The 55,639-nt window shown below is 67.1% G+C and carries 55 protein-coding genes and 1 riboswitch (2 of these 56 only partly in view); of the genes, 32 read left to right on the top strand and 23 right to left on the bottom strand.

All coding sequences use genetic code 11. The features are described from left to right. A protein-coding gene (locus AB4Y72_RS12115; RefSeq protein ID WP_441426398.1) for an ABC transporter permease crosses the window boundary here: on the top strand, positions 1 to 620 show its 3' portion. It extends 526 nt beyond the left edge of the window; the window shows 620 of its 1,146 coding nt (coding positions 527-1,146); the start codon falls outside the window, past its left edge; its stop codon occupies positions 618 to 620. A 24-nt stretch (positions 621 to 644) separates the two neighbouring features. Here AB4Y72_RS12115 and AB4Y72_RS12110 read toward each other — a convergent pair whose 3' ends face one another. After that, positions 645 to 1,271, bottom strand: a complete 627-nt coding sequence (locus AB4Y72_RS12110; RefSeq protein ID WP_441426397.1) for a PH domain-containing protein — start codon at positions 1,269 to 1,271, stop codon at positions 645 to 647. Positions 1,272 to 1,350: 79 nt separating this feature from the next. Here AB4Y72_RS12110 and AB4Y72_RS12105 point away from each other — a divergent pair, with 79 nt between their 5' ends. The 5 genes from AB4Y72_RS12105 to AB4Y72_RS12085 all read left to right on the top strand — a co-directional run bounded on the left by AB4Y72_RS12105 (position 1,351) and on the right by AB4Y72_RS12085 (position 8,978). Continuing rightward, entirely contained in the window at positions 1,351 to 3,177 is a 1,827-nt protein-coding gene (locus AB4Y72_RS12105; protein WP_441426396.1) for an ABC transporter ATP-binding protein, read from the top strand. A gap of 289 nt (positions 3,178 to 3,466) precedes the next feature. Beyond that, a complete protein-coding gene (locus tag AB4Y72_RS12100) occupies positions 3,467 to 5,107 on the top strand; it encodes a peptide ABC transporter substrate-binding protein (RefSeq protein WP_441426395.1) in 1,641 nt (546 codons plus the stop codon). 223 nt (positions 5,108 to 5,330) lie between these two features. Continuing rightward, positions 5,331 to 6,260: an ABC transporter permease gene (locus tag AB4Y72_RS12095; RefSeq protein ID WP_441426394.1), complete on the top strand. Its 930-nt coding sequence runs from the start codon at positions 5,331 to 5,333 to the stop codon at positions 6,258 to 6,260. Continuing rightward, positions 6,250 to 7,245: an ABC transporter permease gene (locus tag AB4Y72_RS12090; RefSeq protein ID WP_441426393.1), complete on the top strand. Its 996-nt coding sequence runs from the start codon at positions 6,250 to 6,252 to the stop codon at positions 7,243 to 7,245. Before AB4Y72_RS12095 ends, AB4Y72_RS12090 begins: the two co-directional genes overlap by 11 nt. A gap of 11 nt (positions 7,246 to 7,256) precedes the next feature. Further along, entirely contained in the window at positions 7,257 to 8,978 is a 1,722-nt protein-coding gene (locus AB4Y72_RS12085) for an ABC transporter ATP-binding protein (RefSeq protein ID WP_441426392.1), read from the top strand. 160 nt (positions 8,979 to 9,138) lie between these two features. Here AB4Y72_RS12085 and AB4Y72_RS12080 read toward each other — a convergent pair whose 3' ends face one another. Continuing rightward, positions 9,139 to 9,894: an SGNH/GDSL hydrolase family protein gene (locus tag AB4Y72_RS12080; protein ID WP_441426391.1), complete on the bottom strand. Its 756-nt coding sequence runs from the start codon at positions 9,892 to 9,894 to the stop codon at positions 9,139 to 9,141. A 437-nt stretch (positions 9,895 to 10,331) separates the two neighbouring features. Between AB4Y72_RS12080 and typA the strand changes: the two genes are divergently transcribed. The 3 genes from typA (at position 10,332) to AB4Y72_RS12065 (ending at position 13,937) form a co-directional block, all read left to right on the top strand. Continuing rightward, positions 10,332 to 12,260, top strand: coding sequence for a translational GTPase TypA (typA, locus tag AB4Y72_RS12075; RefSeq protein ID WP_441426390.1), 1,929 nt, complete (start codon positions 10,332 to 10,334; stop codon positions 12,258 to 12,260). 141 nt (positions 12,261 to 12,401) lie between these two features. Further along, positions 12,402 to 12,665 carry a hypothetical protein gene (locus tag AB4Y72_RS12070; protein WP_441426389.1) on the top strand — a complete coding sequence of 88 codons (264 nt, stop codon included), beginning with the start codon at positions 12,402 to 12,404 and terminating at the stop codon, positions 12,663 to 12,665. Between the two features lie 462 nt (positions 12,666 to 13,127). Beyond that, entirely contained in the window at positions 13,128 to 13,937 is an 810-nt protein-coding gene (locus AB4Y72_RS12065; protein ID WP_441426388.1) for a type IV toxin-antitoxin system AbiEi family antitoxin domain-containing protein, read from the top strand. 323 nt (positions 13,938 to 14,260) lie between these two features. Here the strand turns inward: AB4Y72_RS12065 and AB4Y72_RS12060 are convergent, their stop codons facing one another. Continuing rightward, complete coding sequence (locus AB4Y72_RS12060) at positions 14,261 to 14,512, bottom strand: putative acetyltransferase (RefSeq protein WP_441426387.1); 252 nt, start codon at positions 14,510 to 14,512, stop codon at positions 14,261 to 14,263. 150 nt (positions 14,513 to 14,662) lie between these two features. On the opposite strand from AB4Y72_RS12060, the gene fdxA reads away from it, so the two are divergent. From fdxA to AB4Y72_RS12035, 5 genes are all read left to right on the top strand, one after another. Beyond that, complete coding sequence (gene fdxA / locus AB4Y72_RS12055; RefSeq protein WP_441426386.1) at positions 14,663 to 14,989, top strand: ferredoxin; 327 nt, start codon at positions 14,663 to 14,665, stop codon at positions 14,987 to 14,989. Between the two features lie 12 nt (positions 14,990 to 15,001). After that, positions 15,002 to 16,150, top strand: a complete 1,149-nt coding sequence (gene dapC / locus AB4Y72_RS12050; protein ID WP_441426385.1) for a succinyldiaminopimelate transaminase — start codon at positions 15,002 to 15,004, stop codon at positions 16,148 to 16,150. A gap of 228 nt (positions 16,151 to 16,378) precedes the next feature. After that, on the top strand, positions 16,379 to 17,662 hold the full coding sequence (locus AB4Y72_RS12045) for a citrate synthase (RefSeq protein WP_120950926.1): 1,284 nt from the start codon (positions 16,379 to 16,381) through the stop codon (positions 17,660 to 17,662). Positions 17,663 to 17,856: 194 nt separating this feature from the next. Further along, positions 17,857 to 18,531: a TetR/AcrR family transcriptional regulator gene (locus AB4Y72_RS12040; RefSeq protein ID WP_441426384.1), complete on the top strand. Its 675-nt coding sequence runs from the start codon at positions 17,857 to 17,859 to the stop codon at positions 18,529 to 18,531. 58 nt (positions 18,532 to 18,589) lie between these two features. After that, entirely contained in the window at positions 18,590 to 19,201 is a 612-nt protein-coding gene (locus AB4Y72_RS12035) for a hypothetical protein (RefSeq protein ID WP_441426383.1), read from the top strand. 103 nt (positions 19,202 to 19,304) lie between these two features. On the opposite strand, the gene AB4Y72_RS12030 is transcribed toward AB4Y72_RS12035, so the two are convergent. Both AB4Y72_RS12030 and dapD read right to left on the bottom strand, forming a co-directional pair. Then, positions 19,305 to 20,156, bottom strand: a complete 852-nt coding sequence (locus AB4Y72_RS12030) for a hypothetical protein (protein WP_441426382.1) — start codon at positions 20,154 to 20,156, stop codon at positions 19,305 to 19,307. Between the two features lie 124 nt (positions 20,157 to 20,280). After that, positions 20,281 to 21,291 (bottom strand): 2,3,4,5-tetrahydropyridine-2,6-dicarboxylate N-succinyltransferase, encoded by a 1,011-nt coding sequence (gene dapD, locus AB4Y72_RS12025; RefSeq protein ID WP_441426381.1) that lies wholly within the window; start codon positions 21,289 to 21,291, stop codon positions 20,281 to 20,283. A 79-nt stretch (positions 21,292 to 21,370) separates the two neighbouring features. Between dapD and dapE the strand changes: the two genes are divergently transcribed. After that, a complete protein-coding gene (dapE, locus tag AB4Y72_RS12020) occupies positions 21,371 to 22,525 on the top strand; it encodes a succinyl-diaminopimelate desuccinylase (protein ID WP_441426380.1) in 1,155 nt (384 codons plus the stop codon). Positions 22,526 to 22,649: 124 nt separating this feature from the next. Here dapE and AB4Y72_RS12015 read toward each other — a convergent pair whose 3' ends face one another. The 4 genes from AB4Y72_RS12015 to AB4Y72_RS12000 all read right to left on the bottom strand — a co-directional run bounded on the left by AB4Y72_RS12015 (position 22,650) and on the right by AB4Y72_RS12000 (position 25,931). Next, positions 22,650 to 23,486 carry an amino acid ABC transporter permease gene (locus AB4Y72_RS12015; RefSeq protein ID WP_441426379.1) on the bottom strand — a complete coding sequence of 279 codons (837 nt, stop codon included), beginning with the start codon at positions 23,484 to 23,486 and terminating at the stop codon, positions 22,650 to 22,652. Further along, complete coding sequence (locus tag AB4Y72_RS12010; RefSeq protein WP_441426378.1) at positions 23,483 to 24,133, bottom strand: amino acid ABC transporter permease; 651 nt, start codon at positions 24,131 to 24,133, stop codon at positions 23,483 to 23,485. The genes AB4Y72_RS12015 and AB4Y72_RS12010 overlap by 4 nt, the downstream gene beginning before the upstream one ends. 99 nt (positions 24,134 to 24,232) lie before the next feature. Then, positions 24,233 to 25,117, bottom strand: coding sequence for a glutamate ABC transporter substrate-binding protein (locus AB4Y72_RS12005; protein ID WP_441426377.1), 885 nt, complete (start codon positions 25,115 to 25,117; stop codon positions 24,233 to 24,235). A gap of 58 nt (positions 25,118 to 25,175) precedes the next feature. After that, positions 25,176 to 25,931 carry an amino acid ABC transporter ATP-binding protein gene (locus AB4Y72_RS12000; RefSeq protein ID WP_223980038.1) on the bottom strand — a complete coding sequence of 252 codons (756 nt, stop codon included), beginning with the start codon at positions 25,929 to 25,931 and terminating at the stop codon, positions 25,176 to 25,178. Positions 25,932 to 26,316: 385 nt separating this feature from the next. Between AB4Y72_RS12000 and AB4Y72_RS11995 the strand changes: the two genes are divergently transcribed. The 4 genes from AB4Y72_RS11995 (at position 26,317) to AB4Y72_RS11980 (ending at position 29,251) form a co-directional block, all read left to right on the top strand. Beyond that, complete coding sequence (locus AB4Y72_RS11995) at positions 26,317 to 27,060, top strand: TIGR00730 family Rossman fold protein (RefSeq protein WP_441426417.1); 744 nt, start codon at positions 26,317 to 26,319, stop codon at positions 27,058 to 27,060. Positions 27,061 to 27,095: 35 nt separating this feature from the next. Then, positions 27,096 to 27,452 (top strand): DivIVA domain-containing protein, encoded by a 357-nt coding sequence (locus AB4Y72_RS11990; protein ID WP_441426376.1) that lies wholly within the window; start codon positions 27,096 to 27,098, stop codon positions 27,450 to 27,452. Further along, complete coding sequence (locus tag AB4Y72_RS11985; RefSeq protein WP_441426375.1) at positions 27,449 to 28,795, top strand: hypothetical protein; 1,347 nt, start codon at positions 27,449 to 27,451, stop codon at positions 28,793 to 28,795. Before AB4Y72_RS11990 ends, AB4Y72_RS11985 begins: the two co-directional genes overlap by 4 nt. A 288-nt stretch (positions 28,796 to 29,083) precedes the next feature. Continuing rightward, positions 29,084 to 29,251 carry a DUF3117 domain-containing protein gene (locus tag AB4Y72_RS11980; RefSeq protein WP_079550332.1) on the top strand — a complete coding sequence of 56 codons (168 nt, stop codon included), beginning with the start codon at positions 29,084 to 29,086 and terminating at the stop codon, positions 29,249 to 29,251. A gap of 78 nt (positions 29,252 to 29,329) precedes the next feature. Here the strand turns inward: AB4Y72_RS11980 and AB4Y72_RS11975 are convergent, their stop codons facing one another. Next, positions 29,330 to 29,962: an O-methyltransferase gene (locus AB4Y72_RS11975; protein WP_223980034.1), complete on the bottom strand. Its 633-nt coding sequence runs from the start codon at positions 29,960 to 29,962 to the stop codon at positions 29,330 to 29,332. Between the two features lie 120 nt (positions 29,963 to 30,082). Next, positions 30,083 to 31,156 (bottom strand): DNA polymerase IV, encoded by a 1,074-nt coding sequence (locus AB4Y72_RS11970; protein ID WP_441426374.1) that lies wholly within the window; start codon positions 31,154 to 31,156, stop codon positions 30,083 to 30,085. 301 nt (positions 31,157 to 31,457) lie between these two features. Here AB4Y72_RS11970 and sigE point away from each other — a divergent pair, with 301 nt between their 5' ends. The 3 genes from sigE (at position 31,458) to AB4Y72_RS11955 (ending at position 33,703) form a co-directional block, all read left to right on the top strand. Continuing rightward, positions 31,458 to 32,111 carry an RNA polymerase sigma factor SigE gene (gene sigE / locus AB4Y72_RS11965; protein ID WP_441426373.1) on the top strand — a complete coding sequence of 218 codons (654 nt, stop codon included), beginning with the start codon at positions 31,458 to 31,460 and terminating at the stop codon, positions 32,109 to 32,111. Positions 32,112 to 32,119: 8 nt separating this feature from the next. After that, the gene (locus AB4Y72_RS11960) at positions 32,120 to 33,229 is read left to right on the top strand and encodes a hypothetical protein (protein WP_441426372.1); all 1,110 of its coding nucleotides are present in this window, start codon (positions 32,120 to 32,122) and stop codon (positions 33,227 to 33,229) included. Positions 33,230 to 33,310: 81 nt separating this feature from the next. Beyond that, positions 33,311 to 33,703, top strand: a complete 393-nt coding sequence (locus AB4Y72_RS11955) for a twin-arginine translocase TatA/TatE family subunit (RefSeq protein ID WP_441426371.1) — start codon at positions 33,311 to 33,313, stop codon at positions 33,701 to 33,703. 61 nt (positions 33,704 to 33,764) lie between these two features. Here AB4Y72_RS11955 and AB4Y72_RS11950 read toward each other — a convergent pair whose 3' ends face one another. From AB4Y72_RS11950 to AB4Y72_RS11940, 3 genes are read right to left on the bottom strand one after another with little or no spacing between them, the layout of a single operon-like run. Further along, positions 33,765 to 34,937, bottom strand: coding sequence for an Mrp/NBP35 family ATP-binding protein (locus AB4Y72_RS11950; RefSeq protein WP_441426370.1), 1,173 nt, complete (start codon positions 34,935 to 34,937; stop codon positions 33,765 to 33,767). 11 nt (positions 34,938 to 34,948) lie between these two features. After that, positions 34,949 to 35,722, bottom strand: a complete 774-nt coding sequence (locus tag AB4Y72_RS11945) for a DUF1003 domain-containing protein (protein ID WP_441426369.1) — start codon at positions 35,720 to 35,722, stop codon at positions 34,949 to 34,951. Continuing rightward, positions 35,715 to 36,998, bottom strand: a complete 1,284-nt coding sequence (locus AB4Y72_RS11940) for a magnesium transporter MgtE N-terminal domain-containing protein (RefSeq protein ID WP_441426368.1) — start codon at positions 36,996 to 36,998, stop codon at positions 35,715 to 35,717. The genes AB4Y72_RS11945 and AB4Y72_RS11940 overlap by 8 nt, the downstream gene beginning before the upstream one ends. 76 nt (positions 36,999 to 37,074) lie before the next feature. On the opposite strand from AB4Y72_RS11940, the gene AB4Y72_RS11935 reads away from it, so the two are divergent. Continuing rightward, the gene (locus AB4Y72_RS11935; RefSeq protein WP_441426367.1) at positions 37,075 to 37,938 is read left to right on the top strand and encodes a general stress protein; all 864 of its coding nucleotides are present in this window, start codon (positions 37,075 to 37,077) and stop codon (positions 37,936 to 37,938) included. 207 nt (positions 37,939 to 38,145) lie between these two features. Here the strand turns inward: AB4Y72_RS11935 and AB4Y72_RS11930 are convergent, their stop codons facing one another. Continuing rightward, positions 38,146 to 39,729: an aminopeptidase P family protein gene (locus AB4Y72_RS11930; protein ID WP_441426366.1), complete on the bottom strand. Its 1,584-nt coding sequence runs from the start codon at positions 39,727 to 39,729 to the stop codon at positions 38,146 to 38,148. 112 nt (positions 39,730 to 39,841) lie between these two features. Here AB4Y72_RS11930 and AB4Y72_RS11925 point away from each other — a divergent pair, with 112 nt between their 5' ends. After that, the gene (locus AB4Y72_RS11925; RefSeq protein ID WP_441426365.1) at positions 39,842 to 40,687 is read left to right on the top strand and encodes a PHP domain-containing protein; all 846 of its coding nucleotides are present in this window, start codon (positions 39,842 to 39,844) and stop codon (positions 40,685 to 40,687) included. A gap of 28 nt (positions 40,688 to 40,715) precedes the next feature. On the opposite strand, the gene AB4Y72_RS11920 is transcribed toward AB4Y72_RS11925, so the two are convergent. From AB4Y72_RS11920 to AB4Y72_RS11910, 3 genes are all read right to left on the bottom strand, one after another. Next, entirely contained in the window at positions 40,716 to 41,588 is an 873-nt protein-coding gene (locus AB4Y72_RS11920) for a DNA-methyltransferase (RefSeq protein WP_441426364.1), read from the bottom strand. Between the two features lie 8 nt (positions 41,589 to 41,596). Next, on the bottom strand, positions 41,597 to 43,357 hold the full coding sequence (locus tag AB4Y72_RS11915; protein WP_441426363.1) for a DEAD/DEAH box helicase: 1,761 nt from the start codon (positions 43,355 to 43,357) through the stop codon (positions 41,597 to 41,599). A 305-nt stretch (positions 43,358 to 43,662) separates the two neighbouring features. Beyond that, complete coding sequence (locus AB4Y72_RS11910; RefSeq protein ID WP_441426362.1) at positions 43,663 to 45,174, bottom strand: RNB domain-containing ribonuclease; 1,512 nt, start codon at positions 45,172 to 45,174, stop codon at positions 43,663 to 43,665. Between the two features lie 41 nt (positions 45,175 to 45,215). On the opposite strand from AB4Y72_RS11910, the gene AB4Y72_RS11905 reads away from it, so the two are divergent. Then, on the top strand, positions 45,216 to 45,887 hold the full coding sequence (locus AB4Y72_RS11905; protein WP_441426361.1) for a ferritin-like fold-containing protein: 672 nt from the start codon (positions 45,216 to 45,218) through the stop codon (positions 45,885 to 45,887). An 18-nt stretch (positions 45,888 to 45,905) separates the two neighbouring features. Here AB4Y72_RS11905 and thiE read toward each other — a convergent pair whose 3' ends face one another. After that, a complete protein-coding gene (gene thiE, locus AB4Y72_RS11900) occupies positions 45,906 to 46,577 on the bottom strand; it encodes a thiamine phosphate synthase (RefSeq protein WP_441426360.1) in 672 nt (223 codons plus the stop codon). Positions 46,578 to 46,603: 26 nt separating this feature from the next. Beyond that, positions 46,604 to 46,724: riboswitch (TPP riboswitch) on the top strand. Here thiE and thiO point away from each other — a divergent pair. From thiO to AB4Y72_RS11880, 4 genes are all read left to right on the top strand, one after another. Next, on the top strand, positions 46,718 to 48,094 hold the full coding sequence (gene thiO, locus AB4Y72_RS11895) for a glycine oxidase ThiO (protein WP_441426359.1): 1,377 nt from the start codon (positions 46,718 to 46,720) through the stop codon (positions 48,092 to 48,094). It overlaps the preceding riboswitch by 7 nt. Beyond that, positions 48,091 to 48,327: a sulfur carrier protein ThiS gene (gene thiS, locus AB4Y72_RS11890; RefSeq protein ID WP_441426358.1), complete on the top strand. Its 237-nt coding sequence runs from the start codon at positions 48,091 to 48,093 to the stop codon at positions 48,325 to 48,327. Before thiO ends, thiS begins: the two co-directional genes overlap by 4 nt. Before the next feature lie 14 nt (positions 48,328 to 48,341). After that, positions 48,342 to 49,166, top strand: coding sequence for a thiazole synthase (locus AB4Y72_RS11885; protein ID WP_441426416.1), 825 nt, complete (start codon positions 48,342 to 48,344; stop codon positions 49,164 to 49,166). A gap of 98 nt (positions 49,167 to 49,264) precedes the next feature. Next, on the top strand, positions 49,265 to 49,975 hold the full coding sequence (locus AB4Y72_RS11880) for an alpha/beta fold hydrolase (RefSeq protein ID WP_441426357.1): 711 nt from the start codon (positions 49,265 to 49,267) through the stop codon (positions 49,973 to 49,975). A gap of 189 nt (positions 49,976 to 50,164) precedes the next feature. Here the strand turns inward: AB4Y72_RS11880 and AB4Y72_RS11875 are convergent, their stop codons facing one another. The 3 genes from AB4Y72_RS11875 to AB4Y72_RS11865 all read right to left on the bottom strand — a co-directional run bounded on the left by AB4Y72_RS11875 (position 50,165) and on the right by AB4Y72_RS11865 (position 51,444). After that, positions 50,165 to 50,467, bottom strand: coding sequence for a hypothetical protein (locus tag AB4Y72_RS11875; RefSeq protein WP_441426356.1), 303 nt, complete (start codon positions 50,465 to 50,467; stop codon positions 50,165 to 50,167). Positions 50,468 to 50,510: 43 nt separating this feature from the next. After that, the gene (locus AB4Y72_RS11870; protein WP_441426355.1) at positions 50,511 to 50,735 is read right to left on the bottom strand and encodes a DUF3107 domain-containing protein; all 225 of its coding nucleotides are present in this window, start codon (positions 50,733 to 50,735) and stop codon (positions 50,511 to 50,513) included. A gap of 61 nt (positions 50,736 to 50,796) precedes the next feature. Continuing rightward, entirely contained in the window at positions 50,797 to 51,444 is a 648-nt protein-coding gene (locus AB4Y72_RS11865) for a TetR/AcrR family transcriptional regulator (RefSeq protein ID WP_441426415.1), read from the bottom strand. A gap of 168 nt (positions 51,445 to 51,612) precedes the next feature. On the opposite strand from AB4Y72_RS11865, the gene moeB reads away from it, so the two are divergent. After that, a complete protein-coding gene (gene moeB, locus AB4Y72_RS11860) occupies positions 51,613 to 52,836 on the top strand; it encodes a molybdopterin-synthase adenylyltransferase MoeB (RefSeq protein WP_441426354.1) in 1,224 nt (407 codons plus the stop codon). 87 nt (positions 52,837 to 52,923) lie between these two features. After that, positions 52,924 to 53,946: an SDR family NAD(P)-dependent oxidoreductase gene (locus AB4Y72_RS11855; RefSeq protein ID WP_441426353.1), complete on the top strand. Its 1,023-nt coding sequence runs from the start codon at positions 52,924 to 52,926 to the stop codon at positions 53,944 to 53,946. A 79-nt stretch (positions 53,947 to 54,025) separates the two neighbouring features. Here AB4Y72_RS11855 and AB4Y72_RS11850 read toward each other — a convergent pair whose 3' ends face one another. After that, positions 54,026 to 55,408 (bottom strand): glutamyl-tRNA reductase, encoded by a 1,383-nt coding sequence (locus AB4Y72_RS11850; RefSeq protein ID WP_441426352.1) that lies wholly within the window; start codon positions 55,406 to 55,408, stop codon positions 54,026 to 54,028. 159 nt (positions 55,409 to 55,567) lie between these two features. Here AB4Y72_RS11850 and hemE point away from each other — a divergent pair, with 159 nt between their 5' ends. Then, positions 55,568 to 55,639 carry the 5' portion of a uroporphyrinogen decarboxylase gene (hemE, locus tag AB4Y72_RS11845; RefSeq protein WP_441426351.1) on the top strand. Its footprint extends 1,083 nt past the window's final position, so the window shows 72 of its 1,155 coding nt (coding positions 1-72); the start codon lies at positions 55,568 to 55,570; its stop codon lies beyond the right edge, outside the window.

Raw genomic sequence — 55,639 nt, 5'->3', positions numbered from 1 at the left:
CCGTCATGGCCCAGCTCGCCGGCCGCCGGGACCAGGGAAGCTGGTTCGCCTCGTTCACCAGCACCAACGGCGTCCTCGCCCTCGGAATCTTCCTGGGCCTGATCAGCTGGGTCGCACTGGCCCGCCTGATGCGCGGCGAATTCCTGTCGCTGCGCGAACGCGAGTTCGTCGATGCGGCCCGGATTTCGGGTGCAAGCAACGCGCGGATCATCTTCAAGCACATCCTGCCCAACGCCGTCGGCGTGCTGATCGTGAACGTGACCCTGACAATGTCTGCGGCAATCCTCACCGAAACGGCACTGAGCTACCTCGGCGTCGGCGTCAAGGCCCCGGACACGTCCCTCGGCCTGCTCATCTCACAGAACCAGCAGGCCTTCGCCACCCGGCCCTGGCTCTTCTGGTTCCCGGGCATGTTCATCGTGCTCATCTGCCTCAGCATCAACTTCATCGGCGACGGCCTGCGGGACGCCTTTGATCCGCGGCAGAAGAAGTTCAACGCCAAGAAGGCAGTCGATCACGGCGCACCGGCGGTGCAGGCAAGCGCCGTCACCGCCCTCGACGGACCCGAGCCTGAAGGGCCCCGGCATGACGGACCGGCAGACGGAACACGGGACCAGTAAATGCCAGCCCCGCGCACGGCGGTTCTAGCGGGCGGTAATCGCCAGGTAGCTCGCCGCCAAGAGCAGTACGACGGCGCCAAGCGCCACCCAGCGGACGGTGACGGTCGCGGTGCTGGCGGCGTCGTCGGCGCCGAGTTGCCCGTCTTCCACCAGGTCGTGCCACCGTGCCCGCACCAGCATGGCGGCCTGGCCGGAGTCCGTGGTCTTCAGGTCGCCCGGACGGACCGACTTGCCGGGACCATACGTGGTTGCCGGCAGGCCGTGGAGGTCCTCGGGGCGGGCGTGGCGCCCGCCCCAGATGCCCGGGGCGGGCGCGGCCCACGACGTGTAGCTCTTCTCGGCGGTGACCAGGGTGAGCGCGAAGCGCGTATCGACGTGCACCAGCGCGGCCCATGGGACCTCGATCGAGCGGAACGGATTTTCCAGGGTGACGCCGGCGTCGTGGACCACCACGGACGGCATCCAGAACAGTTGCCAGCCCATGAAGGCAATGAATGCCAGCGGGGCGACGCCCGCCAGCGCCCCTGGACCTGCCGAGACCGCCGTGACCACAACACCGAACCCGGCCACGGCCCAGGACAGCCACGCGAACCATTTGTTCGTTCGTGCCTTGAAGACTTCAACATTTCCGGCATGCGGCGCAGGTCTCATGCCCCTAATAATTCAGTATTCCGAGCCGCAGCACTAATCCCCGGTGCGTCGGCGGCTCGGGCGGAAGGATGGACCCATCATGACTGACTTCATCACCCTCGATCCGCCAAAGGACGCTGCCCCCAGCCGGGGCGAAACCGTCCTGGAAGTCCGCGACCTCAGCGTGGACTTCGGCGTGGACAAGAAATGGGTCCCGGCCGCTATCGGACTGAACTACGAGGTGCGGGCCGGTGAAGTGCTCGCCATCGTGGGGGAGTCCGGATCCGGAAAAAGTGCCAGTTCGATGGCGCTTCTGGGCCTGCTGCCCACAAATAGCCGTGTGACTGGAAGTGTCAAGCTCGCCGGCCGTGAACTGCTGGGAGCCAATGAGACCAATATCCGTGCCGTCCGCGGCAAGGATGTCGCGGTGATCTTCCAGGAGCCCATGACGGCCTTGAACCCGGTCTACACCGTGGGGTCGCAGATTGTCGAAACTGTGCGCCTGCACAATGAGGTCTCGCCGGAAGAGGCGCGGATCCGGGCCCTGCACATGCTCGAGCTTGTGGAATTGCCCGATCCGGAAAAAGCCTTCCGATCTTACCCACACCAGCTTTCCGGAGGCCAGCGCCAGCGCGCCATGATCGCGCAGTCGCTCTCCTGCGACCCGAAGCTGCTGATCGCCGACGAGCCCACCACGGCCCTCGATGTGACGGTTCAGGCCGAAATCCTTGACCTCATGCGCAACTTGAGGAACAAACTTGACAGCGCCATCGTGCTGATCACCCACGACATGGGCGTGGTGGCCGACCTCGCCGACCGGATCGCCGTCATGCGCAAGGGCCTGATTGTGGAGACCGGGACGGCCGCGCAGATCTTCCACAACCCGCAGCACGAATACACCCAGGCGCTGCTGGCCGCCGTACCGCACCTGGGCCAGGGCGGCGTCGATTCCGTGGCGGAAGTGGACGTCACTGCCGCTCTGGCCGCCGCCACCCACGCGGAGATCCTCTCCATCCCGGAAGAAGAGCTGATCCGGCGGGAGCGGGAGAACGCCGCCGCCCTGGCAGTGGCCGAGGCAGCCAAGCCGAAGGGCGATCCCGTCCTGGAGCTCAAGGACGTGGCTATCGAATACCCGAAGCAAGGCCGCGTGCCGGCTTTCCGGGCCGTGGAAGGGGCCAACCTGGTCATCTATCCCGGCCAGGTGGTGGGCCTCGTGGGCGAGTCCGGCTCGGGCAAGACCACGATCGGCCGTGCCGCCGTCGGACTCCTGCCGGTAGCGGCGGGAACCATGCGGGTGGTTGGGCAGGACATTTCCGCGGCCAAGAGGAACGGCCGTCAGCTGCACGAGATGCGACGGCATGTTGGCATGGTGTTCCAGGATCCGTCCTCCTCCCTGAACCCCCGGCTGCCGATCGGCGAGAGCATTGGCGAGCCGATGTTCCTGGCCAAGGTCGCGAAGGGGGCCGAGCTGCAACATCGGATCGAGGCCCTCCTGGACCAGGTGGAGCTCCCGCGCGACTACCGCAACCGCTACCCGCACGAACTCTCCGGGGGCCAGAAGCAGCGCGTGGGAATCGCGCGCGCCCTCTCACTTAAGCCGAAACTGATGGTCGCCGACGAGCCAACGTCCGCCCTCGATGTCTCGGTTCAGGCCAGGGTGTTGGATCTGTTCCAGAACTTGCAGAAGGAACTGGGATTCGCATGTCTCTTCGTCACCCATGACCTGGCCGTGGTGGACGTGCTCGCGGACCGGATCTGCGTTATGCAGCGCGGCAGGATCGTGGAGCAGGGGACCAGGGACCAGATCCTCCGCAACCCCCAGGAGCCCTACACCCAGCGGCTCCTGGCAGCTGTACCGCTGCCGGATCCGGACAAGCAGCGTGAGCGTCGCGAACTGCGCGCGCAACTGCTTTCCGGGGCCAGCTGAGGGGCGCAGCGGAGCTTAAAACCGATCACATTCAGTTAATCCAAGGTAACCCGGATCACAGGAGGGGCGTATCGTACCAGCCAGTAGCGTGTGACTTGAAATACTTTGCGCTTGACGCTAGCCGTCATGGGTCTGTCGAATCACGGTTTGGCAACGGAGTTCCAACATTCGGACAATTTAGGGCTAGGCTACTTCCATATGAAGCACGTCACAGGGGATACCCCTGTGCCTGCTTGCGGGGAAGCATAAGTTTTTCCCTCACGAACTCCCACAACTCATAGGAGGCGGAATGCGTTTTTCGCGCACTTCCAAAGCACTGGGCATGGTGGCCATCGCCGCCCTGGCCCTGACCGGATGCGGTGCCAGCGGCTCCGCGACCGGTAGCGGCAGCACCGGTGGCGACACCAGCAAAGTTATCCTCGCCGACGGCTCCGAGCCCCAGCGTCCCCTGATGCCGGCCGACACCAACGAAGTTGGCGGCGGCAAGGTCATCGACATGATCTTCGCTGGACTGGTCAGCTACGACGCCAGCGGCAAAGCGGTTAACGAACTCGCCCAGTCCATCGAGGGCAAAGACGGCCAGCACTTCACCATCAAGGTGAAGAAGGGCGAGAAGTTTACGAACGGCGAGGCCATCACGGCCAAGACCTTCGTTGATTCCTGGAACTTCGGTGCAGCAGCCAAGAACGCCCAGCTCAGCGGCAGTTTCTTCGAAAGCATCAAGGGCTACGATGAGGCCAGCGCAGAAGGCTCCAAAGTGGAGACCATGTCCGGCCTGAAGGTCGTTGACGACCAGACGTTCACCGTCGAACTGAAGAAGCCGGAATCCGACTGGCCGCTTCGCTTGGGCTACACCGCATTTGTTCCGGTTCCCTCCGGCGCCCTGAAGGACCCGAAGGCGTTCGGCGAGAAGCCGGTCGGCAACGGCCCGTACAAGCTTGCGGATGGCGGCTGGCAGCACAACGTGCAGATCCAGCTCGTTCCGAACCCGGACTACAACGGCCCGCGCAAGGCCAAGAACGCCGGCGTGACCTTCAAGATCTACCAGAACGACGACGCGGCCTACCAGGACCTGCTGTCCAACAACCTGGACATCCTGCAGACCATCCCGACCAGCGCGCTGAAGAACTACAAGTCTGACCTCGGCGACCGCACCATCAACAAGCCGTACGCCGGCAACCAGACCATCGCCATCCCGGAATACCTGCCGGAATGGAGTGGCGAGGCCGGAAAGCTCCGCCGCCAGGCGATCTCCATGGCCATCAACCGCGACGAGATCACGAAGGTGATCTTCAACGGTGCACGCCAGCCTGCCAAGGACTTCACGGCTCCCGTGCTTGACGGCTACAGCGACTCGATCCCCGGTGCGGAGAACCTCACGTTCAACGCCGACAAGGCGAAGGCTGCTTGGGCCAAGGCCGACGCGATCAAGAAGTGGGACCCCAACGAGACCTTCACGATCGCCTACAACGCCGACAAGGGCGGACACAAGGCCTGGGTTGAAGCAGTGGTCAACCAGCTCAAGAACACCCTCGGCATCAAGGTTGAAGGCAAGCCGTACGCCACGTTCAAGGAAGCCCGCAACGACGCCACCGCCAAGACCCTCACTGGCGCCATCCGCGCCGGCTGGCAGGCAGACTACCCGTCGCTGTACAACTTCCTCGGCCCGATCTACAAGACCGGTGCCGGCTCCAACGACGCTAACTACGCGAACCCGGCGTTCGACAAGGCCGTTACCGACGGCCTGAACGCCCCGTCCGTCAGCGACGGCAACAAGGCCATGAACAAGGCCCAGGAGATCCTCCTCCAGGACCTGCCGGCCATCCCCCTGTGGTACCAGGTTGCCCAGGGCGGCTGGAGCGACAAGGTCAGCAACGTTGACTACGGCTGGGACGGCGTCCCGCTGTACTACAACGTCACCGGCAAGTAACACCTAAGCGACGGCGGGGGCCGCCCTTTCTGGGGCCTCCGCCGTCGTCGTGCTTCCCCTCCCTTTTATTTTCTTGGTGCCCGGCTGTTCGGGCCCACTTTTCGCAGCCCTGCCGCCGCGAGTGTACCGGCGCCGGCCTGCATCCATAGTGAAAAGGTTCTTTGATGAACAACTCCGCCGCATCCCTGGACAGGATGCCTGCCAACGAGGGTGTGACTCGCTGATGTCGACCTACATCCTCAAGCGTTTCCTGCAATTGATTCCCGTTTTCCTGGGCGCAACACTGCTGGTCTACTTCCTGGTCTTCAGCCTGCCCGGCGACCCCATCGTGGCCCTGTTCGGCGACAAGCCGGTCAACGTGGCCGTGGCCGCCAAGCTGCGGGAGCAGTACCACCTGGACCAGCCGTTCTGGATGCAATACCTGCTCTACCTCAAGAGCATCTTCACGTTCGACCTCGGCCAGGACTTCTCCGGGCGCCCCATCGCCACCGTGCTTGGCGAGGTATTCCCCGTCACGGCACGGCTGGCCATTATGGCGCTGATCTTCGAAGCATTTTTCGGCATCGTCTTCGGCCTCATCGCGGGCCTGCGCAAAGGCAAGTTCTTCGACGCCACGGTCCTGATCGCCTCCCTGGTCGTGATCGCTATTCCGATCTTCGTCCTGGGCTTCCTGCTGCAGTTCACCATCGGCGTCCAGCTGGGCTGGGCCAAACCGACCGTTAGCTCCGCGGCAACCATCCCGGACCTCATCCTGCCGGCGATCGTGCTGGGATTGGGATCCTTCGCCTATGTCCTGCGCCTGACCCGCACGTCCGTCATCGAAAACATGAACGCCGACTACGTGCGCACCGCCACCGCCAAGGGCCTCTCCCGGTTCCAGGTGGTCCGCGTCCACATCCTGCGCAACTCCCTGATTCCCGTCATTACGTTCCTGGGCGCCGACCTCGGTGCCTTGATGGGCGGGGCAATTGTCACGGAAGGAATCTTCAACGTCCCGGGCGTAGGCAACCGGCTCTACCGGGCCGTCCTGTCGGGCGAAGGCCCCACCGTCGTCTCGATCGTCACCGTCCTGGTGCTGATCTACTGCCTGTCCAACCTGCTCGTTGACCTGCTTTACGGCTGGCTTGACCCGAGGATCCGTTATGACTCCTGATAACACCACCACCGCACGGCACGCCGTCGCCACCCGTCCGGCCCGCCGAACCGAGCACTTCGTGGCCGATGTCTCCGAGACCCCGCTCCAGGTGACGGATCGGGTCAAGGACGAAGCCGCACCGCTGAGCCTGTGGGGCGAGGCCTGGAAGAACCTGCGCAAGCAGCCGCTCTTCCTCGTCTCCGCATTCCTGATCCTCGTGGTCGTGGCGGTCTCCCTCTTCCCGGGATTGTTCTCTCCGATCGACCCGACGTCGGAAGCGTGCCAGCTGGCCAACTCCGACGGTGGCCCGGTCACCGGCCACCCGCTGGGCTTCACCCAGCAGGGCTGCGACGTCTACGCCCGCGTCATCTTCGGCACACGCTCCTCGGTCACAGTGGGCCTTTTGACCACCATCGGGGTCCTCCTGATCGGCGGCATCTTGGGTGCCGTAGCCGGCTACTACGGCGGCTGGATCGACTCCGTCCTGGCCCGCATCAATGACATCTTCTTCGCCCTTCCCCTGATCCTGGGCGCGATCGTGCTCATGCAGCTGCCGATGTTCCGAACGAACAAGACCGTGTGGACCCTGGTGCTCATCCTGATCGTCTTCGGCTGGCCGCAGATCGCCCGCATCACCCGCGGCGCCGTCATCGAGGTCCGCAACGCGGACTTCGTCACGGCCGCCCGCTCGCTGGGCGTCTCGAAATTCGGTGCCCTCATGCGCCACGTCCTGCCGAACTCGCTGGCTCCGATCATCGTCGTGGCCACCATCTCGCTGGGCACGTTCATCGTGGCCGAGTCAACGCTGTCCTTCCTGGGCATCGGGCTGCCCCCCAGCGTCATGTCCTGGGGCAACGACATCCAGGCGGCACAATCCTCGCTCCGGTCCAACCCGATGCCGCTGCTGTACCCGGCCATCGCGCTGTCCATCACCGTCCTGAGCTTCATCATGCTGGGCGACGCCCTGCGTGATGCCCTCGATCCCAAAGCCCGCAAGCGATGAAAGGGGACACCATGAGCGCCTCTGTTGACTTCCAGGAAGCTGCAGACGCCACCGAGCGCCCGCTGCTCGAAATCAAGGACCTGGCCATCGGGTTCACCACCAGCAACGGCGAGGTCAACGCCGTCCGCAACGCCCGCCTCACCATCATGCCGGGTGAAACCGTCGCGATCGTGGGCGAGTCCGGCTCCGGGAAGTCCACCACCGCGCTGGCCGCTATCGGCCTGCTCCCGGGCAACGGGCGCGTCGCGGCAGGCCAGATCCTGTTCGACGGCGAGGACATCTCCAACGCCAGCGAAAAGCGGATGATTGAACTCCGCGGCAACAGCATCGGCATGGTCCCGCAGGACCCGATGTCCAACCTCAACCCGGTGTGGAAGATCGGCGACCAGGTCCGCGAGACGCTGAAGGCCAACGGCCTGCCCAGCGGCCCCGAGGACGTCGCCAAGGTCCTGTCCCAGGCCGGGCTGCCCGACGCCGGCAGCCGCGCCAAGCAGTACCCGCACGAGTTCTCCGGCGGCATGCGCCAGCGCGCGCTGATCGCGATCGGGCTCGCCTGCCAGCCGCGCCTGCTCATCGCCGACGAGCCCACCTCGGCGCTCGACGTCACCGTGCAGCGCCAGATCCTCGATCACCTGGACAAGATGACCACGGAGCTCGGCACCGCGGTGCTGCTGATCACGCACGACCTCGGCCTCGCCGCCGAGCGCGCCGACCAGGTAGTGGTCATGTACCGCGGCCAGGTCGTCGAATCCGGGCCGTCGCTGGAGCTGCTGCAGAACCCGCAGCACCCGTACACCCAGCGGCTGGTTGCCTCGGCGCCGTCGCTGGCGTCCCGGCGCATCCAGGCCGCCAAGGATCTCGGCGTGGAAACCGACGACATGCTCGCCCCGAGCGAGACCGGTGCGGTTGAACCGGCCACGTCCGACGACGTCCTGCAGATCCAGAACCTCAAAAAGGTGTTCAAGCTGCGTTCGGGACTGGGGAAGTCCACGGACTTTACCGCCGTCGACGGCGTCTCCTTCAACGTCAAGCGGGGAACCACGACGGCGATCGTGGGGGAGTCGGGATCCGGCAAGTCCACGGTGGCGCAGATGGTGCTGAACCTCCTGTCGCCGACCTCCGGCAAGATCATCTTCGACGGCGTGGACACCTCCACGCTGAACAGCAAGGAACTCTTCGCCTTCCGGCGCCGGGTGCAGCCGATCTTCCAGGACCCCTACGGTTCGCTGGACCCGATGTACAACATCTTCAGGACCATCGAGGAGCCGCTGCGGACCCACAGGATCGGGGACAAGGCGAGCCGCGAGAAGAAGGTCCGGGAACTGCTGGACCAGGTGGCGCTGCCGCAGTCCACCATGCAGCGGTACCCGAATGAGCTCTCCGGCGGCCAGCGCCAGCGCGTCGCGATCGCCCGCGCCCTGGCCCTGGACCCCGAAGTGATCATCTGCGACGAGGCCGTCTCGGCACTGGATGTGCTGGTGCAGGCCCAGGTGCTGAACCTGCTCGCCGACCTGCAGTCCCGGCTCGGCCTCACCTACTTGTTCATCACCCACGACCTCGCGGTGGTCCGGCAAATCGCCGACCACGTGTGCGTCATGGAGAAGGGCAAGCTGGTGGAGACCGGTTCCACGGATGAGGTCTTCGATGCGCCGCAGCAGGAATACACCATGGCCCTGCTCAACGCCATCCCCGGTGCCGGCCTCATGCTGCCGCCGGAAATGGACGTGGCCTGAGCAGCCGCTTTCCATCGGGACTGAAGAAGTCCACCGCTAGCAGAAGCTGGTAGTAAAGGAGCCGGTGTCCGCCCAATGGGGCGGGCACCGGCTCCTTTATTGTTGTGCTGTTTCTTTTGCTCGTCCTGTTTTTTACTTGTGCTGTGGGGGACGCCCGACGCTAGCGGGACAAGCCGGAGAGCAGGCCGGGCTCCGCATAGTCAAAGCCCATCGACTCCAGCCGCTGGCCGAAGACGGCGCCCAGGGCCGCATGGCCCTGCCGGTTCAGGTGGACCCCGTCCGCCATCGAGCCCGTGAGGTTGTAGCGGGTGAGCCAGTCGCCCGCGCTGACGAACGGCAGGCGGTGCCGGTTCGCCACTGTCCCCAGCAGGGCGTCCACCTCGCTCCGGCGTCCACCGCCGTAGTGCGCGCCCCGCGCGAGGGTGCCGACCATGAGCAACCGGGCCGCGGGGTAACGCTGCTCGATGCTGGTGATCAGCCGATCGGCGTTGTCGACGATCTGCGCGTCCGAGGCGCCGCGTGCGGCGTCGTTCCCGCCACCTTCGATCACCACGAGGGGAGGAATGCCATAGGGGAGCTTCCAGTCGCCGCGCTGGAGCGCGTCAATGTAGTTGCCGGTGGTGCCGTTGGCTGCCACGTAGCCGGTGCCGCCCCGGCCGCAGAAGAAGACTTTGTACCCAGCCGCAGCCAGTCCCTGCCTGGTCCACCCATAGGCCGGTTCCGACTGCGAGTCGCCGATCAGCACCGCCATGTTGCTGGTGTCCTTAACGATCACCTCGCTGCGGCCGTTCGCGGGATTGCGGTAGACCGCGCCGCCCGGCAGGCTGGCGGGGTTTACGTCCGAACCGATCCGCGTCCTGGCGGGGGAGCCCGCGGCGACCGGGCCGTCGGCGCCGCCGGCCGCTCCATTTCCCATGCCCGCCGCGCCGGCATGGGGAAGCGCGACGGAAGCGCCGGCGTCAGACGCAGGTGAAGTAGGTGCTTGTCCGCAGCCGCCAAGAACTACGCCTGCGGCGATCATCGTTGCGACAAAGCGGCACAATGCCGTGGCGTTTCGCATGAATATCTCCGGGCTTGCCTGCTGCTATCAGGGCAATCATGGTGCATGGGCGCTGGAAAATCCAGTGACTTTACTCACAAGTAATAATCCGCTTTCGTGTATCCTTCCGGCGCCTGCGGCGGCCGGAGGGCCGCCGCCCAGTCCATCAGGGTTCGGCATTTTAGGCCAATAAATGACCTAGCGCTTAGAATGGATGAAGGTGCCCTGTGCCAAAGGGGCGTATCCGTCGTGCGTTCCGGTTGGAAATGTCGCGATACCACAGCTGACTTCACCACTGAATCGAGCAATAACGCATGTCTGAAACCACCACCAACACCGCGGTAGCCACTGCATCGCGCAGTGACCTGCGCAACGTCGCGATCGTGGCCCACGTTGACCACGGCAAGACCACTCTGGTCGACGCCATGCTCAAGCAGACCAACTCCTTTGCCGAGCACAATCACCTCGAAGACCGTGTCATGGACTCCGGTGACCTGGAGCGCGAAAAGGGCATCACCATCCTGGCCAAGAACACCACGGTGGCCTACAACGGTCCGTCCTCCAAGGGCGAGACCATCACCATCAACGTGATCGACACCCCCGGCCACGCCGACTTCGGTGGCGAGGTGGAGCGCGGCCTGTCCATGGTCGACGGCGTCGTCCTCCTCGTCGATGCATCTGAGGGCCCGCTGCCCCAGACCCGTTTCGTGCTGCGCAAGGCCCTCGCCGCCCACCTGCCGGTGATCCTCCTGGTCAACAAGACCGACCGCCCCGACGCGCGGATCGAAGAAGTTGTCCACGAGTCCATGGACCTGCTCCTGGGCCTGGCCTCCGACCTCGCTGACGAAGTTCCGGACCTGGACCTGGACAAGATCCTCAACGTCCCGGTCGTTTACGCGGCCGCCAAGGTCGGCCGCGCTTCCCTCGAGCAGCCCGCCGACGGCACCGCCCCGGAGAACGAGGACCTCGAGCCGCTCTTCAACGCGATCATCGAGCACATCCCGGCTCCGACCTACAACCCGGAGGGTGTCCTGCAGGCGCACGTCACCAACCTGGACGCCTCCCCGTTCCTCGGCCGCCTCGCGCTGCTGCGCATCTACAACGGCACCCTGCGCAAGGGCCAGACCGTGGCCTGGGCCCGTGCCAACGGTGAGCTGAAGAGCGTCAAGATCACCGAACTGCTGGCCACCAAGGCACTGGACCGCGTTCCGGCCGAATCCGCCGGCCCGGGCGAGATCGTCGCCGTCGCCGGTATCGAGGAAATCACCATCGGTGAGACCCTGACCGACGTCGACAACCCGCAGCCGCTGCCGCTGATCACCGTTGACGACCCGGCCATCTCGATGACCATCGGTATCAACACCTCGCCGCTGGCCGGCAAGGTCAAGGGCGCCAAGGTCACGGCCCGCCAGGTGAAGGACCGCCTGGACAAGGAACTGATCGGTAACGTCTCCATCAAGGTGCTCCCCACCGAGCGTCCTGACGCCTGGGAAGTCCAGGGCCGTGGCGAGCTCGCGCTGGCCATCCTGGTCGAACAGATGCGCCGCGAAGGCTTCGAGCTGACCGTGGGCAAGCCGCAGGTTGTCACCAAGACGGTCGACGGCAAGATCCACGAGCCGATGGAGCACATGACCATCGACGTGCCGGAAGAATATCTCGGCGCTGTCACCCAGCTCATGGCAGCCCGCAAGGGCCGCATGACCAACATGGCCAACCACGGCACCGGCTGGTGCCGCATGGAGTTCATCGTTCCGGCCCGTGGCCTGATCGGGTTCCGCACCAAGTTCCTCACGGACACCCGTGGCGCCGGCATCGCCGCCTCGATCTCCGAGGGCTACGAGCCGTGGGCCGGCCCCATCGAATACCGCACCAACGGTTCGATGATCGCCGACCGCGCCGGCGTGGTGACCCCGTTCGCCATGATCAACCTGCAGGAGCGCGGCTCGTTCTTCGTCAAGCCCACCTCCGAGGTTTACGAAGGCATGATCGTGGGCGAGAACTCCCGCGCCGACGACATGGACGTCAACATCACCAAGGAAAAGAAGCTCACCAACATGCGTGCAGCTTCCTCGGACACCTTCGAGAACCTGACGCCGCCGCGCGACCTGACCCTCGAAGAGTCCCTCGAATTCGCCCGTGAGGACGAATGCGTTGAGGTTACCCCGGAGTCCATCCGCATCCGCAAGGTGATCCTGGACACCAACGAGCGTGCCAAGGCCAACCGCGCCCGCGCCAAGGTCTGATCCCGGTCCCCGGGCTTCGGCTGACACGTGAATAGGAGAGCTGCCGGTACGGCAGGCGGCATTGCCGCCGCCGTGCCGGTAGCTCTTTTTGTTGCCCTGGCCGGCACTGCCCTGCACCGGCAAGGCCTGATTATGGGCGGTGTGCAGATTCCATGGGGGGCGGCCGCGGCCCTGCTCCTGCTGGGCTCCGCCGAAGTGTGGCTCGGGGCGGCGTTCCGGTCCGTTATTCCGACGGCGGTCTGCGGGGTCCTTTGCTACGCGCTGACCGGCTGGTGGTCCACGCTCGAAACGGGCAAGCGCCTGGTCATCGGCGACGCCGCGGGCAATATCTGGGTCTTCGGCATAGGCGGCATGACCCTGGCCATGCTCGTCTGGTGCCGACGGTACCGACTGCCGGCCGCATAGACCCGCGCTGCCCTGCACAGCGGGGGCTGGGCAGCCCGTGTACCCTGCGGGTCGGGCGATCCGGGGGACATGCTCATTCTTTGGCCCCGCGAGTGGGCACAATGGCATTATGTCCGGCTCGCGGCGGCAGCCAGGGACATGTCCCGTGGTCACCCGTGGACATGTCCAGCCTTCACCGTGGGCATGGCCGGCTGCTTCTGGGGCTCCGGGGGGACATGCTCATTCTTTGACCCCTGGAGTGGGCACAATGGCATTATGTCCGGCCCGCGGCGGCAGCAAGGGACATGTCCCGTGGTCACCCGTGGACATGTCCAGCCTTCACCGTGGAAATGGCCGGCTGCTCCGGGGGACATGCTCATTTACCGGGGCCCGGTTTGGCAGTCCTGGCCGGCGGTCCTCGAGTTCTCCACATAGCGCGGGACCTGACTACCCGGACGCCGCGGAGGACTCCACCATAGGTGAATGGCCAACATCATCGAGGTGCTCTCCAAGCACGACGGCGTCGCGCGCGCCAAACACATCGCGGCGGCGGGGGTCTCGGATTTCCAGCTCAAGTCAGCGATGTCTGCGGGCGCCGTGTCCCGCGTGGCCCGCGGGGTCTATGCCTTGCCCGGTGCCGACGCGCAGCTGATCTCCATACGCTCGCTTCCGGCAGAGCCGGCTTGCGTTACCGCTGCCCATTTCGGCGGGTTGTGGGTTCTCGAAGCACCGGCCCAGCCGCACGTGGCCCTCACTCACAGCCGCAGCTATCAGGGCTTCGTCTGTCACAGGTCCTCCACGCCGCCGACGCTCCTGGACAGCGTCGTTCAATGCCTGCGCTGCCTGCCGGAACCGGAAGGACTCATCATCGCCGAGTCCGCCGTCGTGCTTAAGGGACTCGACATGGCTTCCTTGCGCCGGCGGTTCGACGGGAGGAACGACGCTCGGGAACGCCGGATCGTGTCGGCGATTGTCCCGCAGTCGCAGTCGGTGATCGAGTGCCTGGCACGTTTTCTCCTGCGGCGTGCCGGCTTCCATGTCGAATCACAGGTCAACGTTCCGGGCATGGGTCATCTGGATCTGATGGTCGATGGCCGTCTCGGCATAGAGACGGACGGCGCCGGGTTCCACATGGACAAGGCGAGCTTCGAGGAAGACCGGAGGCGCTGGAACGTCACAACGCGTAGGGGAATCCCGACACTGATTGTGAGCTACCAGCTCCTCAGGGACCACCCCGAGGAATTCATCACCCTGGTCCGGGAAACTCTGAGCAGGCTGTCTTCTGCCGCTTAGATGCACTGCGCCGGGACGTGGTTTCTCCCGTTCGCGCTCTTGCAACGCGCGCCTTCGAATGACCTTGCCGTAACTGGCCCCGAGCCTTGCCGCGCCCATTCACCGTTGGACATGTTCCTTGCGGCGTCGATCTACGAGTGGACATGTCCCGCGCTGGCCGTCGCTGATGGACATGCTGCTGAAATGTCCGTCGCGGGCGACCAAGGGAGGACATGTCCATCGGTTGCGGGCGATCCGGGAGGACATGTCCATTGCTCGGGCCGCGGGGAGGACATGTCCCTTCGGGGAGGGTGGCCAGCCCCTCCGGGCACCCACGTCATCGGTTACGGGCGATCCGGCACCCGCGGGGCGTGGCGGGGCGGGGGCGGGGGGACTTCCTTGGCCGCCACGACGAGGGGCAGCGCAATGACGACGTCGGAGCGGCGGGTGCGGACGGTGCACGTGCCGTCGGTGCGCTGCACGAGCTCGCCGAGCGCATCCGTGAGGCCGCCGTCGATCCGGTACCGGACCACAACCCGTGTGCCGAGCGGGGCGCCGGAGAGGAACTGCTGGGGCAAGGGCAATGGCGAGCTCATCAGATCATCGTAAGACGCGGGCCGTATGACGTCCCGCTAGGTTCGCGGGAACAGGCTGGGAGATAATAGGCTCGGAAGTCAGCAGCCCGGCGCTCAGGTCGGGAGATCATCCGGTCGGAACGCCGGAAACAACGTGGAGAGGCCAGGGACGTGACGTACGTAATCGCGCAGCCGTGTGTAGATGTCAAAGATAAGGCATGTATTGAAGAGTGCCCCGTCGACTGCATTTACGAGGGTGAACGCTCCCTGTACATCCACCCGGACGAGTGCGTGGACTGCGGTGCCTGCGAGCCGGTCTGCCCCGTGGAGGCGATCTACTACGAGGACGACACCCCCGAGGAATGGGCCGACTACTACAAGGCCAACGTCGAGTTCTTCGACGAACTCGGCTCCCCGGGCGGCGCCGCGAAGATCGGCAACACCCACACCGATCACCCGATGATCTCTGCCCTGCCGCCGCAGAACCAAGACAACTAGGACGGCGCTACGGTGACATCCGCGGTGCGCACTTTCGGCCTGAGCCTGCCCGACTACCCGTGGGAGGCCATGGCGCCGTATCTCGCCACGGCAGCTCGGCACGAGGCGGGAACCGTCAACCTTTCCATCGGAACCCCGGTGGACCCGACACCGGCCCTCATCCAGGACGCGCTGCGCGCCGCCGCTGACGCCCCCGGCTATCCCACGGTCCACGGGACACCGGCGCTGCGGGAAGCCATCGCCGGCTGGTTTGCGCGCCGGCGCGGCGTGCCCGGGCTGGATCCGCAGAATGTGATGCCCACGGTGGGGTCCAAGGAACTCGTCGCGTGGCTGCCGTTCCTGCTCGGCCTGAAGGCGGGCGACGTCGTTGTCCGCCCCACGGTCGCGTACCCCACCTACGACATCGGCGCGACTTTCGCCGGTGCGGAGCAGGTCGCGGCCGACGACCTTGACGAGCTCGACGCCGGGACCCGGTCCCGCGTGCGCCTCATCTGGGTGAATTCACCGGCCAACCCCACCGGCAGCGTGCGGGACATCGCCTCGCTGCGGCGGATCGTCCGGCAGGCGCGCGAGATTGGCGCCGTCGTCGCGTCCGACGAGTGCTACGCCGAACTCGGCTGGGGGGAGTGGGACGTCCAGCGCGGCGGCGCCCCGGTCCCCAGCATCCTGGACCCCCGGGTCGCGGAAGGCTCCCACGAGGGGCTGCTTGCCGTCTACTCGCTCAGCAAACAGTCCAACGTGGCCGGCTACCGGGCGGCGTTCATCGCCGGCGATCCGGCGATCATGGCGAATCTGATCAACAGCCGCAAGCACGCCGGCATGATCGTGCCCTATCCGGTCCAGGAGGCCATGCGCGTCGGGCTCGGCGACGACGCCCACGTCCTGGCGCAGAAAGACCTCTACCGGGGCCGGCGGGAACGGATCGTGCCCGCGCTGGAGGGCTTTGGCCTGACGATCCACGAGTCCCGGGCGGGTCTTTATCTGTGGGCCACCGCCGGCGAGGCCACGTGGGACACCGTTGGCCGGCTCGCGGACCGCGGAATCGTCGTCGGCCCAGGGGTGTTCTACGGCGACGCCGGCAACGGGTTCGTCCGCGTGGCGCTGACAGCAACTGACGAGCGGATCGACGCCGCCGTGGCGCGGCTGGCCACGGGAGCGTAACAATGCTGTGACCCGTGCCACATGTGGCGCGTTTTCGGCGTTCTGAGCGACTCCCGGATTAGTGCCACCCGCGAAGTGAAGGTACTTTTTAACTGACGATCAATGGTGGCTTTCCACAAGAAGGCAGCGCAGCCTTTGGAAATCCTGTCCGCACAGGATCCGCGGGCAGCTTCACCAGATGTTGGACCAGCTTTCGACAGAGGCCCCGATGCCTCATGAGGAGACTCCATGACTGAAACCACCAGCGCAACCCTGCGCCATGCCGGCGGCGAGCTCGAACTCCCGCGCATCAAGGTTGTAGAAGGAAACGAAGGCTACGACGTTTCCAAGCTGCTGAAGCAGACCGGCGCCGTCGCCTTCGACCCCGGTTTCATGAACACCGCGGCCACCACCTCGGCCATCACCTACATCGACGGTGACGCCGGCATCCTGCGCTACCGCGGCTACCCGATCGAGCAGCTGGCCCAGCACTCGAGCTTCCTGGAAGTCTCCTACCTGCTTATCTACGGCAACCTGCCGACCCCCACGGAGCTGGAGTCCTTCGACCAGCGGATCCGCCACCACACCCTCCTGCACGAGGAGCTCAAGGGCTTCTTCAGCGGCTTCCCCCGTGATGCGCACCCGATGCCGGTGCTGTCCTCGGCCGTGTCCGCGCTCTCGACGTTCTACCAGGACTCGCTGGATCCGTTCAACGCCGAGCAGGTTGAGGTGTCCACCATCCGCCTGATGGCCAAGATGCCGGTCATCGCCGCCTACGCCCACAAGAAGTCGATCGGCCAGCCCATGCTGTACCCGGACAACTCGATGAACCTGGTGGAGAACTTCCTGCGCCTCAGCTTCGGCCTGCCGGCCGAGCAGTACGAGGTGGACCCGGTGGTCGCCAAGGCCCTGGACCTGCTGCTGATCCTGCACGCGGACCACGAGCAGAACTGTTCCACGTCCACGGTCCGGCTGGTCGGCTCGTCCAACGCCAACCTGTTCGCGTCCGTCTCCGCCGGCATCAACGCCCTCTTCGGGCCCGCCCACGGCGGCGCCAACGAGGCTGTCCTGAAGATGCTGCGCCAGATCCAGGCCGACGGCATCAAGCCGGAGGACTACATGGAGAAGGTCAAGAACAAGGAAGACGGCGTCCGGCTCATGGGCTTCGGGCACCGGGTCTACAAGAACTACGACCCCCGCGCCAAGATCATCAAGGCCACGGCCCACGAGGTGCTCAGCAAGCTCGGCGGCAACGACGAGCTCCTGGACATTGCCATGCGCCTTGAAGAGAAGGCCCTGGGCGACGACTACTTCATCCAGCGCAAGCTCTACCCCAACGTGGACTTCTACACCGGCCTGATCTACAAGGCCATGGGCTTCCCCGAAAAGATGTTCACCGTGCTGTTCGCCATCGGACGCCTGCCGGGCTGGATCGCCCAGTGGCGCGAGATGATCAGCGACCCCAACACCAAGATCGGCCGGCCGCGCCAGCTGTACGTAGGCGAACCGGAGCGCAACTACCCGGCCCTGTAGAGCGGCAGGCGCCTCGCCACCTGCCGTCTGCGGCACCAACGACGCATGGCACGTCCGACGCCGGCCGCGCACCTTTGAGGTGCGCGGCCAGCGCCATGCCCGGGCGGCGCCGCAGTGCTGTGACCCGCGGCACCCGCCCGCGGGCGCCGGTGCGCCCCCGGGCGGGAGCGACACGGACGTGCTAAAAAAGACCAGTGCCTAAATTTGTCGACGCCGTAATCCGGCGCCAGGAAATAGTTGACGCGGTGTTCAGAATCATCGCCACGGATGGTCTTGAGCGGGCTTCCCTGCGGGAAGTCGCCGATGAAGCGCAGCTGGCCGTCGGTTCGGTGCGGCACTATTTTGCCAGCAGCGACGAGCTGTTGTCCCACGCTTTCGCCGTCGCCGTGGACCGGATCAGCGGCCGTCTGACGGCGGCGGAGTCCCGGCTGGCGGACCTGCCGCCGGGAGCGGCGGAGCACCACAGCGCCGTCGTGGCCCTGCTGGGGGAATTTCTTCCGCTGGACGAGGACCGGGCGGTGGACGCCTGTGTCTGGATGGCCTTCAAGAATGCCGCCCGGACAAAGCCGTTCCTGACCGCGGAAGCCGACCGCAGCCACCGCGCCGTGGCTGCAGTCGTCGGAGGACTCATTTTGGGCCTCGCCGGCACCGCGTCCGGGCTCGCTGCTGGTGCCGGCGCTGCTGGTGCCGGCGTCGACCAGCAGGTGCTGGTCACGGAAGCTGAGCTGCTGCTGGCAGTCTTGGACGGGCTGACGATGCACGCCCTTCTTCAGCCGGAATGGATGACAGCCCAGATGTGCAACGATGTGCTGGAAGCCCATCTTGAAGGCTTGAATCGCCGGATGTTGAGCACCGCCGCCAGCCGTTAACGTGCGATAACAACAGGAATAGACTGAGATAGTACGTCTTGCCAAGGGAGGCAATTGGATGCACCACACCGGCGGACCTGGCTGGCGGATCACCATGGATACCTCTGGTCCCATGCTCATTGCCCTTTATGTTCGTGACGCCGTCGGTCTGGACTCCGCGGGCCATCCGGCGCTGTGTCACGCGGCGCCGAAGATCCGCGCGGCGGACCATGCGCACCTGATCGCCGAGGCCGGCGGACCCGCCGCACTCAAGACCGAGTGGGAGGCATGGTGGGAGCAGCTGCTGAAGGCGTACCCGGAAATGTCGCCCGAGCTTTCTCCTCCGGGCTTCGGCACCTTCAGCAACTCACCGGCGCTCAGGCGCGTCCTGCAAGCGCACTTCGGCGCCGCGCTGACGTGGGCCCGGGAACGTCGCGCGGAATACGTGGCCCTGGAAGCGGAGCGTGAGGCCAACGGCAACAACGAACTCCTAGCCGACATGGTGGAGGACCGGCTGCTTGAAGTGGGCCGTGCGGCCAGGGATTTCAGCCTGACGATCATCGAACTGCCGCTGGCGGAGCCGCGGGCGTGGTACCTCGAACCCGACAAGATCATCATGAGCCACGAGCTGTTGTCCCAGCCCGAACTTTTCCGCAGCTACGTCCAGCCCGTGGTCGACCTTCTCGTCTGAGCCCTCACGGCGCCCGGGCGGCAAGCAGTGCAACGCGGGGCCACCTACGGCCAATGTTGCCGCCTGGGATGGGCTGTAGATGACCACGCGGCGCTGTCTGCCGCTACGTCCCGGGCGCGCCGGCGACAGTGACCTTGACCTGCCCGGCGGGGACCTGGGCCGGCTGCCAGCCGTCGCGGGACTGCCGGTTCCAGGCCTGGCCGTCGACCTCGACGCTGGTGATGGAGAGCGCCTTGGCATTTGCCACGGCCCACTGCCCCACAGCCCAGGCCTCGGTGCCTTCGGCGTCCACGATCAGTGTCCTGCCCGCGGCCGACGTTCCGACATGGCCGAGCGCCGCGGTGAGCTGTTTCGCGACAACGGCCGGGTTCCCGGCGGTATCGGGGGACCGCAATGAGCAATCGAGGCCGGCGGCCGTCTGCCCGCTCAGGGCGGAGGCAAACGCGCGGGCCATCCCCTCATGCTGGGCATAGGCGCCCGGGTACGCCGAGTGCTGGACCCGCTGTGCGGCGTCGGTGATGTCCAATGACTGGTAGCCCGCGATCCCAACGAGCGCATCGTAGAACGCATTGCTGGCGTGGTACGGGTCCATCACCTCTGCCATCGTGCCCCAGCCCTGGGAGGGCCGCTGCTGGAACAGCCCGCGCGAGTCTGGACCCGCCTGGTCCCCGTGGCCGATGTTGCGCAGCTTGGATTCCTGCATGGAGGTGGCCAGCGCGATGCTGGCGGCCCGGGCAGGAAGCCCGCGGCGAACAGCCACTGCCGTGATGAGGGAGGCATTGGCGGCCTGGTCGGTGGCGAGATCGTCCCCGCCGCTGCCGGCGGCCGTGCAGCGCTCGGTGACCAGCGTTTCCGAGCGCTGCAGGAACGCCACGGCGGTGTAGATCCCACCCGCCACCAGCGCAAGGGTCAGCAGAAGGACGATCCGGCGCCGCCAGCTCCCTCGTCGTGCCACGAAAATTACTCCCTCAGGCCCCAGCGGGCTGCGTCATTGACTGCGTCTTCGGCTGCTTCATCAACAGGGCAGGCCAGACGGAACGGCCTGCGCCGCCCGCCATACCGTACCAGCCGGGGTGCGATCAGTTGGCGTGCAGGTCCGCGTTGAGCTCAACGGTCTGGCCCTTGCGGGGGAGCGCTTCGACGGTGCCGGTGGAGGAGTTGCGGCGGAAGAGCAGATTCGGGACGCCTGAAAGCTCAACGGCCTTGACCACCCGGCTGGTGTCTTCGCCTTCGGCATCCCGCGGGCTGATGACCCGGACGCGCGTGCCGGCGGTGACGTAGAGGCCGGCCTCCACGACGGAGTCATCGCCCAGGCTGATGCCCACGCCGGAGTTGGCGCCGAGGAGGACCCGCTCGCCGATGGCGATCTTCTCCTTGCCGCCGCCGGAGAGGGTGCCCATGATCGAGGCCCCGCCGCCGACGTCGGAGCCGTCACCGGCGACGACGCCGGCCGAGATCCGGCCTTCGACCATCGAGGTGCCAAGCGTTCCGGCATTGAAGTTCACGAAGCCCTCGTGCATGACCGTGGTGCCCTCGGCCAGGTGGGCGCCAAGCCGTACCCGGTCGGCGTCGGCGATCCGGACCCCGGAGGGCACCACGTAGTCCACCATGCGGGGGAACTTGTCCACGCCGAGGACGGTGACCGCGCCGCGCTTGCGCAGGCGTGCCCGGGTGAGTTCGAAGTCCTCCACCGCCGCCGGGCCGAAGTTCGTCCAGACCACGTTGGGGAGCTTGCCGAAGATCCCGTCCAGGTTGATGGTGTTGGGCTGGACGAGCCGGTGGGAGAGCAGGTGCAGGCGAAGGTAGGCGTCCGCCGTGTCCGCGGGTGCTTCGTCCAGGTGGATCTGGGCGAAGACCACCTTCTGCTCGGTGCCCCGGTCCGGGTCCGCGCCGGTGGCGGCGATGTCGATCAGCGACTGGTCAGCGTTCTCCACGTCACGCAGGTTCTGCGCCGCTACGCCGAGCGCCGGAGCCGGAAACCATACGTCCAGCACGGTGGCTTCACCGTTGCGGGTGGATACGGTGGCCACTCCAAAGCCGTAGGCAGAACGGGCGTCAGTGGGCACGGCGGAAGCAGCAGTCTCAGTCATGCGCCCAGTCTAACGAGAGGGCCCATGCGCGTTGAAACTCATGACGGCGCACGGGAGGGGGAACGGATATGGTGGGACGGTGACCGCCTCGAACCCCCACACCCCCGCCAGCCTCCCGGTACGGACTGCCGTCCACCTGGACCTCCGCCAGGACGTCGCCCTGCTGACCGCCGCCCTGATCGACATCAACAGCGTCTCCGGTAATGAAAAGATGCTGGCCGACGCCGTGGAGCAGGCCCTCCGTCTGCTCCCGCAGCTGGAGCTGGTCCGCGACGGCGATTCGATCATCGCCCGCACCAACCTCGGCCGCGCCGAGCGTGTCATCCTGGCCGGCCACCTGGACACGGTGCCGCTGCCCATGACCGAGGGCTCGCTCGGGACCGTCCCCGCCTACTGGCCCTCCGGCGCGCCGGGGCAGGGCATCCTTTACGGCCGCGGCGCCACCGACATGAAGGGCGGCGTCGCCGTGCAGCTGGCGCTGGCGGCCACCATGTTCGACGGCGGGGCGGAGCCGGACAAGGACGTCACGTTCGTCTTCTATGACCACGAGGAAGTCGAGGCCGTGAAGAGCGGCCTGGGCAGGCTGGTGCGCAACCACGGGGCGCTCCTCGGCGGGGACTTCGCGATCCTGCTCGAACCGACCGACGGGACGGTGGAAGGCGGCTGCAACGGCACCAGCCGGTTCGAGGTGACCACGAACGGGGAGGCCGCCCACTCGGCCCGGGCCTGGATGGGCAGCAACGCCATCCACGCTGCGGCCCCGATCCTGGCCCGGCTGGCGGCGTATGAAGCGCAGACCGTGACGGTGGACGGCCTGGACTACCGCGAAAGTCTCAACGCCGTGAAGATTCACGGCGGCACGGCCGGGAATGTCATTCCGGACAAGTGCGTCGTGGAAATCAACTACCGCTTCGCGCCGGATAAGACCCCGGACGGGGCCGAGGCGGTCGTGCGCGAACTGCTGCACGGGTTCGACGTCGTGCGCACAGACAGCGCGGCCGGAGCGCGGCCGGGACTCAACCACCCCGCCGCCGCGTCATTCGTGGCCGCCGTGGGCGCGGAACCGAAGCCCAAGTACGGCTGGACCGACGTCGCGCGGTTCAGCGAACTGGGCATCCCCGCGGTGAACTTCGGGCCCGGCGATGCGCTGCTGGCGCACAAGGACAACGAACACGTCGAGGCGGACGCGATCCGGGAATGCCTGCGGGCGCTGCGGACCTGGCTCGGCGGCTAACCGCGCACAGCAAACAGCACGCGACACTCAACGCAAGACACGCCGCGCAACGCATGGCCAGCAACGCACAAAGGGTCCGGAACCTCTGAGAGGTTCCGGACCCTTTTGCGGGTGGAGCGGCGTGTTACTTGGCCGCCGGGATTCCGGCGACGGGCACGTGCGCCACGCCGCCGGCGGCCCGCTTGGAGCCGCGCCGCTCAAGCCAGATGGCCAGGCGGGAGACAGCCAGGTCGATCGCGATGTAGATGGCCGCAGCCACGAAGAACACCGGGAACAGGTACTGCGGGCCGAGGAAGTCGGCCATGACCTGCACGGCCCGGAGCAGCTCGCCGTAGGCCACGATGTAGCCGAGCGAGGTGTCCTTCAGCAGTACCACGAGCTGCGCGACGAGGGAGGGCAACATGCGCCGGATCGCCTGCGGCAGCTCGATGGTCAGCCGCGACTGGGAACTGGTGAGGCCGATCGCCAGGCCCGCCTCACGCTGGCCTTTGGGCAGGGACTGGAGGCCGGCGCGGATGATCTCCGCAAAAATTGCCGAGTTGTACAGGACCAGGCCGGCGACCACGGCGATGAACGAGCTGGTGGCGAAGACAAGCAGCACGAACAGCATCATGAGCACCACCGGCATGCCGCGCAGGAATTCCAGCACAATCCTGGTGGGCACCCGGATCCAGGTGTTGTCCGAGATGCGCATCAGGCACAGGAGCAGGCCCAGCGGGAAGGCGATCACGGCCGCCACGGCCGCGGCGGCGAGCGTGGCGCCGATGCCGTTGCCGATCAGCACCCAGACATCGGGAATCTGGAAGACGGCCCAGCGGGTGGCGTCGAAGATCCCTTGCTGGGCGAGGGTCATGACCGCGAGGACGAGAAGTCCGCCGATCACGATGACGCCGATGATGGAGCCGATCAGTGAAACCCGGCGGGCTTTGGGGCCGGGGACGTCGTAGAGAACAGAGCTCATCGCGCGATTGCCACCTTTCGTTCAACGACGTTGGCGAGGTAGCCAAGCGGGATGGTTATCAGCAGGTAGAAGAATGCGACGCCGACCAGGACCCACACGACGGCGTCGCCGTTGGCGTTGGCCAGCTGCTTGCCGTAGCCGAACAGTTCCAGCACGTAAAACGCGCCGGCCACCGAGGAGTTCTTGACCAGGGCGATCAGAATGTTGATCAGCGGCGGGATCACGGTGCGCAGGGCCTGCGGCAGGATGATGAGGGAGAGCACCTGGCTGAACTTCATGCCGATGCTGCGGGCGGCCTCCGCCTGGCCCACGGGGACACTGTTGACGCCGGAGCGCACGGCCTCGGCGATGAAGGCCGAGGTGTAGGCGCTCAGGGCAATGATGGCGGCGACCTCGAACTGCTGGAACGTGATGCCGAGGCGGGGCAACACCACGGCAGCGAAGAAGAAGGCGATGGTCAGCGGGGTGTTCCGGACGATCTCGACGTACACCATGCTGAAGCCGCGCAGCGCGGCGATAGGTGAGACGCGGGCCGCCGCGAGCACCGTGCCGAAGATCAAGGCGATAATCCCCGAGACCAGGGAGAGGAAGAGGGTTCGGAGAAAACCGTCCCAATACTGGGGGAGGTTTTCAATGATGACGTCCATAAGTTCCTTCAGCTGCGTTGAGGGGATTTCAGGCGGAAGACGGGTGTGGCGGCCGCCGGGCTGCGGAAGATCCGCAGGCCCGGCAGCCGCCACAGCCGGCTAGTAGCGGTCGATCGTGGGAAGTGCGGGCGCGGTCTTGATGACGGTGCCTGCGGTGGCATCCCAGGCCTTCTTGTAGGACCCGTCCTTGGCGAAGGCCTCCAGCTGGTCATTGATCCACATGCGGAAGGTCTTGTCGTCCTTCTTCAGGCCGATGCCGTAGGGCTCTTTGGTGAAGGTCTGGTCCGAGGCGAGCTTGAACGCATCCGGCTCCTTGGACACAAAACCGGCCAGGATGACGTTGTCAGTGGTGACCGCTTCAACCTGATGGTTCCGCAGCGGCTCAAGGCAGGCGGAGTAGGTCGCGGCCGGAACCAGGACTGCTCCGTACTTTTCGACGATCGTCTGGGCCGGCGTGGACCCGGTCACGGAGCAGACGTTCTTGCCCTTAAGGTCCTCGGGCTTGGTGATGGAGTTGTTGTCCTTGTTCACCATGAGGGCCTGTCCAGCCTCGTAGTACGGGCCGGCGAAGTCAACCTGGGTCTTGCGCTTGTCGTTGATCGTGTAGGTGGCGACGATCATGTCCACCTTGCCCTGCTTGAGGAATTCCTCGCGGTTGGCGGAGACCGTTTCAACCCAGTCGATCTTGTCGGCGGGGATGCCCAGCTTGGCGGCAATCAGCTTGCCGATTTCGACGTCGAAGCCGACCGGCTTGCCGTCGAGGCCTTTCTGGCCGAAGAGCGGCTGGTCGAACTTGGTGCCGATGGTGATCTTTCCCGCCGAGGAAAGCTTGGCCATGGTGGAATCGGCGGCAAAGCTCGGCTTCTCGGCTACCGGCGGGTTGGTGGTCGTGGAGGAGCTACCGCCACAGGCGCTCAGGCTGAGCGCCAGTGCTGCGGATGCGGCAACCAGAAGGGATTTCCTTCGGGTCAAAAATGCCTTCATGACATTCCTTTCATTGGACGGCCGCCAACCGGCGGCCAGAGTGCGAACTCGTCAGGACTTAGTGCGTGAGCAGCTTGGACAGGAAATCCTTGGCCCGGCTGCTCTTGGGGTTGGTGAAGAATTCCTCGGGGGTTGCGTCCTCGACGATCTGGCCATCGGCCATGAACACGACGCGATCGGCGGCCTTGCGGGCGAAGCCCATCTCGTGGGTGACCACAATCATGGTCATGCCCTCCTTGGCGAGCTGGACCATGACGTCCAGGACCTCGTTGATCATTTCCGGGTCCAGGGCAGACGTGGGCTCATCGAAGAGCATCACCTTGGGCTTCATGGCCAGGGCGCGGGCAATGGCAACGCGCTGCTGCTGGCCGCCGGAGAGCTGGGCCGGAAGTTTGGGGGCCTGATGCCCGACGCCGACGCGTTCCAGCAGCGCCATGGCCTCTTTGTCGGCCTCGGCCTTGGAAACGCCCTTGACCTTGATCGGGCCGAGCGTGACGTTTTCCAGGATGGTCTTGTGGGCGAAAAGGTTGAAGGACTGGAAGACCATGCCGACGTCGGCGCGCAGCTTCGCCAGTTCCTTGCCCTCCGCGGGCAGTTCCTTGCCGTCGATCCTGATGTCGCCGTCGTCGATCGTTTCCAGGCGGTTGATGGCGCGGCACAGAGTTGACTTGCCGGATCCGGAGGGTCCGATGACAACAACGACCTCACCCTTGCGGACATTCAGATTGATGTCCTTCAGGACGTGCAGCTGGCCGTAATGCTTGTTCACGGCCTTCAGGGAGACGAGCGCATCGCCGGGCACTTGAGTAGTCATAGTACGAATCTAGCGAAGATTGACGCCGTATGACCGCAATCACCTTCTTTGGCGCAGATCGTGATTCAAGAGATACCTGCACGTCAGGTGCGCCCGCGGGCGTTGCCGGGCTCTCGGCCGCCTCTCGCTGGCCCCCGTTTCGGGGGCCCCGGCGGCGCCCGTCGGCGCGTCGGCACCGTCGCGCCGACGCGGCCACGGCGGAGTTCCGCGCTAGCCTATGGGCATGAGTACCGATCCACAGCACGGCCCCGAGCAAAACCCCGAACAGAACCCGGAACAGAACCCCGCCGGGAAGCCGGCCCGGGAGTCCCGCCCCACCCCGGGCCCCAACGGGATCCGCCACAAGGGCCCGCTCGAGCTGCGCCGCAAGGCTGCCAGGGTCACCATGTCGGACCAGACATTGCTGGACACCAAGGGGCCCGGCCAGTTTGTCCACACCGATCCCTGGCGGGTCCTGCGGATCCAGAGCGAGTTCGTGGAAGGCTTCGGCGCCCTCGCCGATCTCGGTCCGGCGGTCAGCGTCTTCGGCTCTGCCCGCACGGTGCCCGGAAGCGTGAACTACGAGCTCGGCGTCGAGGTCGGGCGCAAACTGGCCGAGGCCGGGCTGGCAGTGATCACGGGCGGCGGTCCCGGTTCCATGGAGGCCGCGAACAAAGGCGCAGTGCAGGGCAATGGCCTCTCGGTGGGGCTCGGGATCGAATTGCCCTTTGAACAGGGCATGAACCAGTGGGTGGATCTGGGAATCAACTTCCGGTACTTCTTCGCCCGCAAGACCATGTTCGTCAAGTACGCCCAGGGCTTCATTGTGCTCCCCGGCGGCCTCGGCACCCTGGACGAGCTCTTCGAAGCCATGGTCCTGGTCCAGACCCGCAAGGTCACGTCCTTCCCGATCGTGCTGGTGGGAACCGCATTCTGGACCCCGATGCTCGAATGGGTCCGGGACACGCTCGTCGCCGAGGGGATGGTCTCCGAAGTCGACCTCGACCTCGTGCAGGTGGTGGACGACGCCGGCCTGGCCGTCGAGCTCATCGTTGAAGGGGCCGCCCGCCACCGGAACCCGAACGGCGGCACCACGAACGGGAACACGAACGGGAACACCAACGGGGACGGCAACCGAACGCGCGGCTGAAGCATCCGGCCGCCGGCGTCTGGCACGATGGTCTAGTGAGTCTCTTCCTGGTTTTCCTGGCGATTGTGCTGATCGGCGTCGCCGTCCTCCTGGGTACCGGCCTGGTGCCGAAAATTTTCCGCCGGGGCCGGAACGGCGGTGCCGGCGTCCCCCTTGCGGACGGCTTCGGCGAGCCGGTCGCCTCCCTGCCGCCGGTCCTGCTGCCCGAGCGCGCGGCCGCGGCGGACATCGACCGTCTCCGCTTCGCCGTCGGGCTCCGCGGCTACCGCATGGACCAGGTGGACCAGGTCCTCGATGACCTGCGGGACCAGATCGTCGCGAAGGATCAAAAAATCGAGGCACTCGGGGAGGAACTGGAACGCCTTCGTCCGCCGACGGAACAGCGTCCGTGAGCCACGTGGACGACCCGGAGACCGACGCGGGGCTTGAGGCCCGGGCACCGCTGGGGCTGAACGCGGCGGTGTGGAGCCGCATCGCTGCCGCGGGCGCCCGGATGTCGCGGTGGCCGTGGTGGGCCCAGGTGGCGGGTCTGTACACGGTGGCCCGGTTGGTCAGTGCCTGCATCTTCATGGCGGCCGCCCTGCACCAGGGCGTGAATCCGTGGTTTCCCGCCCAACCGGATTACTGGAACTTCATCAATATCTGGGACGCCCGATGGTACGCCGACGCGCTCCAGACGGGGTATCCGGCGCTCCTGCCGACCGACCCTGCGGGAACCGTGCGGGAGAACACGTGGGCCTTTTACCCGCTGTTTCCCGTCCTGGGCCGGGTGGTTTCCGGCGTCACAGGCACCGGTCCGGCGTGGTCGCTGACGGCGATCGCGCTGATCTCGGGGCTCGCCGCGGTCCTCGTGGCCTACAAGATTTTCCGCCACCGGGCCACCCACCGAACGGCGCTCTGGGGGACCGTGTTCGTGGCGGCCTTTCCTGTGGCACCCGTGCTCCAGGTGCCTTACGCCGAATCCCTGAACCTGCTGCTGATCGGCGCCGCGCTTCTCCTCGTCATGGAGCGCCGGTACCTGTGGGCCATGCCCGTGGTGGTCCTGATGTGCCTTTCCAGGCCCACCGGCGTTCCGTTCGCCGTGATGACGGGGCTGCTGTTCCTCTACCGGGCCTGGCAGCGGGTCACCTCCAAGCGGCACGCGGCGCAGGGCAGCTCAACTGAGGGCATCGCAACGGGGAGCCCCACCATGGAGGACCCCGGCGCCGGTCCGGTCCACAGCAACCCCCAGCTCTGGTCCCTGGCCGGGCTCACCGCCGTCAGCGGGATCGGCGCGCTGCTGTGGCCGGCCATCGCCTGGGCCGCGACGGGCGATCCCGGCGCCTACACCAAGACCGAAACCGCGTGGCGCGGCGGTGACCTGGTGCCCTTCAAGCCGTGGTTCGACACCGGCATCATGCTGTTCGGGCCGACGCTCGGGGTGCTGGCGCCGTTTGTGTTCTTTGCCGCGTTCACCCTGCTGATGATGTCCCGGCCCGTGGTCGCACTGGGCACCGAGCTGCGTCTCTGGTGCTGCTGCTACATGGGGTACCTGCTGGTCTTCCTTCAGCCCCAGACAAGCACGTTCAGGATGCTGTTGCCGTTGTTCCCGCTCGCCCTGAGCGCTGCACTCATCTCGCGCTCCCGGGCTTACCGCGGGGCCGTGGTGGTCATGTTTGTGCTGCTGCAGATCGTCTGGATTGTGTGGCTGTGGGCGTGGGCGCCGCTGCCTGGCGGAGGGGACTATCCGCCGTGACGCGCAACACCATTTTGCGGCGCTGCCCCGGCTTTGCGGGGCGCGCGGGAAAGTCCAACGATTAGCTCCGGGCGCATTGTTACGCGATAATAGAGGATAAGCAAGGACAAGAAGCACACTGACTATGGGCACGCTGACTATACGCAGACTGCCTATATGCACATTGAGCATATGTGTGAGCGGTCTGTCATGGCGGGCTCCTGGAGCACCGCCGGACGGCCTGATTGACCAAGCGGACGCAGCCCGGCCGGGCTGGTATGTCAGGGACTAATGGAGGGGATATTCCTTATGGCGGCAATGAAACCACGCACCGGCGACGGCCCTATGGAAGTGACGAAAGAGGGACGAAGCTTGATCATGCGTGTTCCGCTCGAAGGCGGGGGTCGACTCGTAGTCGAGCTCAACGCCGCTGAGGCGACAAACCTCAAGGAATGCCTCGTCGGCGTCACCGAATAGCTTCACGCCAAGAGCTTCGCAAAAGGGCGGGGTCCCAGCCACCAGGCTGCGGACCCCGTCCTTTTCTGTCGGCACTGCCTACTTTTTTACGGCGATCAGCAGGCCGTCGCCGGTGGGCAGCATGGCGGAGGCGAGGCGGTCGTCGTCGCGGATGGACTTGCCGATCTGGCGGAGCACCACCGTAGTGGCGTCCCTGGCTGCCGGGTTCGCCACCCGGTCCTTGTCGAGGGCGTCATTGACAATCAGCAGGCCGCCGGACTTCAGGAGCCGGACGGCCTGTTCCACGTAGCTGGGGTAGTTCGGTTTGTCGGCATCAATAAACACCAGGTCGTACGCCCCGTCCGTCAGGCGGGGCAGGACATCGCCGGCCCGGCCCGAAATGGTGCGGGTGCGGTTGGCGGGGCTGCCCGCTTCATGGAACGCTTCGCGGGCCGCCTTGAGGTGTTCGACGTCGACGTCGATGGTGGTCAGGACGGCCTGCGGACCCAGCCCGCGCAGGATGCACACGCCGGACACGCCGGCCCCGGTGCCGATCTCCACCGCGGTCTGCGCCTTGGATGCTGCCGCCAACACCGTCAGCACGGCACCCACCCCGGGGCCGATCGGCGTCACGCCAAGCTCGAAAGACCGTTCGCGCGCGTGCAACAGGACCTCATCCTCGGCAGGCAGATCTTCTGCATAGGACCAGCTCGTGGACTTATCGGCGCTCATGGGATATCGCTTTCTGGGCGGCAGGGGAGTGTTCACTACAGCGTACTGTGTCCGGCGGGACGGGACACGGAGGCGGCAGTGCCGTGGCCGCTGCGTCGTTGCAGGCCAGTGGCGACGCCGTTACCAGCCACCGCGCGTCGGCGTATGTCCCTTCCGGGCATCGTCGGGCATTGTCATTTCGGCCCGCAGGCCCAGGAGCCGGATCGGGCGGCCCGGCTCGATGCCGGCTGCGAGGTCCAAAGCCCGCGCAAGGATTTCGCTCCGGTCGAATGTCTCGGGAACTTTCCGCGCGTGGGTCTTGGTGACGAACGGCGCGTACCGAACCTTGAGGGTCAGCCCCACCACGGGCCGTCCTTCGGCCACGACGTCTTCAAGGACTCGCGCTGTCAGCTCTCTCACGGCCTCGTCCACCTGGGCAGGGTCGGTCAGGTCGCGCTGGAAGGTGGTCTCCCGGCTGTGCCCGCGGGCAACCCACGGGGTGTCGTCCACAACGCTGGCGCCGTCCCCGCGTCCGAGCTCCGCGTACCAGGGACCGATCCGGGGGCCGAACTCCGGGACCAGGTCTTGGGGGTCGGCCGCGGCGAGCTCGGCGACTGTGTTGATGCCGAGTTTGGCCAGCCGGCCAGCCACTTTTGTTCCGACGCCCCACAGCTCCTTGGTGGGCCGACTGCCCATGACGTCCAGCCAGTTCCCCGCCGTGAGACGGAAGACGCCCGCCGGCTTGCCGAAACCGGTGGCGACCTTGGCCCGGACCAGGGTGTCGCCGATGCCCACGCTGCAATGCAGCTGCGTCCGCTCCAGGACGGCGGCCTGCACCTGCCGGGCGTAGGCCTCCGGGTTCTCTGTCTCCGTGCCTACAAAGGCTTCATCCCACCCAAGCACCTGCACGGTGGCGCCGGGCTGCGCGCGCAGGGTCGCCATCACCGTGTCAGACGCCGCGAGGTAGGCCTCTTGATCGACGGGCAGGATCACGGCGTCGGGCACTTTCCGGGCCGCAATGCGTAGGGGCATTCCGGAACCCACGCCGAACGCCCTGGCCTCGTAGGATGCGGTCGACACCACAGCCCGTTCGGCGGGGTCGCCCCGGCCGCCGACAATGATCGGTTTGCCGGCAAGCTCCGGCCGCCGGAGCACTTCCACCGCCGCGATGAACTGGTCGAGATCGACGTGCAGCACCCACCGGATTCCACTCACGCCACCAGTGTGCCCTAAACATCCCCGGCAGGCATCGGGTCTCCACCGAGGTTGGCACGGGGGCCCGCAACCGAACGCTGAACCGAGCGCTGAACCGAACGCTGAACAGAACACGCGGCGGCCGCGACAGGGGGTTGCGCCTTGGGCTGAAGGTGGCGGCACGTCAGGAAATTCACAGCTTATTTTGACATGATGGGAGTCCGCTCATCCGCGTGGTGATCGGCGTCGAATAAAGGGTGTAGGAACCTGCGCGAGCAGGCACCATTTCGAGCGTAGGTACCATCCATGAGGGGAGCGGACGATGTCGGTTCTGACACCTGTCCCGGCAACTGAGGCAACTGATCCGTCCGGCCAGTCCGGCGCCGTGACGGAGGCCGAATGGGTCCGGCCGACCTGGGAGGAAGTGGTGACGAACCACTCCGCCAAGGTCTACCGCCTTGCGTACCGGTTGACCGGAAACAAGTACGACGCCGAGGACCTCACCCAGGAAGTGTTCGTCCGGGTCTTCCGTTCGCTGGAGAACTTCAAGCCCGGCACGCTGGACGGCTGGCTGCACCGGATCACCACCAACCTGTTCCTGGACCAGGCGCGGCGCAAGAACAGAATCCGTTTCGACGCCCTGTCCGACGACGCCGAATCGCGCCTTCCCGGCCGGGAACCCGGCCCGGAGCAAAGTTTCGAGTTCAACAACCTCGACCTCGATGTTCAGGCCGCGCTCGAAGAGCTGCCCCCGGACTTCCGCGCCGCCGTCGTGCTGTGCGATCTCGAGGGGCTGTCCTACGACGAAGTGGCCGCCGCGCTGGATATCAAGCTCGGCACCGTCAGGTCCCGGATCCACCGGGGCCGGACGATGCTGCGCGAAAAGCTTGCGCACCGTGACCCCCGACCGGCGCAGCCGGCCAAGCAGTCCCTCAAGCCGCGGCTCAAGATGCCGCGCATCGCCGGCCTCCTCTGAAGCGGTCAATGGGTCTGCTCAAACGCTTGCTGGGAAGTTCCGGCTGCCGGTTCTCCGGCAGCCGGGGCCGCGGCGCCACCCGGTTTTCGGCCGCCGCCCGCCACGACCATGTGGCGTCGTGTGCTGAGTGCCGCGCCCGGCAGCAACGCGAACGACAGTACCTTGAGCGCCTCCGTGGCGCCGCCGTGCCCGAGGCCAGCGAGGACCTGACCGCGCGGCTTCTCGCCCGGACTGAGCAGCTTGCCGACGGACCGGCCGCGGCGGCCCGGCCTCAGGGAAGCCACCGCGCCGGCCCGCGCCGGCCCGTCCTGGCCGGAGCGGGGGCCGTCGCCGCGCTCGCCCTCATGGCCGCCACCGCCTACTTCATGGGTGGCGACGCCGGCATCCCCGCCGGCGGCGCCGACGGGTCCGCCCTCGCACGCGCGGGCACCGCCGAACCCCTCGACGCTAGTGAGTTTCTCGGCGCGGGCGAAGCGCCCGGCACCGGGGGAGCCGGCAGCGCCGGTGTCTCCGGGGACGCCGATGCGCCCCGCATCGGGTTGGGCCCCGGCGAGGAGCCCGGCATCACCCCCGCCGGGGCATTGAGCGCCGGCCAGCTTGCCGCGCTCCGTGCGCAGGGATGGACATGTCCGGAACTGCGGGACCTTGGGTTCCACCTCATCTGGGCCCGCACCGGCAGTATGTCCGGGGACACGGTCCTGGAACTTCGGCTCACGGACGGCTCGCGCTTCGCCACGGTCCTTGAACAGCACGCGTCCCAGGGGCAGGGCCACGGCACACCGCCGGCCCGGTCCGATGCTTCGCCCCTCAACGTGCTGACCGGTCACCGTGCGGTGGCCGACGGCTTCACCCCCGCCCCGGCCGCGCTGCTGTCATCGGTGCCGGGATCCCGGAGCGGTGCGCTCTGGATCAATCCGGCCCCGCCGTACCGAGCCATTTACCAGAGTGCCGCAGGCACCTACACGTACATTTCGGATCTGCCGGCCGGGCAGGCCAACGACGGCGCCGCCGCCCTGGCCCGCCTCAACAGCCCGGCTCCGGCCCCGGCAGTACGCGACGGCATTCCGGAGCGGATTGAGCGCGGACTGAGCCGCATCCTGGAGCACCTGGCCCCGTGAGGCAACGATCCGCCCGACGTCGCCGGCACCCTGCCTCCGCGAAATCGTTGCCAACCCGAGTGAGAGGGTAATCTTCCTAAAGTGCTTGGAATCAATGGACCGGAGTTCTTACTTCTGCTGATCATCGGCCTTCTGGTGATTGGTCCCAGCCGGCTGCCCGAATACACCCAGAAACTTGCCAATATCGTCAAGGAAGTGCGCCGGATGGCGTCCGGTGCGCGGGAACAGATCAAAGAAGAGGTCGGCATCGATATCGATGACGTCGACTGGAGGAAGTACGATCCCCGCCAGTACGATCCCCGGCGGATCATCAAGGAAGCCCTCCTGGACGATGACACCAAACCGGTGAGCTCCGGAGCGCCCGCAACAGTGGCGACGGCTGCCGCCACGGCCGTCGCAGAGCAGCGCCCGGTGCGCGCCGTCGAGCGCCTGCCCGAAGGCGAGCCGGCACCCTTCGACTCCGAGGCCACCTAGGCCGTCGCCGGCGCCCCGCGCAGGCTGCCCCGCGTCCGCGGCGCTTAAGGTGCTGCCCCGGTCAGCGGGGCTGCAGGCCGAGCGAAATGCCCGAGAGCCCCCGGGGAACCGACGTCAGTTTCCCGGCGATCCCGGCCAGGGCCACCGCCGCCGGGGTTTCCGGCCGGCCCAGCACCAGCGGCACCCCGGCATCCCCGCCCTCACGGAGCAGGACTTCGAGGGGAATCTGCCCCAGCAGGGGAACGTCCTCACCCACGGTGGCGGAGAGGCGCTCGGCGAGCACGGCGCCACCGCCGCTGCCGAACAGTTCCATCCTGTCGCCGTCGGGCAGTTCAAGATAGGACATGTTCTCCACGACGCCGGCCACGGTCTGGCCGGTCTGGGTGGCGATCGCGCCGGCCCGCTCGGCAACATCCGCCGCGGCCGCCTGCGGAGTGGTCACGACCAGGATCTGCGCCTTGGGCAGCAGCTGCGCGACGGAGATCGCGATGTCGCCGGTACCGGGGGGCAGGTCCAGGAAGAGGGCATCGAGGTCACCGAAGTAGACGTCCGTGAGGAACTGCTCCAGCGCACGGTGTAGCATCGGCCCGCGCCAGGCCACCGGCTGGTTCCCGGTGACGAACATGCCGATTGAGATGACCTTGACCCCGTAAGCCACCGGCGGCAGGATCATGTCGTCCACCCTTGTGGGCGACTGGGTGATGCCCATGAGCGCCGGAACGGAGAACCCGTAGACATCCGCGTCCACGATCCCCACACGGAGCCCCTGGGCCGCCAGGGCGCACGCCAGATTGACCGTCACCGACGACTTCCCCACGCCGCCCTTGCCGCTTGCGACGGCGTAGACCCGGGTGAGCGAGCCTGGCTCGTTGAACGGGATGCCGCGCTGGGTGCCCGCACCGCGCAGCTGCTCCTTCAGCGCGTCACGCTGCGCCTGGGTCATGACCTTCAGGTCAACCTCGACGCCGGTGACGCCCGGGACGGCAGACAGGGCCGCCTCGGTGTCCGCCGTGATGGTGCCGCGCAGCGGGCACCCGGCGATGGTCAGCAGGACCACAATCCGCACGCGGCCGCCGTCGGAGATCTCCACGGACTCCACCATGCCGAGCTCGGTAATGGGACGGCGGAGCTCGGGGTCGATCACGGTGGCAAGGGCCGAGTGCACCGCGTGCTCCAGCGAGGTGTGCTCCGGCGGGGTGTGTTCAGGCGGGGTGCGGTTCAACGGGGCGCTCATGCGGGCGACGCTCAGCTCTCGGGGAAGGTGCGGTGCGCGGGCAGGCGGGCCGGGTCCGTATCTGCCCGGTCAGGGTTCGGCGTCGGGTTCGCCGTCGGCTTCTCCGGCTGCCCGTCCCGCTTGCCGCCGGCCTTGACCCGGGGGATCTGCTGGGTGCGGGGGCTGCGCTGTTTATCGCGCCGCTCCTTCATCTTTTCCTTGACTTTGTCCCGCGGTGTCTCGTGGACGCCGGCGGAAGGATCGTGGGTGCGCAGTTCCTCCTGGGCCTCCAGCATGTCCTCCAGCAGGCTGCGCAGCTCGGCACGGACGTAGTCGCGGGTGGCGACCTCGCGCAGCGCGATGCGCAGGGACGCCAGTTCCCGGGTGAGGTACTCGGTGTCGGAGAGGTTCCGTTCGGCGCGCTGGCGGTCCTGCTGGAGCGAGACCTTGTCCCGGTCGTCCTGGCGGTTCTGCGCGAGCAGCAGCAGCGGGGCGGCGTAGGAAGCCTGCAGGGACAGCATGAGGGTCAGCAGCGTGAAGCCCAGTGCCCGGGAATCGAACTGCCATTCCACTGGAGCCCAGGTATTCCAGCCCAGCCAGAACACACAGAACACGGTCATGTACAGCAGGAACTGGGGCGTGCCCATGAACCGGGCGAAGCCTTCCGTTGCGTGGCCGAAGGCGTCCGGGTCCGGACGGAGCTGGGGCAGGAACCGCTGGCGGGCGCTCAACGGCGTGTCGAGGGCGCCTGAGGCCTTGGCTCCCGGGCGGGTAACGGAGCCCCGTGGGGTTGTGGTTTCAGCCAATGCGGCCTCCGAGTTTCCTTATCGGGGCGTCGTCATCGTGGGCGCGCCAGTCGTCCGGCAACAGGTGATCAAGCACGTCATCAACGGTCACGGCCCCCACAAGCCGTCCGTCGTCGTTGACCACCGGGAGGGAATTGAGGTTGTAGGTGGCCAGCGCCCGGGCCACCTCGCTGATGTGGGCCTGGTCGGAGACCGGTTCCAGGCTCTTATCCACGAGGTTGCCCAGCGGTTCGGGCGGCGGGTAGCGCAGCAGCTGCTGGATATGGACGACGCCGAGGAAGCGCCCGGTGGGCGTCTCAAGCGGGGGCCGGGCGACGAAGATGGACGACGCGAGGGCCGGGGAGAGCTCTTCCCGGCGGACATGCGCCAGGGCCTCGGCGACGGTTGCCTCCGGGGGAAGGATCACCGGGACCGGCGTCATCAGGCCTCCGGCGGTGTCCTCGTCGTATTCCAGCAGGCGGCGGACGTCCTCCGCGCCTTCAGGTTCCATCAGCTGAAGGAGTTCTTCAGCCTGCGCGCTGGGGAGTTCGGCGAGGAGGTCCGCGGCGTCGTCCGGATCCATTTCCTCAAGGACGTCGGCGGCGCGGTTGACGTCCAGGGCGGAGAGGATTTCCACCTGGTCGCCTTCGCGCATCTCCTGCAGGACATCCGCGAGCCGTTCGTCCTGCAGCTCGCTGGCGACCTCGAAGCGGCGTTTGTCGCTCATTTCCTGGAGAGCTTCGGCGAAGTCGGCGGGCTTGAGGTCCTCGTGCGTGGCCACGAACTGGGTGGCGGCCTGGGGCTCGGTCTTGGCGCCTTGCAGGGCATCGGCCCAGTCGATGATGAGGGTTTCGTTGCGGCGCAGTCGGCTGAGCGGGGACAGGGAGTGGCCGCGGCGGACGAAGAGCTTGCTGACGAACCAGTCGCCGGAGCGGTGCCGGTCCATGGCAATGTCCTCGATGGTCGCATCGCCGCTGCCGTCCGCGAGGGTCACCCGGCGGTCGAACATCTCAGCCACCACGAGGGTTTCCGCCCCGCGCTGTTCGAACCGGCGCAGATTGACCAGGCCGGTGCAAATGACCTGCGTCTGGTCGATGGAGGTAATCCGCGTCATGGGCACGAACACGCGCTTCTTGCCGGGAACTTCGACGACGATGCCCACCACGTGCGGGGCGCCCCTGGTCCCGCGGGAGAGCACCACGACATCGCGCAATCGGCCCAGACGGTCGCCCAACGGGTCGAAGACATCCAGTCCGAGGAGGCGCGCGACAAATACCCGCGATACATTTGTGCTCACTCATACAGGCTACCGGTCTGCTCTCTTTTAGCTGAATTTCCAGCCACACACCAGTCTGATGGGTGAGAATGGGCGTATGTCTAACATTTTTGGTGCTCCCAGGGCCGGTGCCCCCAATGGCCCGGACGAAGCCCGCGCTGTCCCGCGGGGCGACGTCGTCGGTTCGTACAACTCCTACCTGGATGCCCAGAAGGCGGTGGACTATCTGGCTGACCAGCAGTTCCCCGTGCAAATGGTGTCGATCGTGGGCAACGATCTGAAGATGGTGGAGCGGGTAACCGGGAGGCTCACCTACCCGCGCGTCGCCCTGTCGGGCGCGCTCAGCGGAATGTGGTTCGGCCTGTTCGTTGGTGTCATGCTGTCCTTCTTCTCCACGACCCCCGGGTACTTCTCGATTGTGACGTCCGTGCTGATGGGTGCAGCGTTCTTCATGCTGTTCGGCATCGTCACCTACGCGATGCAGCGCGGCAAGCGTGACTTCACCTCTACCAGCCAGGTGGTGGCGACCAACTACGACGTCGTGGTCTCCTTCGAGGCCGCAGGCGAAGCCCGGCGCCTGCTGCACCAGCTGCCGATGACACCGCATGACGCGACCGGCGCCGCCGCGGCCGGCTACCAGCAGCACGACTACCGGCACCAGGAACCCCAGCAGCCCGGCCATGTACCCCAGCGCCCCGCAGGCTGGAATGACCCGTACGGCCAGAGGAACCCCGAAGCCGGCAGCGGACCGGAGGGCCCGTATCAGGGCGGCCGCCCCCAGCAGGGCGAGGCCCCGGCCCACGCCGCAGCGGCGCCCGGCACGGAGGAAGAGGCGCCCCGCCCGGCCGGCCGCGTCTCAGGAGTGACATATCCGGACCTCCCGGACGGCCGCCCCCAGTACGGGGTCAGGGTCACGGACGCCGACAAGCAGGCGCCGGGCCAGGACGGCCAGCAGCACTGATTAGCGGCGCACCGGCAGCACTGAGTCACGCTGACTGAGTCACGCTGACTGAGTGACGCAGCAAAAAGTGACGCAGCAAAAATTGACGCAGCAGAAAAGCGAGGGTCCCGGACATCCGGGACCCTCGCTTTTGTGCTCTTGCCGTGCTGCCGGGCCGCAGCCCCCGCCGTGCGGGGGCTGCAGCGGTGGTCGGCGTCGGGTGAGGTGCTACGCCGTCTGGCCGTCGGCTTCCAGGTAGATGCCCGCCATCCAGGACTCGACGTCGTCCGCCTTGCGCGGCAGGGCAGCGCTCAGGTTGACCGGGCCGTCGGCGGTCATGAGGATGTCGTCCTCGATGCGGACGCCGATGCCGCGGTATTCCTCGGGAATGCCGATGTCCTCGTTCTTGAAGTACAGGCCGGGCTCGATGGTGAACACCATTCCGGGCGTGAGCACGCCATCGAGGTAGAGCTCCCGCTTGGCCTGGGCGCAGTCATGGACGTCCAGGCCGAGGTGGTGGCTGGTGCCGTGCGGCATCCAGCGGCGGTGCTGCTGGCCTTCGGGGCTGACCGCTTCCGCCACGGAGACGGGCAGGAGGCCCCATTCGGCGAGCCGTTCCGCCAGCACGGTGGTGGCGGCGGTGTGGATGTCGCGGAATTTGGTGCCCGGCTGGGCGGCGGCAAAACCGGCGTCGGCGGCGTCGAGGACAGCCTCGTAGACCTTGCGCTGGATCTCGGAGAATTTGCCGTTGGCCGGCAGGGTACGGGTCACGTCGGCCGTGTACAGGGAGTCGGCTTCGACGCCCGCGTCCAGGAGCAGCAGTTCACCGGCGTTGACCTTGCCGGTGTTCCGGGTCCAGTGCAGCACGGTGGCGTTGTTGCCCGAGGCGGCAATGGTGTCGTAGCCGAGCTCGTTGCCTTCCTCGCGGGCGCGGGCGAAGAACGCTCCTTCCACCACTCGCTCGCCGCGGTGGTGGGTCAGCGCGCGCGGGATGGCCTTGACGACCTCCGTGAAGCCGGCCACGGTGGCGGCAACGGCGATCTTCATCTGCTCGATTTCCCACTCGTCCTTGAGGAGGCGCAGCTCAGAGAGGGCCTCGGTGAGCTTCTCGTCCAGGGCATCGAGGACACTCAGGTCAAGGTTCTCGGGGTCCTTGGCAGTGTTGTACCGGGCGGTGTCGACGAGGGCGTCAATGTTTTCGTCAACCTTGCGCACCAGCCGGATGGAGATGCCGCCGATCTCCGGCGCGCCGACGTTCTTGGTGATGGCGAGTTCGAGTTCGCTAATGTCCGACGTGTCCAGTCCGAGCTTGGCCTTGAACTCGGCCAGGCTCGGGCGGGCGCCGATCCAGAATTCGCCGGAGCGGGAGTCGGCGTAGAACTGCTCGGTATCGCGGCCGGCCAGGGGGCGGAAGTAAAGCGTGGCGTGGTGGTTACCGCCGTCATCGCCCGTACCCTCCGCCACCGGTTCCAGGATCAGTACCGCGTCAGGTTCGTGGTCCACACCGAGGCCGGTGAGGTGCGCGAACGCCGAGTGCGGCCGGAAGCGGTAGTCGCAGTCGTTCGAGCGGACCTTTAGCGGGCCCGCGGGGATGACCAGGCGTTCACCTTTGAACTGGCCTGAGATAGCGCGGCGCCGGGCGGCGGCGTGGCCCGCGACAGCGTCGCGCTCAGGGACGTGCTGTGTGGCCGGCGCCCAGTTGCCGGCCATAAAAGCCTTGAAAGCGTCGGAGCTGGGCCGCTGCGAGCGGTTGTTGACGCGCTCTTCGAGGGGCTGGGAAGCGGAGACTTGGGTGTTATCTGCATCGTTCACCGTCCCATAGTCTCACCAGGGCGGAGGCTTAGGCCAACGGCGCGCGCCCGGCGCGGGACACCGGCTTCTGCGGGACCGCGGCTTTGATCTGGCCATCTACTAGGCTGGTGAGGTGAGGATTGACCTGCATGCCCACTCGAACGTTTCGGACGGCACCCAGGCGCCGGCTGACGTCATGGAGTCCGCCGCCGGGGCCGGGCTCGACGTCGTGGCCCTGACTGACCACGACTCCACTGACGGGTGGGCCGAAGCCTCCGCCGCTGCCCGGAAATCCGGGGTGGCCCTGGTCCCGGGCATGGAGATCTCCTGCCGCACCGCCGAAGGCATCAGCGTCCACCTCCTGAGCTACCTCCACGACCCTGCCCATCAGGGGCTGCTGGAGGAAATCACGAAGTCCAAGGACGCACGGCACACGAGGGCGCAAAAAATGGTCACCCTGCTGTCCGAGGACTACCCCCTGACCTGGGACGACGTAATCCACCATGTCGCGCCGGGCGCCACCCTGGGCCGCCCGCACATCGCCGACGCGCTCGTTGCCGCCGGTGTCGTGGAGGACCGGGCCGAGGCCTTCGGCTCCATCCTGACCTCACGCTCGCGCTATTGGGTCCAGCACTACGCGCCCGAGCCGGCGCTCGCCGTCGAACTGGTCCGTGCGGCTGGCGGCGTCCCGGTTTTTGCTCACCCCGTTGCATCGTCCCGCGGGCGGATTGTGGGGGAGCGGACCTACCGCGAAATGATCGACGCCGGGCTGGCCGGCCTGGAAATCTACCATCGCGACAACCCCGAGGACGGCCGGGCGTTTCTCCGCCGCCTCGCCGACCAATACGGCCTGCTGGTCACCGGCTCCTCCGACTATCACGGCACCGGCAAACCGAATCTGCTGGGCGAAAACCTGACCTCACCGGAAGTCCTGGCCCGGATCGAGGAGATGGGCACCGGGTCGTCCGTGGTGCGCTAACGGGCGCTTGGGCGGGCGGGACGAGGGGTCAGGCGGGCGGGAAGGCCGTGAACTGCGCTTGCACGGCCAGGCGTTTGGTCATGACGTCGACGGCGGCCTGGTTCTGGTCCACGCACACGAACCGGCGGTCGAGTTTCGCGGCCACGGCGCCCAGCGTGCCGGACCCGGCGAAGAAGTCCAGGCACCAGTCGCCGGGACGGCTCGAGGCCGCCACTACCCGCCGGATGAGGCCCTCGGGCTTCTGCGTCGGATAGCCGGTCTTTTCCTTGCCGGTGGGCGAGACGATCGTGTGCCACCAGACGTCCGTGGGAAGCTTGCCGAGCTCGCGCTTGGCCGGGGTGACCAGGCCGGGCGCCATGTACGGCTCACGGTCCACCTCGGCGCTGTCGAAGTGGTATTTCGCCGGGTTCTTGACGTAGACAAGGATGTTGTCGTGCTTGGTGGGCCAGCGGTACTTAGCCCGCGCGCCATAGTCGTAGGCCCAGATGATCTCGTTCAGGAAGCATTCCCGGCCGAAGATCGCGTCCAGCATGACCTTGGCGTAGTGCACCTCGCGGTAGTCCAGGTGCAGGTACAGGGTGCCGTCGTCGGACAGGAGCCGCCAGGCTTCCACAAGCCGCGGCTCGAGGAAGGACCAGTAGTCGCTGAACGCGTCGTCGTACTTGTGCAGCGCGCCCTTGATGGTGTCATAGGACCGGCCCTTGAACCCGACGCGGTCACCCTCGCCGCCGGCGTTGAGCACCATCTTGGTTTCCTGGCGCCGCTGGACCCGGCCGGTGTTGAAAGGCGGGTCCACATAGATCAGTGTGAAGGCGCCGTCCGGCAGCGTGGGGAGGTATTCCGCGTTGTCCGCGTGAACCACCAGGTTGCTGCCGTCCGGCGCCCAGACGGTGTCAGTCATGGAGGGGATTAGGCCTCGGCGCCGCGCGACTGTGCGTCGCCGCCGGCCACTACTTCGCCGTTGTGACGGCGGGTGCGGGTGCGCCGGCGGGCACGCGTCGCCCGGTCCACGTCGGTCGGGGCACTGGCCGAAGCCGCCCGCGCCGACGCCGGGGCCTGAGTCTCAACCGGGGCAGCGGCGGCGTCTGTATCGGCCGGACGACGGCGGCGCGTAGCCGGGCGTCCACCGCTTTCGCCCGCACTGGCGCCGGCACCGCCGCTGCGGCGGCCCTCACGGCCACCCTCGCGGGAATCCCGGCCGCCGGAGCGTCCGCCGTCGCGGGGCGCACGGCCAGCATCGCGGCCGCCGTCCTTTGAGCTGCCCTTTGCGCTGGTGCGCGTGTTCTTCTTGCCAGTCTCGCCGAGGTCTTCGAGGACCTCTGCATCGACGCCGGCCAGTACGCGCTTGTCCCGGGGGAGCCGGCCCTTGGTGCCTTCGGGAATATCGAGTTCCTCGAACAGGTGCGGCGATGAGGAGTAGGTCTCCACGGGCTCGGGGTAGCTCAGGCCCAGAGCCTTGTTGATGAGCCCCCAGCGCGGCATGTCATCCCAGTCAACGAAGGTCACGGCGGTGCCCTTGTTGCCTGCGCGGCCCGTTCGGCCGACGCGGTGCAGGTAGATCTTCTCGTCCTCGACGCACTGGTAGTTGATCACGTGCGTGACGTCGTCGACGTCGATGCCGCGGGCGGCGACGTCGGTGGCCACGAGGACGTCCACCTTGTTGTTGCGGAAGGCGCGCAGCGCCTGCTCGCGGGCGCCCTGGCCGAGGTCGCCGTGGATGGCGGCGGCGGCGAAACCGCGGTCCACCAGTTCCTCGGCCACCTTCGCGGCGGTGCGTTTGGTCTTGGTGAAAATGATGGTGCGGCCGCGTCCGCGGGCCTGCAGGATGCGGGCGACTACCTCCACCTTGTCCATGCTGTGGGCACGGTAGATCAGCTGGCGGATGTCGCGCTTGGTCAGGCCCTCGTCGTCCGGGTCCGCGGCGCGGATGTGGGTCGGCTGGGTCATGTAGCGGCGAGCCATGGCGATGACCGGGCCGGGCATGGTGGCAGAGAACAGGAGCGTCTGGCGCACCGCCGGGGTACCGGCGATCAGGGTCTCCACGTCCGGCAGGAAGCCGAGGTCCAGCATCTCGTCGGCCTCGTCGAGGATGACGATCTTGACGTTCTTCAGGCTCAGGTGCTTCTGCTTGAAGAGGTCGATCAGGCGGCCGGGGGTGCCGACGACGATCTCGACGCCGTTCTTCAGCGCCTCGACCTGCGGTTCGTAGGCGCGGCCCCCGTAAATCGTGGCGATGCGGGCGTTGCGCTTCTTCGCGGCGTTCTCAAGGTCCTTGGCCACCTGGACGGCGAGTTCGCGCGTCGGCACGATCACCAAGGCCTGCGGGGCCCCGGGCACTGCCAGTTTGTCGAAGCCGGCGTCGTCACGGCCGACGACGCGCTGCAGCGCCGGGATCCCGAAGCCGAGGGTTTTGCCCGTACCGGTCTTGGCCTGGCCGATGATGTCGTGACCGGCCAGGGCCACCGGCAACGTCATGGCCTGGATCGGGAACGGGTGGGTGATGCCGGCGTCCGCCAGGGACTCCACGATGTCGGCGCGGACATTGAAGTCGGCAAAGGTCTGCTCGGCGATCTCGTGCGGCTTTTCGTCCGAGATGATGGTCTCTTCGGGCTCGATGGTCTCCGTGCCGGACTCATCGGTCAGAAGCTGGTGCGTATGCAATTCACTCACAGGGGAGTTTCCTTATTCATTTTGGGCTGCGCTGCTTGCTCAACGGGGCCGGCCGCAGTGGCCGTTCCGGAGCACGCTCAGAGGCGCAAGCAATTCCAGTGGAAGCCGATCGCGGGCTATCTAAATGCTGGCACTGGGACCAACGGGTGTATCTCAAGATCGCGTAGGGGCGGGCTTGTTGAATTCGAAAATCATGGAAATCAACGACCGGGCATCCATTTCTACTCCTCCAGTCTAGCTGGCCATGGCCCGGATCCTCGACTGCGGCCGCGACCGCGCCGCGGGGCGTGCCCCGCGGCCGACCCTCAGAGCACGAGCTCCAGCCGGATTTCGCGCGTGGCGATGTCCGAGGACACCACCCGGACCCGGACCTGCGTTCCCGGTTCCAGCTCGCCGGGGCACCGTGCGGTCACGGCTGGCTCGGCGATCTGGACGATTCCGGACGGGCCGTTCCCGTTGCCGTTGGTTTTGCCGCCGTTCCCGTTGCCGTTGCCGTTGACGGTTGTGTTGCCGTTCGCGCCCTTCGCCGGCTTGGAGCCGGAGATGACCACGGCGTCGAACTCCTGGCCGACGTGGTTGACCAGCAGCGCCGCCTCCACGGTGTCCAGCGCCAGCCGCTCCAGTTTTGCGGCCAACTGGTCCGAGGTTGCCATGATCGCCGGGAGGGAGGGCAGCGCCGCCCTGGCCCAGGCCGGAACTTCGGTCCCGTTGCTCAGGGCCTCGCAGATCACCAGCACGAAGCGGTCGACCAGCCGCCGCAGCGGCGCCGTCGAGTGAGCGTAGGCGGCCCCGATGGCGGACTGCACGGCGGCCTGCGGCACGGTGCCGTCGAACGGCGTGTAGCCTGCGCCCCGGAACAGCATGCCCGCCGAATGCACAATGGCCAGCTGCCGCGGGTCCGTGGTGTCGAGCGTCCGGAGGTATTCGCCGTAGCGCATTTGCCCGTCCCAGGGCTTGCCGAGGGCGTGCGTCTGGCGGTGGAAGTGCCGCAGCGACGCCTCGTCCGGGGCGGGCATGGTGCGCAGGATGCCGACCTTGCCCTGGAGCATCAGCTCGGCGGCCGCCATCCCGGTCATGAGTGAAATCTGGGCGTTCCAGTCCTCCACCGGCAGGGGCGGGGCCGCGACAATCCGGTAGCCGCCGTCGGGCAGCTGCTGGATCTCCTGTTCGGGCATATTCAGGCTCGCGCCGCCGCGCCTGCGCTCCAGCTCGACCCGTTTGATGCCCACTTCCTTCAAGAGCTGGAGCACCGGCGCCGCGGCGCCGGCATCGAGCTCGGCCTGGACGCCCTTGTAGCTGAGCTTCGCACGGCTGCGGACCTGCGCCCGGCGCACGAGTACTGAGGTCACCTCGGCGGCGGCGTCGAGCTCAAACTCCCAAACGAACGCCGCGCACAACTGCCCGGCGAGCAGGCTGCCGGCGGCTTCGCTGATGACCTCCGGATGCAGCGGGATCCGCCCGTCCGGCGTGTAAAAAGTTTGGCCGCGGCGCCGGGTCTCGGCGTCGAGCGCCCCGCCCGGGGCGACAAACGACGGGACGTCGGCAATGGCGTAGAAGACCTTGTAGCCGTCGCCGCTGCGTTCGATGGACAAGGCCTGGTCGAGGTCGGTGGACGACGCCGGATCGATGGTCACGAACTCGACATGCGTGAAGTCCAGGTCCGGAAGCTTGTGCTCGGCCACCGCTGCCTCCGCGTCGCGGAGCACGATTTCAGGGAACGGTCCGGGCAGTTCAAGCGTGGTGCGCAACGCCTTGAGAGCCTCGGCCAACTGGTTCTGCTGCTCATGGACGTTCGGGGTAAGGCGATGATGTGACACGAAAATCAGGGTAGTCCGATTTCCCCGATTAGTCTTGGAATATGAGCGCAATCCCGGGCGATCCTGCCCGCTACAACAGCTTCCTGACGGATCTGCTCGGAGTCATGGCCTACGGCGAGCTTTCGGCCTTCGAACGGTTGTCCTCGGATGCCCGGTATTCGCCGACGCTGCATGACCGTGCGGTGCTGGGCAGGATCGCGGTTGTCGAGTTTCAGCACTACGAGCTCGTCCGGGCCAGGCTCGAGGGCATGGGCGTGGATGCCGAGGTCGCTATGCTGCGGTTTCAGCCTTCCGTGGACCACTTCCACGAGCGCACCCGCCCGGCGGACTGGTACGAGTCGCTCATGAAGGCCTACGTGATCGACACACTTTACGCGGACTACTACCGCGCGGTCGCCCGGTATGTCGACGCCGGGACCCGGGAGCTGATCGGGCAGATCCAGTCCGCCGAGGAAGCCACGGCCGTGCTGCAGGAGCGGCTCAAGGCGGCCCTGGCAGATGACCCGCGGCTGGCGTCGCGCCTGGCGCTGTGGGCCAGGCGCCTGCTGGGCGAGGCCCTGACCCTGGCCCAGCGGGTGAGCCTGGAGTACCCGCTCCTTGGCGGCCTGTCGGGCCTGGACGACGCCGGCGCCAAGGAGCTGGTCGACTCCCTGACAGTCGAGCTCGCGGCGAACCATTCGCGCCGGATGGCCGGGCTGGGTCTCGCCGGCTAGCCTTGCCGCGAAGCGTGGTCAGGAATCAGCGGCGTCCAGTGCCGCCAGCAGTGCGCCGGCGGCGTGGGCCGGATCATCGGCGTCGGTGATGGCCCGGACCACAACGATCCGCCGGGCGCCGGCGTCGACGACTTCCTCCACATTGCCGAGGTCGATGCCGCCGATCGCGAACCACGGCAACGGGCTCCCGGCCCGGCCGGTCGCCTCGGCGGCGTAACGCACCAGGTCGAGGCCGACGGCGGCCCGTCCCGGTTTCGTGGGAGTCGCCCACACGGGTCCCACGCAGAAGTAGTCGAGTCCCTTGCGCCCGGGCGAGGAAGCGATGGCGGCGTCCACCTGTTCGGGGCTGTGGGTGGACAGGCCGATCACGGTGTCCTTGCCGAGGAAACCGCGGGCGGCGTCAAGGGAAATGTCCTTCTGCCCGACATGGAACACCGGCGCCCCCGACAGGGAGCCGATGTCCGCCCGGTCATTGACGGCCCACAGCCGGCCGTGGCGCTGCGCTGCGGCGTGCAGGACCTCCAGGAGTTCGAGTTCCTCGCTTGCTTCGAGCGATTTGTCGCGCAGCTGGATGATGTCCACCCCGCCGGTGAACGCGGCGTCCACGAAGTCCGCGAAGTCGCCGCGGTCCCGGCGGGCATCGGTGCACAAGTAGAGGCGGGCAGTGGTGTGGAGGGAATCCTGGCTCATGAGAGAAGCCTAGTTCCTCTAAACTGGGCGCATACCGCGGGAGCCCGCAGCGGCCATGCCAACGCTGCCCGGCTGAGAGGGCGTCAGAGCCGACCGCTTGACCTGATCCGGTTAGTACCGGCGTAGGGAAGGAATTGTTCATGGGCACACGAGCAAGCCATGCAGCCGAAGGCACAGATGACGCCGCTTCCCGGGTTTGTGACGCCGGGCCCGGTGCCGCTGAGGGGAAGCCGGCACGGCGCACCGCTCATGCGGACATCCCAGCAGGGGAGATCCCGGCAGCGGAAATCCCAGCCGACGAGATCACGGCCGACGTTGCGGTGATCGGCGGCGGCGTGATCGGCCACGGCATCGCCTTCGAGGCCAGCCGCGCCGGCCGGTCGGTGGTCGTGATCGATGACGCGCCCGGCAGCGGGGCCAGCTGGGCCGCGGCAGGCATGCTGGCCCCCGTCAGCGAACTGCACTACCAGGAAGAGCAGCTGCTGGAACTGATGCTCGAGTCGTCCCGGCTGTGGCCCGGGTTCGCGGCCGGGATCGACGCCGGTGCCACCGGCACGGCACCCAACACCGCGTCCGGGACCGGCTATTTGACGACGCCGACGCTCGCCGTCGGAGCCGACGCGGCGGACCGGCGCGCCCTCGCGGATCTCCGGGAAGTCCAGCAGGCGTGCGGCCTCACCGTGGAACCCCTGACTGTGCGCGAGGCGCGAGGCCGGGAGCCCCTGCTGAGCCCCGGCATTTCGTGCGCCTTCGACATCCCGGCCGACCACCAGGTGGACCCCCGCCTGCTGATCGCCCGGATCTCGGAGTTGCTCGGCGCCGCCGGCCGCGGCAGCTTGGTCCGGCGCCGCGCGGCGGGGCTGCTCTGGGAAGGCGGACGCGTTGCGGGGGCCCGGCTTGCCGGCGGCGGTTCCGTGCTCGCCGCGGAAACCGTGGTGGCCAACGGGCTCGGCGCCGCCGGGCTCACCGATCTGCCTGCCGGCTTGTCCCTGCCGCTGCGGCCGGTCTACGGCGACATCCTCCGGCTCCGGGTGCCCGCGCACCTGCAGCCCCTGCTCACGGCCACCGTGCGGGGCATGGTGCGCGGGGTGCCCGTGTATATCGTCCCCCGCCAGGACGGCACCGTGGTGATCGGCGCCACCCAGCGCGAGGATGGCCCCTCGGACCCCCGCGCCGTTTCTGCCGGCGGGGTCTATCAGCTGCTGCGGGACGCCCAGCAGCTGGTGCCCGCGGTAGCCGAACTCGAACTGCTGGAAGCCACGGCCCGGGCGCGCCCGGGCACGCCGGACAACGCCCCGTTGCTGGGACGGGTTCTGCGCGCCGGCGGGGAGGTCCCGGGACTGATCATCGCCACCGGTTTCTTCCGGCATGGCGTCCTGCTGACCCCTGCCGCCGCCGCCATCTGCCGCCAGCTCATGGACGGGGTTCCGGATCCGCGCTGGGCCGGATTCCGCCCCGACCGATTTTCCCGCCACCCGGATGCGTCCGGGGACAGCCCCAACAAGGAAGCAGCATGAATATCAGACTGAACGGAACGGAGCGGAGCGTCGCCGACGGCGCCTCCGTCAGCACCCTCGTCAGCCAGCTCACCGGCCGGAGCATCGGCCCCGATGGCCGGGCTGCCGACGGGCGCAAGCTCGGCGTCGCTGTGGCCCGCAACGCCGAGGTGGTGCCGCGCAGCCAGTGGCACGCCACCGCGCTCGCCGACGGCGACGACGTCGAACTTGTCACGGCAGTCCAGGGAGGATGACCCGCATGAACGAAATGACCTTTGCAGGAACACCGGCGGGGCAGTCCGTGCCGGCCGGCCGGGCGCTCGCCGATCCTTTCGTCGTCGACGGCGTGACGCTCGGATCCCGCCTCATCATGGGCACGGGCGGGGCGCCGAGCCTGGACGGGCTGGGCGCGGCGCTCCTGGCCTCCGGGACGGAACTGACCACGGTGGCGATGCGCCGCTATTCGCCGGCGGAGGCCGGCTCGCTGTTCCAGCTGCTGGTGGACCACAGCATCCGGGTGCTGCCCAACACCGCCGGCTGCTTCACCGCCAAGGACGCTATCCTCACCGCCGAGCTGGCCCGGGAGGCCTTGGAAACGGACTGGGTCAAGCTTGAGGTCATTGCCGACGAGCACACCCTGCTGCCGGACGCGGTGGAGCTGGTGGACGCCACCGAGCAGCTCGTGGCCCGCGGCTTCAAGGTTTTCGCCTACACCAACGACGACCCCGTGCTGGCCCTCCGGCTGGAAAACCTTGGCGCTACCGCCGTGATGCCGCTGGGCGCCCCGATCGGCACCGGCCTGGGCATCCTGAACCCGCACAACATCGAGTTGATCGTCTCGCGGGCTTCCGTGCCCGTGGTCCTGGACGCCGGGATCGGCACGGCCTCGGACGCGGCCCTGGCCATGGAGCTGGGCTGCGACGCGGTGCTGCTCGCCACGGCCGTGACCAGGGCCCAGAACCCCGCGCTCATGGGCGAAGCCTTCAAACACGCCGTCATTGCCGGCAGGCTGGCGAGAGCGGCCGGCAGGATCCCGCGGCGCGAACACGCGCTGGCGTCATCGACGATGGAAGGCCGGGCCGAGTTCCTCTAAAACGCGGTTGCTCTGCTCCCGTTGGGCGAAATGACTCACGTGAGCCATAACGCCTGCGTCGTTAGGTAAATGTCGGTGGGCGCAGCAAGACTGAGAACGTGAAGATTGTCCTGATACCGCCTCTGCTCTGCTCTCCGCTCGCGTACGCCCCGGTGCTCGATGCCGTCTGGTCGCGCGGGCAGGTCACTTTGGCCGACACCCGCCACGACGACACCATCGCGGCCATGGCCGAACGGATCCTCCGCGAGAATGCCGGCGACATCGCTGTTCTCGGAACAAGCATGGGAGGGTACGTCGCCCTGGAAGTCGTCCGGCAAGCACCCGGTCGTGTCACCGCTCTCGCACTTGTCAGCACGTCCGCTCGAGCCGACACCGCGGAGCAGATCCAAGCGCGGGCGCGCCAGTCCGCGCTCGTCGAAGACGGGCATTTCCATGCTCTGGTCGACGCCGCCTTCCCCGGCGTCGTCGCAGCAGGCAACGAATCCGACGGTGCACTCCTGGCCACCTGGCGCTCCATGACCACCCCAGTCGGCGCGGAGGCATTTCTTCGCCAGCAGCAGGCCGTGGTGCAGCGGGCCGATCTCCGCGGGATGCTGCCGTCTATCGCTTGCCCCACAGCGATCATCCACGGGGCCCAGGACCGCCTCATTCCCCTCGACGCTGCCGAAGAAATAGCAGCGGCAATGCCCACGGCCCAGTTCACCGTCGTCGAGGGTGCTGGCCACCTCCTGTTCCACGAGCAGCCCACCGCCGCACGCGACGCCGTCAACGCCTGGCTCGCGTCCGCAGCGTCAGAATGCCGATCTTGAGACTTCATCCCATGGCTCGGGATCGCGGTCCAAGCCGTCAACGTCGCAACGCCGGGCCCCACCGCCTCAAACAACAGTGACCACGCACCCTGGTGGGTGCATGGTCACGGTTGAACTCACACTGACGGTGCCCGGGCGGCCACTGTCCCGACCCCTGGGTCTTTTCCTGCCGGCTGCGGGCAGGGCCCGCTAGAGCTTCAGGATGGTGGTCAGCCGGTCGGTGTCCTGCCGGGAGCGGGTCTTGCCGAGGTACAACACAGCGGCAACGGAGGCTGCCGTGCCCAGAATCATCGGCAGGATCCACGGGATCCAGGTCAGGCCCGGCTGGTAGCCGAACCCGGCCGCCATGAAGATAATCCAGCTCAGCATGCCGACCGAGGCCGCAGCCGCCGCCGGGACACTAATGCCGTATTTCGTGTGTCGCTTGTCGTTGGCCCACACCACGAAGCCCGCGGCGACGGTCACCATGGCGACCACAATCAGGGAAAGCATTCGGGACCCCTCACGAAGTGAAAGACAGCAGTGAACGAAAAAGCTAGAGGGCGCCGAATCCGACGCGGCGGGCTTCTTCTGCCCCGATTTCCACGTAGCCCAGGACGTTCGCGGGGACAATCACCAGACGGCCCTTGTCGTCCTTCAGCCGCAGTTCGCCGCCCTTGGCGATCGCCTCGCCCACCAGCTTGGCGACGGCGTCAGCGTCCTGGGTCGATTCGAGCACGATTTCGCGGCCGATGTTCTGAATACCAATTTTTACTTCCACAGCGGGGCCTCCCAGCCAATCAAGGTCCAAAAAAAGTCCAAGGTCAATCTCTATTTGTAGTCTAGGTTTCCTTGGGGAAGCGGGAGATTCCGCGCCAAGCTAAACGGTAGATGAGATCGCTGGCCACATCGAGATCCAGGTTTCCGTCCGTTTCCAGCCAATACCGGGCGCTCACCTGGGCCAGTCCGGCGAGACCGCGGCCCAGCAGCTGGGACTCCAGCTCCGGCAGTTTGGTGTCCTCGGCGATGACGCGGGCGACGGCGTCGGCAAAGGTCTTGTTGAACGCTTCCAGGCGCGCACTGACGTCGGGGTCGTTGATCAAGTCGGATTCGAAGACAAGACGGTGCGCCTGGTCGTCGTTGGCGATGAACCGGAAGTAGGCACGCATGACCGCCTGGACGCGTTCGTCGTTATCGCTCGTGGAATCCAGGGCGCCCAGGAGAAGGTCGATCAGCTTGCTGAGGTGGCTGTCCAGCAGGGCCAGGTAGAGGTCCCGCTTGGACGGGAAGTGCTGGTACAGGACCGGCTTGCTGACATGGGCGGTCTCGGCGATCTCGTCCATCGCGGCACCGTGGTAGCCGTTCGCCACGAAGACTTCCTGCGCTGCCGCCAGCAGCTGCGCCCGGCGCTCGTCGCGGGGGAGGCGTGCCGAACGCTGGCCGCTGCGCGCCTGTCCGGCCGGCGGCTTGCCGTTCCCGTCCCGCTCCACCGGTGCCTGATGAACCACTGTCGGCCTTCTTTCCCTATTCACCCCATTGCGTTCACCCGTTTGCGCGCAACGCGACTCAACTGCATTTGTACTCCACTACTTTGCACTCAACCACACTTTACGCGCGGGTAATATGACCTTGCGGTATCTTCGGGCATAGATTGAAGTATGGCTTCCAAGTTCACCGCCACCGGTGCCCCCGCAACCCCCCAGGCGCAGCTTGATCCGCGGCCCGGACCGCTGGTTGATCCGGCAGCGGACCTCAGCCCGGATGAGGTGGAACGCTACTCGCGCCACCTGATCATTCCGGAGATCGGCGCGATCGGCCAGCGTCGGCTCAAGAACGCGAAAGTCCTGGTGATCGGGGCCGGTGGTCTTGGTTCTCCGGCCCTGCTCTATCTCGCCGCCGCCGGGGTCGGGACCCTCGGCATCGTCGACGACGACGACGTGGACCTGAGTAATCTCCAGCGGCAGGTCATCCACGGTGTCGCAGACGTGGGCAGGCCCAAGATCGAGTCCGCGCGCGATGCCATTGCGGCACTGAACCCCCTTGTGGACGTCCGGCTCCACAACGTCCGCCTCGACGCCTCCAACGCCCTGGAGCTCTTCGCCGGCTACGACCTCATTCTTGACGGAGCCGACAACTTCGCCACCCGCTACCTCGTCAACGATGTCGCCGCCATCCTTGGCAAGCCCTACGTCTGGGGGTCGATCTTCCGCTTCGACGGCCAGGTCAGCGTCTTCTGGGAACAGTACGGGCCCACCTACCGGGACCTGTATCCGGAAGCGCCTCCGGCCGGGTCCGTGCCGTCTTGCGGGGAAGGCGGCGTCTTCGGCATGCTGTGCGCCGCCGTCGGGGCGCTGATGGTGACCGAGGCCGTGAAGCTGATCACCGGCGTCGGCAGGTCACTGCTGGGCCGGCTGGCGCTCTATGACGCGCTGGGCGGGACGTGGCGGGAGATCAAGGTGGCCCGCGACCCAGCCGCCGCCCGCATCACGGAACTCACCGATTATGAGGCGTTCTGCGGAATAGCCCCGACTCCGGATGCCGGCACCGAGCACACCGTGACCGCGACCCAGCTCGCCACCATGCTGGCCTCCCGCAAAGCCGGTCTCAAGGACTTCCATCTGGTGGACGTGCGCGAGAGCGGGGAATACGAGATTGTCCGCATTGACGGGTCGGTGCTGATCCCGCAGGGCCGCATCCTGGCCGGCGAGGCATGGCAGGAACTGCCCCAAGACGCCGAAATCGTCTTCCACTGCAAGGCCGGAACACGATCGGCCGCCGTCCTGTCCGCGGCCCGCGCCGCCGGCTACGAGCGTGTCAGCCACCTTGAGGGCGGCATCCTGGCCTGGGTGCGGGACGTGGAACCCGGCAAACCCGTGTACTGAGGCCGAGTACTGAGGCCATCTGGCCGTTCACACCGCTGCACCCGAAGAGCACTATCCATCGAATGCGCCCCAGCGAAAGGCTTGGTCATGAGCGAGGAAAACACCCTGACGCCCCAGCGAAAGATCGGTTCCGGCTTCGGCCGGGACTCGACGGCGGCGGAGGTCATTGCCGGCATCGACCTGAATGGCAAAACCGCGATCGTTACGGGAGGCTACTCGGGGCTGGGCTTGGAGACCGTCCGGGCACTGGCGTCGGCCGGTGCCGCGGTAGTGGTTCCCGCCCGGCGGCCGGAGCACGCCCGCGACGTCCTCGCCGCGGCAGGGATGGCGCCGGGAACCCCCGGCGGCGACGTGAGCGTGGCCGGGCTGGACCTCGCGGACCTGGCCAGCGTAAAGGAGTTCGCCGCCGGCTTCCTGGCCGGCGCAGCGCCCGGCTCGCCGCGCACCCTTGACATCCTCATCAACAACGCCGCAATCATGGCGAGCCCGGAGCAACGAGTGGGCCCGGGCTGGGAAGCGCAGTTTGCCACGAACCACCTGGGCCACTTTGCCCTCACCAACCTGCTGTGGCCGGCGCTGGCAGCCGCGGAGGGAGCCCGCGTGGTGTCGCTGTCCTCCACCGGACACAAACTCTCCGGGATCCGCTTCGATGACATCAACTTCGACGCCGGCTACGACAAGTGGCGGGCGTACGGCCAGGCCAAGACGGCCAACGCGCTCTTCGCGGTCCAGCTCGACGCCTTGGGCCGCGACTCCGGGGTGCGCGCCTTCGCCGTCCACCCCGGGGGCATCATGACCGAACTGCAGCGGCACCTGCCGCGGGAGGAAATGATCGCCGCGGGCTGGATGGACGAGAACGGCAACGTCGACTCGCGGTTCAAGACGCCGGCGCAGGGTGCGGCGACGTCGGTCTGGGCCGCCACGGCCCCGGCGCTCAAGGGCATGGGCGGCGTCTATTGCGAGGATTGCGACATTGCTGAACCCACCGTGCCGGGTTCGCCCGAAGCGAGGATCAGGGGCGTGGATGCCCACGCGGTGGACCGGGAGGCTGCCGCGCGGCTGTGGCAGTTGTCGGCCGACCTGACGGGGATCAACGCTTTCGCCGCGTAGGCGGCAGGCCCGGCGGCCCCGTGCGGGCGGGAGCGCCGCAGGCAGCTATGCGCTGGGGCCGGCTGTGTGCCGAGGTCGGCTATGCGGTTTCGCGGATGTCGCCGGCGGCGGGGCCGCTGTTCGTGGCGGTGTGCTCCGGAGCGTTGTGCTCCACCGGGCACTCCGCCGCAGCGGAAACTGCAGAACCGGATCCCGCAGCGCCGGGGGCGGGCTCAACCGTGATGCCGTACAGCGCCTCCAGGCCGGCCACGTAGGCGTCCTGCTGCCCGTTGGCGGCCAGTTCGCGCGCCCGGACGGTGGGGACGTGGAGCAATTGCTTCACCATGCGGCGGAGCGCGAATTCGACTTCCTCGGCGGCGGCAGTGCAGCCGTGCCGGGCCCGGACCTTTTCCATTTCGGCGTCCAGGACGTTCATCGTGTGGCGGCGCAGGGCAACGATCGCCGAGTCAACGGAGCGGGCCTCGCGCTCCTGCTCGAAGGCGCCGGCCGCGCCGGACACAATGCTGCTGGCCTGCGCCAGCGACTCGGCCTGTTCTTGGGGTGCGGCGAGCCGGACGGACTCGAGCGTAAGGAGTTCGACGCCGTCGAGGTCCCCCACGGCCGGGTCGAAGTCATGGGTCAGGGCGAGGTCGATGGCGATGAGCGGCTGGGGGGCGTTCGCCCGGATCCGCGCGAGGTCGGCGGCTTCGACCCGGCTGTCGGATCCGCTGCAGCCGATCATGACATCGGCCGCGGCGACAGCCTCCGGAAGCGTGTCCTCATCGAGGGCGGTGCCGCCGCGGGTGGCGACGAAACCGGGGGCGCGGCCCGAGGAGGAATAGACGCTGACATCGGTGCAGCCGCGTTCGCGCAGCAGCGACATGGTGGCTCCGGCGTAGGCGCCGGTGCCGAAGACGACCGCCTTCTTGGCGGACCAGTCCGGGTTTTCCGATAGGTCCGTGGCGAGATCCAGCGCCACGGAGACGATCGAGAGGCCGCGCGACCCCAGCGCCGTCTGGGCGCCGACGTCTTTGGCAGTTTTAGAGGCGGCCTGGAACAGGCGGACCAGGCCGGAGCTTGCGGTGCCTTCGTGCTGGGCGGTGATCAGGGCACGGCGGACCTGGCCGGCAATTTCGCGTTCGCCCACGACGGCGGAGTCCAGGCCGGAGCTGACCGCGAAGAGATGCCGGCTTACCTCGGCGCCGGTGCGGGTGCTGAAGGCGCGGGAGACGAGCTGATCGTCGAGTCCGCTGGTTCCGCTGATCTGGGTGATGAGGGCTGCCCGGGCCGCGTCGACGGCGTCCGCGTGGGGGGCCTCGCCGTAGATTTCGAAGCGGTTGCAGGTGGCAAGGACAACGGCACCCGCCACGGCCGGCGATCCGGCGAGGGCGGATGTGGCAAGCCCGGAAGCACCGGTGCTCAACTGAGCAACGGTTTCGAGGTCGATGTCGGCGTGTGTAGCCACCAATGAGAAAAGAACCACAGCCCGACCATCATAGCTTTTTCGCACCCGTGTAGAACAACTATCTTGGCGTGGGACTGCGCACCCTGGTCTGTGATTCGCGCCACGCCGCCGCGCGCGGCTCGGCGCGTGACAGGCTGTCGTTATCTTTTGGCCGCAAATTTGGGCACAATCGAAGTCATGACTCCAAGCGCTGCGGCACGTGCCGGCACGACAAATTTCAGTACGTCCGACGACGGCGCAGCCGGCCAT

The sequence above is a fragment of the Arthrobacter sp. YAF34 genome (assembly GCF_052113245.1).
GTDB lineage: Bacteria > Actinomycetota > Actinomycetes > Actinomycetales > Micrococcaceae > Arthrobacter.
The sequence above is the reverse complement of the archived record's forward strand: the minus strand, read 5'-3'. Positions and strand labels throughout refer to the sequence as shown.

Coding starts and splice junctions, on each gene's coding strand:
- AB4Y72_RS12080 (WP_441426391.1), bottom strand. CDS start 9,894: ATGGGAAATGGAGCGGCCGGCGGCGCCGACGGCCCGGTCGCCGCGGGC.
- thiE (WP_441426360.1), bottom strand. CDS start 46,577: ATGAGCCAGGATTCCCTCCACACCACTGCCCGCCTCTACTTGTGCACC.
- AB4Y72_RS12000 (WP_223980038.1), bottom strand. CDS start 25,931: ATGACTACTCAAGTGCCCGGCGATGCGCTCGTCTCCCTGAAGGCCGTG.
- AB4Y72_RS11875 (WP_441426356.1), bottom strand. CDS start 50,467: ATGCTTTCCCTGATTGTGGTCGCCATGGTGACCGTCGCCGCGGGCTTC.
- typA (WP_441426390.1), top strand. CDS start 10,332: ATGTCTGAAACCACCACCAACACCGCGGTAGCCACTGCATCGCGCAGT.
- AB4Y72_RS11950 (WP_441426370.1), bottom strand. CDS start 34,937: ATGAGCGCCCCGTTGAACCGCACCCCGCCTGAACACACCCCGCCGGAG.
- AB4Y72_RS11920 (WP_441426364.1), bottom strand. CDS start 41,588: ATGACTGACACCGTCTGGGCGCCGGACGGCAGCAACCTGGTGGTTCAC.
- AB4Y72_RS12085 (WP_441426392.1), top strand. CDS start 7,257: ATGAGCGCCTCTGTTGACTTCCAGGAAGCTGCAGACGCCACCGAGCGC.
- AB4Y72_RS11885 (WP_441426416.1), top strand. CDS start 48,342: ATGACCTTTGCAGGAACACCGGCGGGGCAGTCCGTGCCGGCCGGCCGG.
- AB4Y72_RS12065 (WP_441426388.1), top strand. CDS start 13,128: ATGGCCAACATCATCGAGGTGCTCTCCAAGCACGACGGCGTCGCGCGC.
- AB4Y72_RS11960 (WP_441426372.1), top strand. CDS start 32,120: ATGGGTCTGCTCAAACGCTTGCTGGGAAGTTCCGGCTGCCGGTTCTCC.
- AB4Y72_RS12045 (WP_120950926.1), top strand. CDS start 16,379: ATGACTGAAACCACCAGCGCAACCCTGCGCCATGCCGGCGGCGAGCTC.
- AB4Y72_RS11855 (WP_441426353.1), top strand. CDS start 52,924: ATGAGCGAGGAAAACACCCTGACGCCCCAGCGAAAGATCGGTTCCGGC.
- sigE (WP_441426373.1), top strand. CDS start 31,458: ATGTCGGTTCTGACACCTGTCCCGGCAACTGAGGCAACTGATCCGTCC.
- AB4Y72_RS12005 (WP_441426377.1), bottom strand. CDS start 25,117: ATGAAGGCATTTTTGACCCGAAGGAAATCCCTTCTGGTTGCCGCATCC.
- AB4Y72_RS12090 (WP_441426393.1), top strand. CDS start 6,250: ATGACTCCTGATAACACCACCACCGCACGGCACGCCGTCGCCACCCGT.
- thiS (WP_441426358.1), top strand. CDS start 48,091: ATGAATATCAGACTGAACGGAACGGAGCGGAGCGTCGCCGACGGCGCC.
- AB4Y72_RS12060 (WP_441426387.1), bottom strand. CDS start 14,512: ATGAGCTCGCCATTGCCCTTGCCCCAGCAGTTCCTCTCCGGCGCCCCG.
- AB4Y72_RS12035 (WP_441426383.1), top strand. CDS start 18,590: ATGCACCACACCGGCGGACCTGGCTGGCGGATCACCATGGATACCTCT.
- AB4Y72_RS11905 (WP_441426361.1), top strand. CDS start 45,216: ATGAGCGCAATCCCGGGCGATCCTGCCCGCTACAACAGCTTCCTGACG.
- moeB (WP_441426354.1), top strand. CDS start 51,613: ATGGCTTCCAAGTTCACCGCCACCGGTGCCCCCGCAACCCCCCAGGCG.
- dapD (WP_441426381.1), bottom strand. CDS start 21,291: ATGACTGAGACTGCTGCTTCCGCCGTGCCCACTGACGCCCGTTCTGCC.
- AB4Y72_RS12105 (WP_441426396.1), top strand. CDS start 1,351: ATGACTGACTTCATCACCCTCGATCCGCCAAAGGACGCTGCCCCCAGC.
- AB4Y72_RS11935 (WP_441426367.1), top strand. CDS start 37,075: ATGTCTAACATTTTTGGTGCTCCCAGGGCCGGTGCCCCCAATGGCCCG.
- thiO (WP_441426359.1), top strand. CDS start 46,718: ATGGGCACACGAGCAAGCCATGCAGCCGAAGGCACAGATGACGCCGCT.
- AB4Y72_RS12015 (WP_441426379.1), bottom strand. CDS start 23,486: ATGAGCTCTGTTCTCTACGACGTCCCCGGCCCCAAAGCCCGCCGGGTT.
- AB4Y72_RS11975 (WP_223980034.1), bottom strand. CDS start 29,962: ATGAGCGCCGATAAGTCCACGAGCTGGTCCTATGCAGAAGATCTGCCT.
- AB4Y72_RS12110 (WP_441426397.1), bottom strand. CDS start 1,271: ATGAGACCTGCGCCGCATGCCGGAAATGTTGAAGTCTTCAAGGCACGA.
- AB4Y72_RS11995 (WP_441426417.1), top strand. CDS start 26,317: ATGTCGGACCAGACATTGCTGGACACCAAGGGGCCCGGCCAGTTTGTC.
- AB4Y72_RS12100 (WP_441426395.1), top strand. CDS start 3,467: ATGCGTTTTTCGCGCACTTCCAAAGCACTGGGCATGGTGGCCATCGCC.
- AB4Y72_RS12095 (WP_441426394.1), top strand. CDS start 5,331: ATGTCGACCTACATCCTCAAGCGTTTCCTGCAATTGATTCCCGTTTTC.
- AB4Y72_RS11980 (WP_079550332.1), top strand. CDS start 29,084: ATGGCGGCAATGAAACCACGCACCGGCGACGGCCCTATGGAAGTGACG.
- AB4Y72_RS12010 (WP_441426378.1), bottom strand. CDS start 24,133: ATGGACGTCATCATTGAAAACCTCCCCCAGTATTGGGACGGTTTTCTC.